Below are 57671 nucleotides of genomic sequence, written 5' to 3'. Positions count from 1 at the left end.
TTCACTGGTTCCCAAATAGCGCGCAGTCGGTTCCGAGCAGGTACTGAGCGAGCGGTTTTTTTAGGTGGGGGGGCAACGCAACCGTGCAAAACGCGGGTAAGCAGATCAGCATACCGAATATCATAACTATCGCCCGAATTTTGATGACCCCGTTTTTTGTCATTTTGCTGCTCAAAGAACAGTTTGGCACCGCGTTGTGGGTATTTATTATCGCAGGTGTCAGCGATGCACTGGACGGCCTGATCGCAAGGGTTTTCAATCAGCGAACGGTATTGGGCGCCTATCTGGATCCGATCGCGGACAAACTGCTTTTGGCAGCGGCTTTTATCAGTCTGGGGATTTTGCATATGGTCCCCGCCTGGGTGGTGGTGATCGTGATTACCCGCGACATACTGATTCTTGTGGGGCTCGCTATCATCTCTCTTACGAACACCCGGCTTCGCATTTCTCCCAGCTTTGTCAGTAAGTGCACCACCGGCTTGCAGTTGGTCACCATCGCCATGACATTGCTTCGCCATGAGGCCAACTATCTGAATGCCGCACTTCCCGTTTTCTTTTGGTTGACCGCATGCTTTACTACTTTATCCGGCCTGCATTACATCTACGTGGGAATGAATATCCTGCAAACGGGAACCAGTTCCGATGGGACCCAAAAATAAACGTCGCAGGTATTGAACGCATCGGCGATTCGATATAGAAAAAAAGAGGTGTGGTGTAAATAAAAAACACCAAGCGCGCTTGAAAGGCTGGTGACTATGAAAATTGTCAGCATTGCCGTTAGCAAGAAAAAAGGAACGCGCAAAAGCTGTATTAACGCAGCTCGGCTGATTGAAAATTTTGGAATGGAAGGCGACGCTCATGGTGGGGATTGGCATCGGCAGGTCAGTTTTTTGGCCGCCGAGAGTATTGATAGCGCCAGAGCAAAAGGCCTGAATGTGACCTTTGGTGATTTCGCGGAAAATATCGCGACCATCGGCATCGACTGGAAAACCTTGCCCATCGGCACAAGGGTCAGGTTGGGAAAAACGGCAATGGTGGAAATCACACAGATCGGCAAGGAATGCATTAAAAAATGCGCCATTTTTTTCCAGGCAGGCGATTGTATCATGCCGAGAGAAGGCGTGTTTGCCAAGGTGTTGCGCGGCGGTGATATTCAAATCAATGATTCGGTGAAAATCTTGAGCAACGAATAGGAGCTATTGCTTGGAATCAAGTGTTTCCCATCCGGCTACCCACTGGGGGCCGTCGATAGGCCGAGAAACCGCCGTTGACCGGCTCATCTCCGAAGAGCCATTGGCTATCCGCCTGGAAGGCAAGCCCTATGTCGTGGTCATGCGGACGCCGGGCGATGAAATCGCTCAGGCAGCAGGCCTGCTTCTGGCGGAAGGCGTGGTGGATGGGCCCGAGGATTTTGCCTCTTTGGGCGTTTGTGAGGCTGAAAACACCAACGTTGTCACCGCCACCCTGACACCGGAGAGACGCAAGCACATTCCCGATAAACTCGACCGGCGGGAATATATCAGCCAGACCAGTTGCGGTATTTGCGGAAAAGAGGTGGTTTCGGATTTATATCAGGAGCTTCAGCCCCTATCGGATGAAACCGTATTTGACATACAAAAGGCACTTGCCTGTCTTGACGCATTATCCGGACAGCAGCCCCTTCGTCGGCAAACCCGGGCCGCTCATGCGGCGGCCATATACGATGCCGGCTTGACCTGCTTAAGTATCGCCGAAGATGTCGGCCGCCATAACGCACTGGACAAAGCCGTCGGCAAGCTTTTTTTGGATCGGCGATTACCGTTGGCAAAACTGCTGATCCTATCATCCAGAATCAGTTATGAACTGGTTCAAAAAGCGGCCAGAGCAAAAATACCCGTCATTCTGGCTTACTCCCGGCCTACCTCCTTGGCCGTCGCGCTCGCGGACAGGTTGAATATGACCCTGGCCTGCTCGGACGGCGCGTCCGGCCTCTACCTTTTTTGTGGCAAAAAACGGCTGAAACGCTGACATGGGCGCTTCCCTGAAAAAGAAAATCGGCATCGCCTCGCTGATCATGATGGCTTCGGTGATGGCTAGCCGCGTGATCGGTATCTTTCGTGAGAGCGTCATTGCCTATATCGGCGGCCGGGGTGTGGCGGTGGACGCCTATCAGGTGGCCTTCATCATTCCGGATATTCTCAATCACATCGTGGCGAGCGGATTTTTATCCCTGACCTTTATCCCCATCTTCTCAAAATACGTCGCGCAAAACAGGGAAGCCGAAGGGTGGCGCGTGTTTTCCATCATCTTAAACGGGTTCGGGTTGTTGCTGATCTGTTTGCTCGTTGTGTGTGAATGGGCTACACCCGAGCTGATCGCCCTGGCCGCTCCCGGCTGGAATGATCCGGCCGCCACGGCAATGGTGATCACGATGACCCGGATCATTTTACCGGCGCAGTTTCTCTTTTTTTCTGGCGGCATGTTCATGGCCGTGCAGTTTGCAAAGGAAAAATTTTTCCTGCCCGCGCTGGCGCCGCTGATCTATAATGGCGGCATTATTCTGGGCGGCCTGCTTCTGGGACCGCAATTGGGCATGGTCGGGTTTGCCTGGGGCGTTCTGGCCGGCGCTTTTTTAGGAAATTTCGCCTTACAATACCGGGGCGCGAAACTGCTCGGCATGAAATGGAGCATTACGCTCAAGCTTTGGCACCCTGAGCTGGTCAATTACATTAAAATCACACTCCCCTTGATGTTCGGGCTTACCATGGCGTTTTCCCATGAGTTGTTTATTCGCTTTTTCGGCTCTTTTCTGCCGGCCGGCAGTATCTCGGGCCTTAATTATGCCAACCGGGTGATGCAGGTATTGGTAGGCGTCTTCGGCCAGGCCGTGGGGGCTGCCACCTACCCCTTTTTATCCAAAATGGTGGCGGAAAATAACCTTCATGAGGCGAACCGGCTTTTAAATCAAACCTTGCGGTATCTGGCATTGATTATTCCGGTGGCGGCGCTGGTCATGGTACTTCGCCATGAAGTGGTGGCCATTCTGTTTGAGCGGGGAAAATTCCACGCCGCGGATACGGCCCAAACGGCCAGAATGCTGATGTTCATGATGCCCGGCGCCGTCGGTTTTGCCGCCCAAACCCTTGTGGTTCGAGGGTATTACGCCACTCAAAACACCTGGTTCCCCACCCTTTTCACTACCCTTGCCGTGCTGGTGAGCCTGCCGGTGTACTACCTTGCCATGCGCGCCTTCGGCCCGGTGGGCATCGCCTCGGCGGGCGCCGTTTCGGCGATGCTGCAGGCAAGTCTGCTGTTTACCCTGTGGAACCGGCGCAGCGACAACCGGGAAGCCCGTCAGGTGCCCCTGTTTTACGGCGGCATGACCTTGTTGGCTATTCTGACCGGGATTTTTTTGGCATGGTTCAAGGGCGCGGCACTGGCAGGCTTGGAGGCGACCTCTTTTTGGGGCTATATCCTGGTCTGCGGTGCCACCGGGATGATGTTTCTGGCCGTGTTGGCGGGCGTCGGGTCTTTGTTTCGCATCGCGGAAATCATGGAACCGCTCCGCGCAGTTGTATCCAAAGCAAAGCGAATCGGCAGGCCGGTCTGAAACCCGGGAAGAGTCGCTTTCGTTATGGCGGGCTGATCAAATGATCCAGTATCAAACCGTAAAAATGGCTACCGCCGCCCGAGCTAAAAGACCAGCCCAAGTGGAAAAGGCAGCCCGTGCATACCAGGGTCCGCCATGAATACCCGGCAAACCAGGTAAATTCGTTTGACCAGGGCCCCGCATAAGCACAACCGGTGACGCTTTGAAAGCAGCCGATCTCATAGACCAGCCCCTGCGGGTTTGAAAAAATATGCTGATGGGCACCGTTCACGCTGATTCGATCGCTCGGCCGGGCAATCACCTGCCGGCACTGTCGGCAGAGAAGCAGCGGCTCCCGGCCGGTCGTCGCTGCTTTCTTTTCTACGACAACGGATTCGCCGGGTGCATCCTTTAAACAAACCGCAGGGGTATTCGTTGATAACAGTCGAATCATACCGTTATAAGGGTTGCCGGTTTGCTTTCTTCTTCGGCTGTTGGCGCGGATAGGGGTCGTTGGTTTCCATTGTTGGCGTTCACCAGCACGGTTAGCGCGGCAACCACTTCTTGAACCTGTTGACTGACCGTTGCCGTTCCCTTGGCGCTTAAATTCGAAGTATCCGCATGATTCTGATAGGCTTTGGCTGTTTTCTCAATATCCGCCACTGTCACCCGCAGCGCCTCTAATCCCTGAACCTGCCGGCTCGCCGCTTCGGCGATTTCTTTAATGATATGCGCCAGGCGTTGCAGGATTCGGTAGTTATTTCCACCTTCATCATGAATCTGATTATTTTTCGTTCCGGCTTCCCGCACCTGGCCAACCGTATTTTCAATCAGCGCGGCTGTGCTTTGAGCCGCCTGAGCGGATTTAAGCGCCAGATTTCTCACCTCTTCGGCCACAACGGAAAATCCCGCGCCGGCTTCCCCCGCTCTGGCGGCTTCCACGGCCGCATTCAACGCAAGCAAATTGGTCTGAAAGGCAATTTCATCAATCGTTTTGATGATTTTCTGTGTTTCCTCACTCGCGGAAATTGCCTGGTTCAGGGTCTTGCCCAACTCTTTTCCCAGGGTGCCCATTTTTTCACCACTGGCGGCAAGTTCGGACTTCATCAGCAAGTCCGCTTTGGATGCAGCCATGGCTGTTCCGCGGGTTAACTCGTTTAGTTCCGTTATAAGCCCGCTTGTATTCGCAATGGATTCGATCTGGCGACTGGCGCCGCCGGATAGCTCATGGGTAACCGCCGCCAAAGCCAGCGCGGCGGAACCCATGTGAACGGTTTCGCTGGACAATTCGGAAAGGCGATTCCCGATCAGCCGGGAAAGGGTTACGGAAAGCAAATACCCGATGCCCAGCACCATGAGAATGGATGCAACAGCCCATAGGATGATTCTTTTTTCAAGCTGCGCGCTCAGCATACTCAAATTTTCAAGCGCGGTTGCTGATAGGGAGGCGGTTGTGGCGCGTTCCATTTTGCTCATAGAATGAACGCCAACACCGCCAACACCGGCAATGACCAGGGCGCAAATTAAAAAGCTTAAGAACAAGCGGGTTTTTAACGTCATCTGTTGATATAAATGCATACCAGTTTCCTTTCGCAGATTGAGAGGGTGGGTTCATCTTGGTCGTGGAAACAGCGCAGCAGCATCTTGAAAGCGCGCACGGGGAACAGATGGCATATTTTATTTAAAAATTCAATGGATATCTGTTTTTTTGGGTATATAATAATATGGTGAGGGGGTCATCGCCGATTGACGCGAAATTGTTTTCGTGGCACATTGACAACCAAAAGCGATGTTGTTTTTAATTCAAGCCTTCGACATACCCGGGCAGGGGAGTGACATGGAAAAAATAGTTATTTATATCACAGTGGGCAATATCGAGGAGGCAAAGAAAATAGGCCGAAAATTACTGGAAGAGCGCTTGGTGGCATGTGTTAACATGATTGACGGCATGCAGTCCATGTACTGGTGGCACGATGCCATTCAGGAAGATATGGAAGTCATTCTTATCGCAAAAACCACCAACGCCCTGGCGGCAAAGGTCATTAATCAAGTAACAGCGCTTCACAGCTACGAGATTCCCTGTATCGTCAGCTTGCCAATCAAGGACGGCAATCCCGCTTTTCTGGAGTGGATTGAAAAGGAAGTAACAGAATAACGCAATGCCGCACCCTTCGGCCGCAGAGAGGAAAAATGGAAAAAGATTGCCTGTTTTGCAAGATTTCCCATGGTGAAACCGACACCCCCTTGTTGTTTGAAAATAACACGATCGTCGTATTCCGGGACATTAATCCCCATGCACCCGTTCACCTGCTGATCGTCCCTAAAAAACATATTCGCAGCATCAACGATCTGACCGAGAGCGATCGCGACATCGTGGCGCAAGCCTTGATAACGGCCCGGGATATGGCCAAGGAACACGGCATCGATTCATCCGGGTACAAATTGCTGTTCAACGTTGAAAAGGGCGGCGGGCAGGTTATCTTTCATCTTCACCTGCACTTGCTCGGCGGATGGCAAAAATAAACCTGAAAAAATAAGCCCTTGCCGGGAGAAAGCCCTTTCCCGCGGCGTTGCGGTTGTTTTATTTCGTTTGGAATTGAATCATGGGGAGCGTCTATCAGCATCCCGGATCCGGCGTGTTGGGCTTAAATTCTTTTTTGAATTTGGCACGGTGGCATTTGCAGTATTCCACGAAAAAGCTGTGTTCGTCCACATTCGCCATTTTAGCCTGAAGTTCATCCATGATCTGTTTATCCATGCGCTTGACGGCGGCTTCGTAATTGATTGCAACACCCTGTTCATTTTTAATCATCATGGTTGCCCCCTTTCTCCCTGCTGCACGGTTCGGTTTCAGGATTCATCGGTTTTTTTCAAGCGGAACAGCCTTGGGTTGATCATAATATCAAACCCGTTCGGAAAGCAACCATGACGAGACGCGCTTAAAAAAATAACTTGTAATATTAATGCGCTATCACGCAACGTCCAGGGAATGAATTCTATTTGAAGGTCCCTTGTTGCCATCAAGCGACAAAAGCGATATGAGGAAAGAGAAGATGTCTGCCGAAAAGGAAACATTCTTCCCTGTCGTATGGGATAGCGCGCTGCGAAATCGGAAGACCAAACTATGGGCTTTTTAAGCGGAATAAGCTATAATTTTAGAGGGTTGGTGCTTGGGTTGCGAACGCCGAAGTTGCTTTTTCTGGGATTTGTCCGCTTTGCTGCGCTGTTTATTTTAACGGTCATTCTCGGAAGCATCTTGGTTTTGCATCGCCAGGATATTCTCTCCCTGCTCTGGAATGTACCGGAAAGCCAGTGGCTCCTTTGGGTATGGCATCTTCTTTCGTGGCTTCTTTCTCTATTGCTTTTTGGCGTTTCAGCCCTTATCGGCTTTTTGGTTTCACAACTTTTGTTCAGTGTGCTGATCATGGATGCCATGTCCAAAATCACCGAGAAAATGATTACCGGCGGACTTGCGAGTTCATCAACGGAAAGTTTTTGGCATCAGTTCGCCCAATTGATCATGCAGGAGATTCCCCGCGCGATCTTACCCATAGGGCTATTGACCATTCTGACGGTAGCAAGCTGGATTACCCCGCTGGCCCCGGTTATTTCAGTTATATCATCGTGTTTGGCCGTGATCTTTCTGGCATGGGACAACACGGACTTACCCGAAGCCCGTAGCTTGGCGCCGTTTAAACAACGGTTTAAATTTCTGCTCAACACCCTGCCGTTTCATTTCGGGTTCGGCCTGCTGTTTCTGATTCCGGTCTTAAATGCCGTCCTGTTATCCTTTGCGCCGGTCGGTGCCACGCTGTTTCAAATTGAGCGCAGAAAGCAGCAGGGCAACGTGCCCGGATAGACGGCGATATGATGATAACCTTTGAACCCATTGGTGTGATTCGATCCTGCTACAAGGAAAAATTCGGTATTCCCCGGCAGGCGGGGCTTGTGTCGCAGGCCGAAGCCATACTGGAAATGCTTCCGCCCTACAACCGGGAAGAAGCGTTTCGGGGGCTGGAGGCGTTTTCTCATATCTGGGTGGTATTTCTTTTCCATGACATTGACCATCGCGCCCGGCGTGCCACCGTCCGCCCGCCACGGTTGGGCGGCAATAAACGCATCGGCGTGTTTGCGACCCGGTCCGGTTTTCGGCCAAACCCCATCGGAATGTCCGCCGTGGCGCTTGACGGCATCCGGTATGTGGACGGTGTGCTGAAGCTTCATCTTAAAGGGGGGGATTTTCTGGACGATACCCCGGTGCTCGATATCAAGCCCTATATCCCTTATGCGGATTGCCTTCCTGCGGCCGGCGGCGGCTTTGCCGCAAGTCCGCCCGAAAAGCGATTTGACGTTATCTTTTCAACTGCCGCCGAGGAGCGCTGCCGATGCCTGGCAGGAGAGCTGCCGCACCTCAAGGCATTCATCACCGGCTTGCTTCAATCCGATCCGAGGCCCGCTTATTATGAGGAAAAGCCGGCCAAAAAGCGTTTCGGCACCCGTATCTATGATTTTGACATTCAATGGGAGTGCGGCGATTCTACCGTCCATGTCATCTCGATTGACCGGTGAGAGCACATAGCGTCGATTTCGTAACGCTCCCATGCAATTGCTTTTGATGCGTCTCTTTTTATATTTTCCCCATAGGATGAGGACGATCTGATGAAAATAGCGCTTTTTTCCGGTTTCAGGTTGGTGATGGTATTGCTGCTGGTTCTTTTAATTCCCACCCAAAGTCCCTGCAAGGATACACCGGCGCTTTCCCTTCCAAAGGATCTTGCGGACTGGAGCGCCTGGGTGCTTTATGGAAAAGAACGCGCACTTTGCCCGAGCACATACAACGACGGCGAGGCGCTGCGGTGTCAATGGCCGTCCCGGTTGCAACTGGACATTGATGCAACATGCGCCCGGTTTGAACAATCCTGGCTCATGTTTGCGCCGGACTGGGTTCCCTTGCCCGGCAGTGCGGACACATGGCCCCAATCGGTGATGCTCGATAACACACCGGTACCCGTATTGACTCGGAATGCATCTCCTTACATACGGCTGCCATCCGGAGAGCACCGGGTCAGCGGCCGGTTTAACTGGAAAAAAATGCCGGAAATGATACTGGTTCCGCCCACAGTCGGGCTCGTGGATCTTCAAATCAACAACCGGAAAATCGATTTTCCGGAGCTTGATGAAAAGGGGCGTCTCTGGATTCAGCACCGAAATGAGGCAGGCGCCGAGGAAGAGCGCCTCTCCGTTCGCCTCTTTCGATTGATAGACGATACGATTCCCATGCAGATAACCACCCTTGCCCGAATAGAGGTATCCGGTCGTCCCAGAGAAATTCGGCTGGAAAACTTATTACCGGATAACGCGATTCCGCTCCGTCTGGAATCCGTCTTGCCGGCAAAGCTGACCGCCGAGGGTGCCCTGGTCTGCCAAGTCAGACCCGGCCGGTGGGAATTGAGCATCACCACGCGGCAGCCGGATTCGGTAGCCCAATTATCCTGCAGGGGCGCCTACGGAGCGGAGGTATGGTCGTTTCAATCACGGAATCATCTGCGCATGGTGGAAATATCCGGCGCCCCGTCCGTGGAACCGGACAGGACCGATATGCCGGAGCACTGGAAAGGGTTGCCCGCCTATGGGCTCAATGCCGATACCATCATAAAACTTAAAGAAATTCGCCGTGGTGATCCGAACCCCGCACCGGACCGGCTGGCCCTGCATCGCACCTGGTGGCTTGATTTCGACGGAAGCGGCTATACGATTCAGGACACCATCACCGGCACCATCAGCCGTCAGTGGTATCTGGCCATGACGCCGCCGGGAGAACTGGGACGAGCGGCCCTTGACGGTATTGATCAGCTCATCACTCAGCAAGGCAAGGATAATTTACCGGGAGTGGCCCTGCGACGGGGAAATCTCAACCTCGTGGCCGATTCCCGACTGAATTTAAATAGGCAGCTCCTGCCGGCGGTCGGATGGCAACAGGATTTTGAAAAAGTCTCTGGCCTTCTGCACCTGCCCCCGGGCTGGCGGCTTTTGGCCACTAGCGGTGTGGATCGCATTTCGGGTACCTGGATACAAAAATGGAGCCTATTGGATTTTTTTCTGGCGCTGATTATCAGCTTATCTGTTTTTAAGCTGCGCGGCTGGAAATGGGGAATCATCGCCCTTTTCACCATGATGCTGATTTTTCATGAACCCGGTGCCCCGCGTCTGGTCTGGCTGCACCTTATTGCTGCTTTGGCACTGATTAAGATATTGCCGGACGGATGGGTCAAAAAGGGGGTTAGGGGGTGGGGATTTGGCGCTGCCGCAACCCTGTTGGTTTTGGCCATCCCCTTTATGGTGCAACAAATCCGTTGGGGGGTGTATCCCCAGCTTGCCCCTGTCGGCTGGACCGCAGGCACCGATCGCGCCGGAATGCAAACGATGGCGCCGCCCTCGTTTGAAGCAAAATCGGATCGGGAGGGGATGGGTGCTGCCACCCTTAACTATTTGAAAGAAACGAAAACGCAACCGCTCCTCCCCTCAGCTGCGCCCGGAGAGGCGCCAATGCCGGCGCAGGCCGTCCTTGCCACTGATCCCGACGCGTTAATTCAGACCGGCCCCGGATTGCCCACCTGGACATGGCGAACCTTTACCCTTGCCTGGAACGGTCCGGTGGAACGAACCCAAGCGGTTCGGCTGTGGCTGCTATCTCCGGGCGTCAATCTGGTGCTGGGCATTCTTAGAACCCTGTTGCTGGCTCTTCTGATCGTAGGACTTTTAGATATGCGTCTCTGGTGGCAAACCCTGAAACAGAACCTCCCGGCAATGGGTGTCGCATCGATCCTTGTCCTTATTCTCCTATCCGGCGGAATTTCCCGAAAGGCACAGGCCGCCTATCCGCCGGAAGCCCTGTTGCAGCAGCTTCAAGAGCGGCTGCTGGAAAAACCGGACTGCCTGCCCGATTGCGCCGATATCATGAGAATGGCCGTGACCATCGATCCGGACCATCTTCAGGTCATGCTGGAAATTCATGCCGCCGCCGATACTGCCGTGCCACTGCCCGCAACCCGCTCCGCTTGGACACCGGAAGCCATTATGATGGATCAACAGCCCCTGCCGGGCCTTTCGCGAGATGAAACCGGCACGCTCTGGGCGCTGATTCCCGAAGGCGTTCACACGGTCGTGCTGACCGGAAAAACCGCCGGCGATGTGATGCAGCTTCCCCTGCCTCTTGCACCGCATTCGGCCGGGGTTGAAAGCACGGGATGGACGATTCGAGGCATTCACCCGGACGGTTCGGTGGACACCAGTCTTCAAATGACCCGAATCACCCCCTCGGCATCGTCCGAACCGGGACAAACAAGCCAGCCGCTTTCCGCCTTTTTCCATATTCAGCGCGTCATTCACCTGGGATTGACGTGGCAGGTGACCACCACGGTTGATCGAATGAACGCAACCGGAGCGCCGGTTACCCTTTTTTACCCGCTGCTTGCAACCGAATCCGTTACCACGCCCGGTATTCATGTGGAAGGCCACACCGCCCAGATTGTTATTCCGCCGCAGATGGACACCTTTCAATTCACATCGTCCCTGGATCAGACACAAACCATTGCGTTGCGTGCGCCCGAGGCGGTGCCCTGGACGGAATCCTGGATTCTGGATGCCAGCCCGATATGGCAATGCGATTTTTCCGGAATTCCCCTCATTCATCACCAGGACCAAGCAGGCCAATGGCAACCGGAATGGTCCCCCTGGCCCGGAGAGCGCCTTGCGATCACCGTGTCAAGGCCCAAAGCAATTGCCGGCAAAATGATCACCATTGATGCCGCCCGCCTGGACTGGACACCCGGGCTTCGGTTTAACCAGGCCGTGTTGCATCTTTCCCTTCGCACGAGCCGGGGTGGGCAACACGACATTCGCCTGCCCGAATCGGCCGCTTTACAGGAAGTGAAAATTAACGGTCAAAGCCTGCCGATCCGCCTAGAAGGGACGCAACTAACGATCCCCCTTCAACCCGGAACTCAGAATATCCGGATCACCTGGCACCAACCCGGTGCTTCGCGCTTTTTCATGCGTTCGCCGCAAATTGTGATCGGCACCGAGGCTGTCAATGCCGATGTGACCTTTCATATGCCGCGAAATTGCTGGACACTGCTGGCTGGTGGTCCCCGGCTCGGTCCGGCTGTTTTGTTCTGGAGCTATCTGGGCGTCGTGATTCTGGCCGCTTTCGGGTTGAAACGGATCCGTCTGACACCTTTAAAACTGCATCAGTGGCTGTTGCTGGGCCTGGGTCTAACCCAGGTGCCCCCTTTAACGGCTCTCGTGGTGGTGGGATGGCTGCCGGCCCTCGGGTTGCGCAAAGAGAAAACACCCCCGGATAAATGGCTGCCGTTCAATGCCTTTCAACTGCTCCTGGTATTTTGGACGATTGCCGCCCTCAGCGGGTTATACGCGGCCGTCGAAAGAGGGCTGTTGGGTATTCCGGATATGCAAATTGCCGGGAACCAGTCCAGCAACTATTTATTTCACTGGACGCAGGACCGGATTTCATTGACCATGCCCCGGCCCTGGGCGCTGAGCCTGCCTCTCTGGGTATATCGGGTATTGATGCTGCTGTGGAGCCTATGGCTCGCATTTTCTTTGTTGAAATGGCTGCGGTGGGGCTGGCAATGCTTTAGCAGCGGCAACTTTTGGAAAAAAGCCGCCCCTCGAAAACCGCGCGGCGAATCGAGGCCGGGGGCGGGCGAAGCCATCCTGTCACCACAAAAACCGCCGGAAATCTGATCCCGGCTGAAAACGGCATGCTCTTTTATTCTTGAAATTAACCGCCCGGTTGTATAGATACAGCGATATCGTAACGTTTTACGGCGTCATGACGTTGAACGGTTCATATTCCTTATTTGCATGGTTACATACACTATATCATTTGGAGGCGTTACAATGGGCAAAGGCGATCGAAGAACCAAGCGGGGTAAAATCTGGCGGGGTACAACCGGCAAATCCAGGCTTAAAAATGCCAAGAAAAAACAAAAGAGCTAACCCGGCGGCAAGTTCCTCTGCTATTGAGGTGATCTGTTTATGGGACGGCGGGATTACCGTCCCTGCCATTTTCTTCCCCTCTCTCCCCGGGTTGCACCCTCTTTTGGAAACGGGTCTGATTGGTTTTGCCTATCGCGTAATTTTAGATGGGAAATTGACCCGTTCGTGCCACTCGAAAAAGGAGATACCATGGCCACCCGGAAAAAGAAATCTATTGATCCGATCGGACAGAAGATAAGGGAAATCAGAAAAGAAAAGGAGATTACCTATGAAATGCTGGCCAATGAGACTGGTCTTTCGGTTGACAAGCTGAAGCAAATTGAATCCGGCGACCAGTTGCCGCCGGTGGGTATTCTTCTCTCACTTTCCAGAGCGCTAAAAGTTGATTCAAGCTATCTGCTCAACGAAGCGAAAACCAATTTAAGCCATCGGGCCAAGGCCTTTGCCAAGCGGACGGAGAATTACGCTTACACAACGCTGACACCCGGCGCCGACACCAAGCGAATGAAAGCCTTTCGCATCACCATTGATCCGATGAAGGCACATGACGGCGTGGGATATCAACATGAAGGGGAAGAGTTTGTCTATGTGCTGGCCGGCAAAATCGAACTGACCGTGGGCGAGCACGTAAACACGTTGGATACCGGAAACTCGCTCCATTTTAATTCCGGGATTCAACACATGATTCGCAATATCAGCAGAAAAACGGCGGAGCTGCTGGTGGTGGTATGCGAACCCTGAACCGGCTTCATTTCGGAAGCCGGCACAGTCGACGGCTGAGGGCTGAAAACGATGGTGACGCTTTCAATGAAACGGGTTATGCACCTGCAGCGGTCACAAAATAACTTTCCGCTTTTTCAATATTGTCCGGGCAAAAAACGAACAGGCACTTTCCCTGCGTATTGGATACCGAGCCATATACATAATGAATATTAATCCCCGCATTCCCGAGTTTTGCTGAAAATTTGGCCAGCTCGCCCGGCCGGTTATCAAGCTCAAGGGCAATTACTGGCAGGGTGTCGAACTGATAATCCTGCGCGGTGAGCAGGGCGGTTGCCGCATCGACCCTGTCCACCATCAGCCGCACGAGCGCAAATTCAGCGGAATCTTTTCGCATGGCCTGGTAGTTTGCAGCAGAGGCGATCCGTTTGATCGATTTTCCCCGGGCTCGAAACAGCTCCAATACATATTCTGAAGCATCCTGAATGGTTATCGCGTCAATGTTGATTCCCGCCTCCCCCATCAGCGTGCAAAGTTTTGCCAATTCTCCCGGTGCATTTTTTAAAAACAGGGATATTTCCGTTTTAACCATGGAACAGCGCTCCTTTCCTCGTTAACTGGCCGTTTTCATTGTATGATTGGCGGCCTTGATCATCGTTTCAGCCAATTTCCCGCGGCAGGGAGGCCGCGCCAGGGTGTTTTTGGAAGAGCGGCAGGCTGTTTGAGCGATAGCGAGTTCCTGCCGGTATAGAAAAATACCCTGGCGTGACCGAAACCATGATCATGGCCTGATTGGTAATAATACCCATTTTTTACCTATAGAATAAAATTTAATGGAAGGTCAACGAATTACCGCGAGCAACCAAGGATGGACCGGCTTTTATAACCTGCGCAAGGTGTGCCCGCCCGGCACACCTTGCGCTTTAACGTTCTGAACTAATAGATGCCCTCGTCCAACAGGTTTTCCGCAGTGATTTTCCCTTTAAACAGATGTATGAAATTCCCGGGTATTGTCAACTTATAACAACAAAGGGGGTCGGTTTTTTTGAATAACCCATCCTTATCGAGGGTTCCGAAACAGTCGATGATATATAATTTCATTTAAACACAAATGGTTATATGTGCTATGGCGGGCTGTGAAATGAAAACCGGCTTGTTCTCGCAACTGGCCTGTGTTAGGGCTACGGCTGTGATCCATCTGCGCCTAACCCCCGCATTCGCGGTCTTTTAACCGGTTTGTTTCGATTTACCGTCGGCATTGTAGGGGCGGACCTGTGTGTTCGCCCCTACGGGGTTGCGGGCAATAATCAGCGTTGGGTATATTGGCATTTTATGATTCTCCAAGGATTTTGGTATGTCGTCTTCCGGCAGCATCGCCGTTTTTATCAGAGAGCACAAAACCGTATTTGTGGCCGTTCTGGTCGGATTGTTTTTGCTCGAACTGGAAATATTTGCCCTAGCGGTGACAAAGTCCGGTAAAACATCATGGCTTCAAATCAGCGACCGGAACGACCGGGTGGTCTATGAAGTCGAAGATCGATATTCGGGTGCCTTTGATCAGACGGCCTTTGAAAAAACCTTCGGCCCCATTTCGAACTACCAGGTTCGCCGCATCACCCGAGAGGTTGCCTTTCCGTTCAGGGCATGGTTTGTCGCGGCCGTGGGACTGCCTCTGGGCGGCATGCTGATTCTGGCATTTGTGGTAAGAGCGTTTGTCGCCATTTTTGAAGGAGGGGATAAGCATCCGCCGAAGGAAACCGGCGCCGCTCATCCAATCCCGACCGAAACACGAATTGAAAACATTCTGAATAAAATCGGTCGCCTTAACATTTTCACGATTGGCTTTATTCTGTTTCTGCTGGTGATCGGATACTGGATTATTCCCAATGCAATCGTCTATGCGGGTCGGCTCGGAGTTGAAACCATAACGCGTTTCAAGTGGTTGTTTCTGGGGGGGGCGGGCGTCCTCATCGGCATTTTTATCTGGGTGATATACCTTCGCTATCTGCTTGCCAAAAAGCATGTCGAAAGCCAGGTGGAACTTGATAAATTTCGGCTTCAACTCGAATACGAGCGCGACCGGGGAGCTCCGCTACAGCTCGAATTGCAGTCGCCGATCCAGCGCAATTTGCTCCTGGTGAACGACGCTAAAGATTCATTCCCAACGACAGCGCAAAATGATTCAACCTCGAAAACAGACGGTTAAGCGTTAGTCGCACCCGGTGACGGGTTAGGGCTTCTTGAGTGGTCCCGAGTTTGTCAGAAAAAACCTTACCCAGTCAAAACCGAAAACCATCAGCGCGGCATCATTTGAACGAATCTGGTCGATGCGCACCTGCGGAACTGTCATTCGGGTCAAAAACGAGGTGTCAAAAACGAAGGTTCGCAGCTTATCCACATTGTAACAGGCCATGAAGGCCATTTTAACCGCCGGACTCTCAAGTCCCTTCTCGCCCCAAGGGTTGCTGCGGAAAAGGGTATCAATATCCACCCATAAATCGTTCATGGCGTTATAATCGGCAAGTTCCTGGTTGGCCATCCATGAGGAGACGGTCCATTCTTTTTTTTCTTCGTGGCCTTTGCAGTAGTCATGCCGGGCGATAAAATAACACACGTCCCGGCCGCCACGATCGCCGTAACGCGCCACTGCGCGCTCCAACGGATAGGCGCGGCAGGAAAAGGGTCTATCTTCATAGACCGCGCACCCGTCCGCCTGTAAAAAGGGGCAGGCCTTGTCCTTACTATCGGACATTTTCAGCATCACATGGGGAAAGTACGGATTGTCCCGAATATAGACCGTGGTATGTTTTTCGAGAAACGCTTCCGATGAGATGCCAAGCCGCGTTTTCAGCCGGACAATATCATACGGATAAAGATACATATCCGTGTTTCTGCAGCAAGTGGTAAAACAGGAAACCCGTGAGTGGCAAAGAAAGGAGAACGTGTCGTTTTCCGTTAACACCGGCCGGTGCGCCTTTGGCTTTTCGAATGGTTCCTTCATTTTTTTTCGGCATTCCTTTATTTAAAGCCCAATGCAAAATTGAGCGATATTGGATGGTTTGAAACCTGTAACGGTTTCCATCGGTTCGCAACTGATTAGCAAATGGTTAATATGAAGGCAAGCGCAGGTTTTCGCACGATGCGGTTACCCCGGCCCATTCAGACGCTGCGCTTGAAAAAGGAGGACGCCGTGATATAATCCTGTGCTGTCGGCAGATTAACGCTTTTAGAGCAATGATGCGCAATAAGTTCAGCGTTGTGCTTGGCCGAAAATTTTTTGTTTTTTGTCCGAAACCGGAGAGGTCATGAAAAAAATCACTATTCTCAATGCATCCATTGTCAATGAAGGAAAAATTCAAGCTGGCGATGTTTGGATTCGAAACGGCCGAATTGAAGCCATCGGTTCCGATCTGAGCGGTAAACCGGCGGATATTCAAATCGATGCGAAGGGTGCGGCGCTGTTACCCGGCATGATTGACGATCATGTGCATTTCCGGGAACCGGGGCTGACCTATAAAGGCGATATTCACTCGGAATCGCGCGCGGCCGTTGCCGGCGGAATTACAAGCTATATGGACATGCCGAACACGAAGCCGCCCACCCTCAGTGCGGAACGGGTGGCGGAAAAATGCGCGATTGCAAGCCGCGCCTCCTTTGCCAATTATGCCTTCTATTTAGGCACTTCAAATGGCAATATAGAAGAAATTAAGGCCGTTAATCCGCAAACCATCTGCGGTATCAAGGTTTTTATGGGCGCTTCCACCGGAAACATGCTGATGGATGACCCAACCGCGCTTGAGATGCTCTTTTTACATGCGCCCACTCTCATCGCCGCCCATTGCGAGGATACGCCCGCGATTCTGAAAAATGAAAGACGGTTTTTTTTAAAATTCGGGAATGATATTCCCATGAGCGCGCATTCGCTGATTCGAACCGATGCGGCTTGCTATCAATCCGCCTCCCTGGCAGTTTCACTGGCCAAATCCACGGGCGCCCGGCTTCACCTGCTGCATCTGAGCTCGGCTGCGGAGATGGATTTGCTCACCGATGCACCGCTTGAAAAAAAGCGGATCACGGCCGAGGTCTGCGTTCACCATCTGTTTTTTTCCGATGCGGATTATGCGGCAAAAGGCGCGCGCATCAAATGCAATCCCGCGATCAAAACGGACCGGGATCGAGAGGCGCTTCATTCGGCCATCCTGTCGGGCAAGATCGATGTGATCGCAACAGACCACGCGCCGCACACCCTGGCTGAAAAGCAGGCCCCCTATTTGCGGGCGCCGTCCGGAATGCCGCTCGTTCAGCACGCACTGCCCAGTCTTTTTGAGCACTATCACGCAGGCCGGTATTCTCTGCCGCTCATTGCCGAAAAAACAGCCCATGCCCCCGCGCGATTGTACCAAATACCGGAGAGGGGCTTTATTCGGGAAGGCTATTGGGCGGATCTGGTGCTGGTGAATCTTCATCAGGCGCTTGACGTGACGGACGAGACCGCTCTCTATAAATGCAAGTGGACGCCTTTTTCAGGGATGCGGTTTTCTTCCACCATTAAAGCCACCATTGTCTCAGGTCATCTTGCCTACCTGGACGGCAGGCTCGATTCAACTCCGGCCGGAAAGCGGCTGGCTTTTTGCCGGTCCTGATCTAGGCTGTAAAGAATCTTGCATTGCCATTTAAAGGATGAGATATTCCGCCATGAATTTAGGGCCTGTTTCAAGAGCGCCATCTGATTATAACCGATTCATGTCAGGATATGCGGGGAGGTGGGTCATGGGAATGTTTGATTTGACACATGTAGTTGAAGCGCAGCAATTTGACAGGGATTTATTGGACATTGTCTTCAATACGGCCGATGACATGAAAAGAGCGTTGGCCGGAAAAAATCCTTATGCGCGCGTTCTTGAAAACAAAATAATGGCCTCCTTGTTTTATGAGCCCTCCACCCGGACCCGGTTTTCCTTTGAAAGCGCCATGGCGCGGCTGGGTGGCAGGATTCTTACCACGGAGAATGCCAAAGAGTTTTCCAGCGCCGCCAAAGGGGAGAGCCTCTATGATTCTACCCGCATCATGAACGGATATGCCGATATTATCGTGATGCGCCATCATGAGGCGGGCAGTGCCAAAAAGGCCGCCGAAGCATCCGGAATTCCGGTCATCAACGCAGGCGACGGCGCGGGCCAGCACCCCACGCAGGCCCTTCTCGATCTGTACACTATCAAGGACAATTTTCAGGGCATTCATGGGCTGCAAATCGCGATGGTCGGCGATTTGCGATACGGCCGGACGGTTCGATCCCTTTCGTATCTGCTTGCCAAATATGATGATATCACCATCTATTTCGTTTCACCGGCTGTCTGCCGCATGGAGGAGGATATCAAGGCATATCTGGATAAACATGAGGTGAACTGGCACGAGGAAGACTCGCTGGAGAAGGTGTTGCCGATTCTTGACTGCGTGTATATGACACGGATTCAAAAGGAACGCTTTATCAATCCGGAAGATTATAAGGATGCTGCCGGAAAATATATTTTGACCCTCGAAAAAGTTCAAACCATGAAGGAAAAAGCCATTATCATGCATCCCCTGCCCCGGGTGAACGAAATTCCGCAAGCGGTGGATAACGACCCCCGCGCGCGATATTTCGAACAGGCGCAAAACGGTCTTTATATCCGTATGGCGCTGCTGTACCTGTTGTTAAAGGACCAATAGCGACGGCGGGCGCTGCCCTCTCGCGCCGCACCATTGAAAAGAATTGACATTTTTGGAGCCTGTCTACATACTTGAACGAGACGTGGTACTGGTTTCCGGCTCAGTATTCAGGCGATTGCGGTTCGTCGTGAAACAGATCCTTCCTGAAAATTTATCATTTTTTGATATGTAACGTTACTGGTTGAACCGATGCCAGAGCACCTTTGGTTGGGTTCTAAAGTGGCAACAACTGATTTCAACTTTGCCGACTGCCGACTGTCGACTGTACGCGTTAGGCCCTTTACCAGAAACATGCACGCTTCTGCGTGTATATTCGCCGAAGGTAAAAGATGGCTTTCATGCATCCCAGCATCCCAGCATCCCAGCATTCCGGCTTTGCCGGATTAGGAGCGTGCCCCGTTGGCTATTAAAAAACAGACGGTTCGCAACTCAACTCACGCTTGGCGCTTCTCTTTTAACACCGCCTTCCTTTTTACATTTTTTATTATGTTGGGCATTTGGTTCATCCTTTCCGGCCGTTTTGATGTATTTCATATTACGCTCGGTGTTCTCTCTTCTCTTATCGTCTCGACGGTTTCACGGGATCTTATTTTCCCGGGCTTGACCCTTCGAACGCTATGGCGCATGATACGGCTTTGGCTTCGATTCGCGGCCTATATTCCGTGGCTGATCTGTCAGATTTTTCTGGCCAATCTTCATGTGCTGCAGCTGTGTTTTCATCCGAAAAAAATAGACCCCCGCATGGTGGAATTCAAAAGCAAATTAAAAAATGAGGTGGCCCTGGTGACACTGGCCAACTCCATCACGTTGACACCCGGAACCATCACGGTTTCCGTGTCTGCGATCGGTGAGTTTACGGTTCACGCCATTGACGGCGAGCTGGCCAAAGGGCTTCCGGGGGATATGGAAACCCGCGTGGCAAGGGTATTCGGTGAAAAATGAGTCAAGTTTTTTCTTATACGGCGATTTTTCTATGCGCGTTGATGGCGATACCCCTTTATCGCGCGCTGGCCGGGCCCACCGTACTGGACAGAATCGTGGGCGCCAATGCCGTCGGCAGCAAGACCACTGTGCTGCTGATTCTGATCGGATACTTGTTTCAACGGGTCGATATGTTTGTTGATATTGCGTTGGCCTATGCCCTGCTGAATTTTATCGCCGTGTTGGCGGCGTCGCGATATTTCCAGAAGAAAAAAGGGTTGCGCGAAGAGGCCGCCCTTGAAAGAAAAACAACCTGAAAAAAGATAGAGAGGACGCTTTGATGCTGAATGCCGTGGTCATTTTATTTCTGGGTGCCGGCATACTCTTCTTTGTCGGCGGATCGATCGGCCTGATCCGGTTTCCGGATTTTTATACCCGGCTTCATGCTGCCGGCAAACTCGATACCATGGGTTTGCTGACCGCCATGCTGTCCATGGCCTTGTATGCACTGCACGATTTTTCCTGGGGTGAGGTGTTGACCGGGTTAAAAATCATGCTGATCGTCGTCTTTGTCTTTATCACCAGCCCAACCGCCACGCATGCCATCGTGGATGCGGCCAGGCGTGCCGGGCTCGAACCCTGGACAAAAGCGTTCCCGGAGAAGCCGCAATGATATGGCCCCTCGATATCATGATTCTTACGTTTGTCCTTATCACCGCGATTGGGGCGATCACGATACGGGATTTACTGAGCGCGGCCATTTTATTCGGTGCCTACAGTTTTTTGTTGTGTCTGTTATGGGCCTTGATGGGCGCAGTGGATGTGTCTTTTACCGAGGCCTCGGTGGGCGCCGGCGTCAGCACGGTGCTGTTCGTGGCGGCGGTGTTCAGAACATCAAGAAGGAGCAAGGATTGAAACGCTTCGGGTTGATAACGGTTTTTCTCTGCGGCGCCATACTGCTATATGGGGCTGCCGATTTTCCGGGCTGGTCGGACCCCGCTGCCCCGGCCAATAGGCGTCTGGCCGCTTATTATATCCACCATACCCTGGCGGAAACCTCCGTGCCCAACATCGTTACGGCCATTTTGGCCGATTATCGCGGGTATGACACCATGTTTGAAACCACGGTTATTTTTTCCGCCGCCGTGGCATGCTTTTTCCTGTTGCGTCAAATCGGAAGTCGGCCGCAGGATGTGCGCTATTATCGACATCGGGACACCGGCATTACCTTACGGATCGACAAGGGGGGTAAAATTCCGGAAAATACCGGCGCCTTTTACCAGATCGACACCCAATGGGTCCCTCATGACGTGATTATCATGGTGATGTGCCGGTTTCTGATTCCATTTGTTCAGCTCTTTGCCCTCTATGTGATCGGCCACGGGCATCATAGCCCGGGCGGCGGATTTCAAGGCGGTGTTATTCTGGGCGCGGCGGTCATCCTTTTTGCCGTCTCAAGGGATTTACGATCCGCCATCAGGCGATTCAGTGAAAAAACGGTCGCCTATCTATTAACGCTGGGTGTCGCCATTTACGCCGGCACCGGTGCGCTTTGCTTGCTGATGGGAGGCAATTTCCTGGACTACGGCGCATTGGCGGGGCTGCTCGGCACCGATCCGATCACGGCCAGATCCCACGGCATTCTGATTGTTGAAATCGGAGTGGGTCTGGCGGTAATGGCGGTGATGGTCTCTCTCTACTACAACTTGTCATCGGCCGGAAAGCAGGATGAAGGGCTCTGATCATGGATGCGGTGATAGACTTCATTGTGGCGAAATACAATTACTGGGTCTTTATCTGCCTGATGATGGTGGGCCTGTATGCCATGATCGCCAAAAAGAACCTCATCAAAAAAATTATTGGGATGAACATTTTTCAGACCGCCATCATTTTGTTTTATATTTCCATCGGCGCCAAACGGGGGGCGACCCTGCCCATTTACCTGCATGGTCACGGCCCGGCCGGGGGGCACGAGATAATCGATTATATCAACCCGGTACCGCATGTGCTGATGCTTACGGCGATCGTTGTGTCGGTGGCCACCTTCGGCGTGGCCCTGGCGCTGGCGATGAAGATATACCGGCAGTATGGGACGCTGGAAGAAGATGAAATCAGTTTGAAATTGATATCCATCGACGCTAGCAGGGAATAAAGAGATACTATGGCCGCCCATTACCCCGTGCTCATTGTTGTGGTTCCTCTCCTTTCCGTCTTTTTGATTTCCTTGGCCGGATGGGTGAACCGGCGATACTGCTTTCCGATCGCGGTGCTATCGCTTGCAACTGCGTTTTCAGGCTCCATTTTGTTGTTTTGCCGTGTCCTTGAAGAAAAAAGCGTGACCTATTTGCTGGGCGGTTGGCCTGCGCCGTGGGGAATTGCCTACAAGGTCGATGCCCTGAATGGGTTGGTGCTGGTCATGGTGTTATCGGTGGCCATGATTCATATACTGGCCACCCGGCAAAGCGTCGAAGAAACCTTTGCCCAAAAAGCAGGGGCTTTTTACACGCTCTATGTCCTTTTTATCACCGGACTTCTCGGCATCGTTGTGACGGGGGATGCCTTTAATCTCTATGTGCTGCTGGAAATCGCCTCCTTAACCGGATACGCCCTGATCGGTCTGGGTGAAGACCGTTCCCCGCTGGCCAGCCTGAATTACCTCTTTATGGGCACGCTCGGTGCCAGCTTTTATCTTCTGGGCATCGGTTATCTTTACATGATAACCGGAACCCTGAACATGGCCGATCTGGGGGCCATGCTGCCCGCGCATTTCGACTCCCGGGTCGTGGTGTTTGCATTTATTATTTGCCTGACCGGGCTGTTTATCAAGATGGCCCTGTTTCCGCTTCACGCCTGGCTGCCCAATGCGTATACCCAGGCACCCGCGGTCGTTACGAGCCTCGTTGCACCGCTGACCACGAAGGTGATGGTCTACGTGATGATTCGAATCACGCTCACGGTGTTTACCCCGGCGTTTGCCTTTGACCGGCCGGTCATTGGCGATGCGCTGGTCCGGGTCGCTTCGGTCGCCATCGTGGCGGGATCATTGCTTGCGCTCTCCCAACGTTGCTTAAAAAAGATGATGGCGTTCGTTATCGTCGCGGAAGTCGGATACATGGTGGGCGGGTTATGGCTGGGCAACCGGAATGGGGTCAGCGGCGCCATTCTTCATGTCATTAACGATGCGGCCATGATGTTGTGCCTGTTTCTGGCCATCGGTAACATTCTTCATCAAATGAAAACCGATGCCTTAAGTGATCTAAAGGGGCTATTCCGAAAAATGCCCGTGTCCATGGCAGGCTTTGTCGCAGCCGGGCTCTCCATCATCGGGGTACCGCCGACCTGCGGGTTTTTCAGCAAATGGTATTTGATTCTCGGCGGAATTTCAAAAGGGCATTGGGAATTTGTGGCGGCCCTTATTTTCAGCAGCTTGATCAACGTGGTTCTTTTTTTTCGCATTATCGAGATCGGCTATTTTGAACCGGTTACCGATCACGACCACGGCAAAGCGGCGCAACGAGAAGCGCCGATGGGGATGACGGCGCCCCTTGTGTTTACGGCAATGCTGTTAATCGCAATGGGTATTTACAGCGGAGAAATTGTGACGCGAGTTATTTATCCGGCGCTTCCAGCGGGAATTCTATAAACGCATTTTTCGGCAGCGTCTCTATCAAAAAGCACACGGTTTGAAATGATAGAACCGATTGTTTCCATAAAGCCTTTTTTGGCGGTGCTTGTCTCTATTGCCGCCATTCCGCTGATTATCGTGAGCCGATCCCCGAATTGGCGGGAGGGGTGGACCTTTGCCGCGGCAACCGCAAAATTTTTGTTGGTTGCGAGCTTGGCGGCGACGGTTTTAACCGGCTCGACCGTTGAGTATACCGTCGCTGACATTCTGCCCGGCGTGGCCCTTCGATTCCGGGTGGATGCCATGGGCGTATTGTTTGCCCTGGTGTCCTCTTTTTTATGGATCGTTACTTCCGCTTATTCCATCGGGTATATGCGGGGACTTTCCGAGCACAGCCAGACGCGATATTTCTGCTTTTTTGCCCTTGCCCTCTCGGCAACGATCGGGGTGGCATTCGCGGCCGATTTGTTTACGCTCTATTTATGTTACGAGATACTCTCTTTTGCCACCTACCCGCTTGTTACGCATCACCAGGATTCGGCGGCAAGAAGCGCAGGCAGAAAATACCTTTTTTATATTGTGGGCGCTTCCATCGGACTCGTCTTGCCGGCCATGCTGGTGATTTACTCCCTGTCCGGCACGCTGGCGTTTTCAGCTTCCGGGCTCGTGCCGAAGGAAACCGCCCCGAGTGTCGTGGCCATATTATTGCTCTGCCTTGTCCTGGGCTTTACAAAGGCCGGCATCATGCCCATGCATGCCTGGCTGCCTGCGGCCATGGTGGCGCCGACGCCGGTCAGCGCTTTGTTGCACGCGGTGGCCGTGGTTAAGGTGGGCGCTTTTTCCATTGTGCGGGTCATCACCGCCGTGTTCGGCCCCGGCCTGTTGTCCGCCACGAATTTAAACGGCATGGTGTGCCTTCTGGCATCGGTTACGATCATCGCAGCGTCCCTCATTGCGCTTTCCCAGGACGGGCTTAAACGCAGACTGGCGTTTTCCACCATCAGCCAGCTTTCCTATATTGTCCTGGGGGCGGCAATGCTGACGCCAAAGGGGCTGGTGGGCGGCCTGTTGCATATCGCCATGCACGCCTTTGGAAAAATCACCCTCTTTTTCTGCGCGGGCGCGATTTTTGTCGCTACGGGCATCAAAAACATCAGCCAGATGGACGGCATCGGTAAACGAATGCCGGTGACAATGGGCGCCTTTTTCATCGGTTCCCTGGGCGTGATCGGCCTTCCGCCGACAGGCGGTTTTATCAGTAAATGGTATCTGATCTTGGGCGCCATGGAAGGAGAAAAGGGGGTGCTTCTATCGGTAATTTTGATCAGCTCGCTTCTCAATGCGGCGTATTTTCTTCCCATTGTTTACCGGGCTTTTTTCTGTGCGCCGGAAGAATCGATGGGAGATGACAAGATGCGGGAAGCCCCCCGCTGGTGCATGATTCCACTGGTGTTAACCGCAGCGATATCCGTGGCGCTGTTTTTTTTCCCGAAGCCCTTTTTGGCGCTGGCCAAAATGGCGGTGCGCCAAATTCTGGGAGGATAGGCAAGGCCATATAATGATCCCGGGGGCCGGACAATCTGCGCCCCGGATGAGAGAAAAGTATTATGGAAAAAGAAGAGAAAAGGGTGCTTCACCATGCGCCGGTGCCGGGTTATCGGGCAGCCTTTTATGTTCTTCTGGCAGCGGCGTGCGTTTACCTTGGATATATCGTTTTTTCAACTTATTATTAAGCAGAATGCAGAAAGCGGCGCGCCATGAAAAAAGTAAGCTCCCGGTTTGACACCCCCAAAAACGGTAACCGGTTGCTCAACATTTTCTACCTCTTTCTGGGGGTGCTGTTGGTTGTTGACTTTTTCATTGATAAGCATGCGGACTTTCCCTGGGAAGGCGCGGTGAATTTTTATGCGGTGTACGGTTTCATTTCTTTTGTGGCGCTGGTCTTTATCGCAAAACTCCTGCGGCGGGTGATTCAACGGAAAGAAGATTATTATGACAACTGATCTTTATACCCATCCGATGTATTCTCCCGTGTTTCTTTTCTTTGCGGCCGCGTTGCTGGTGCCGTTGTTAAAGGGGTGGATCAAATCGGCGATGATACTTCTGGTGCCGGTGATGGCCTTATGGATACTGATCGGTGTGCCGATCGGCAGCCATTGGCGGGTGCAGTTGCTCGATTACGAGCTGATTCTCGGAAGAGTCGATCGCTTGAGTCTGGTGTTTGGCTATATTTTCACCCTGATTTCCTTTATCGCGGTTCTGTTTGCGTTACAGATAAAAGATGATCTTCAGCATTCCGCCGGTTTTCTCTATGCCGGCAGCGCATTGGGTGTGATATTTGCCGGAGATTTGTTGTCGCTTTATATTTTCTGGGAAATTATGGCCGTGGCCTCCACCTTTTTGATACTGGCCCGGCGAACACCGGCTGCCCGGGCAGCTGCCTTTCGCTACATTCTGGTTCATGTGTTCGGCGGTCTTAGCCTGTTGGCGGGCATCGTGATGTATTTTCAGCAGGCCGGCACCTTGAGTTTTTCCTATGTGGGGCTAAAGGGTGTGGCCGCATGGTTGATTTTTTTCGGTGTGGCCGTCAATGCGGCTATTCCGCCGCTTCATCCCTGGCTTCAGGATGCCTACCCGGAAGCGACAGTGACCGGCGCAGTATTTTTAAGTGCCTTCACCACCAAAAGCGCCGTTTATGTCATGGCGAGAATGTTTCCGGGAACCGAACTGCTGGTCTGGCTGGGGGCGCTGATGACGGTGCTTCCCATTTTTTATGCCGTGCTGGAAAACGATATTCGCCGGGTCTTGGCCTATAGTCTGATCAACCAGGTGGGGTTCATGATGGTCGGCGTCGGAATCGGCACGCCCTTGGCCTTGAACGGCGCCGTATCGCATGCCTTCTGCCATATTTTATATAAGGCCCTGCTGTTTATGTCTGTGGGCGCGGTCCTGCACCAAACCGGCCGAATTCGATGCACGGAGTTGGGCGGGTTATACAAGACCATGCCCTATACCTGTGTTTGTTGTCTGATCGGTGCGGCCTCCATTTCCGCCTTTCCCCTTTTCAGCGGTTTTGTCAGTAAATCGATGATCATCAGTGCGGCCGGCCATGATAACCTCGTGGTGATATGGCTGATGCTTCAGTTCGCTTCCGCCGGTGTGTTGGAGCATGCCGGTATCAAGGTTCCCTATTTTACCTTTTTCGGTGAAGATGCCGGCATTCGCACCACCGAACCGCCCATGAACATGCGCTTGGCGATGGGGCTTGCCGCATTTTTGTGCCTAGCCATCGGCATTTACCCGGCGCCGCTTTACAAGCTGCTGCCGTACACCGATATTTCATTTGTTCCTTATACGGGGGCGCATGTGGTGGGACAGCTTCAATTGTTAATGTTCGGCGCGCTGGCCTTCTGCATGCTGATGCGTTCCGGTTATTTTCCGGCGGAGATGCGCAGCATCAACCTGGATATGGACTGGTTTTACCGGAAAGGCGGGCGGGGGTTTTACGCTTTGGTGGATACGGGGTTGAATGCCATCAATCGCTTTTGCGACCGGCATCTGGCCCAACGTGTATCCGCCGGTGCTAGTCGTTTTGCCCGGCAGTTGCCGGTTTACATAGCGGCTTGGGTGCTCTGGTGCTTTCAATCTTCAAGCACGGAAGCCAACCGCTTTTCCATCATCAAACAAAAAGTTCAGGCGACCTTGAGCGCCGGTGCAGTGCCGATCGGTCTTAGCGCCGCGGCGGCCGGTCTTTTTATGGTGTTGCTGTTTATGCTTTCATAAGGAGCGATTGTTAACCTGCGGGGGATCAAGATGGTATCCGTGCACGAATTGAAAAAAATCGTTATCTTGGGGTATCTGACGGACGGGATGGTGGAGAAATTAAGACCCTTGGTCAATGTGCTTCGTTTTGAAGAAGGCGATGCCATTTTCAGGGAAGGTGATCCGGCCAACTATTTCTATATGCTCAAGCAGGGAAAAATATTGCTGGTCAAACGTCTTTCCGACTCGATTACGGTTTCGCTCGGTGCGATTCAGCCCGGCTATAGTTTTGGCTGGTCTGCGATGTTGGAGGTCGATGCGTATCGATCCAATGCCCTGTGCGCCGAACCCTCCGAGGTTTATTCCGTTCGCGGCGAGAAATTAAAAGCCGTGCTGGATAAGGATCCCGCCATGGGCTATCTGCTGATGCAACGGCTGCTTCGTGTCATCAAAAACCGGTATGATCGGCGGACCGAACAATTTGTAAAAATTATCACCAGTCATCCGGATCTGAAAAATCTGTTTGCGGCAGAATAGGTATTAAATGCAGATAGCCGCTTCCCCACCAGGAAATTTGCGTGCCGGCGTTTGATGAATTTTTTTTTAATGAGGAAATTTCTATGAGAACTTACGATGTGATCGTCATTGGGTCGGGAACCGGCGGTCAGACCGCCGCCTATGATTTGAAAGCTGCCGGATTAACCGTTGCGCTGGTTGAAAATAGTGGCCGACCGGGCGGAACGTGCGCCCTTTCGGGCTGCCAGCCCAAAAAGTGGTTTTACGAAGTGGCTGAAGTCGTTGCCAAGTCTCGACATTTGGAAAGAAAGGGCATCTCGACCGCCGCTGTTGGTGATTGGCATGCTGTGTGGGAGCAGAAACAGCTGTTTACCGACAACATACCCGAAAATGCCGTTAACGGACTTTACGAGGTTGGTATCGACTTTTTGAAGGGCACGGCTGCGTTTAAGGACATCAACTCTCTGGATGTGGACGGGCAAAGGTTCGGCGCCGATTTTTTCGTTGTGGCAACCGGGGCAAAGCCGCAGGTCTTGCCGATTAACGGTGCCGAACATTTAGTTACCAGCACCGGGTTTTTGGAACGCGGCGATCTCCCCCGGCGGATCGTTTTTGTCGGCGGCGGTTTCATCTCATTTGAGTTTGCCCATTTTGCCGCTCGAATTGGACCGGAAGACCGAAGCATCACCATTCTGGAAGTCAGCGACCGGCCGCTGAACCTTTTTGATCGGGATATGGTTGATCTGGTCCTGAAGGCCTCCGCCGTGGATGGCATTGACGTGAGGCCGAAGACCCAAATCGCCGCTATCGACAAGCAGGGCGATGTTTTTTACGTTCGGACGCGGTCGGGCGTGATTTTTGAGGCCGACCTGGTGGTGCACGGCGCCGGTCGCGTTCCGGAAATCGAGCGTCTCAAGCTCGAACGGATCGGCGTGAATGTTACGGAAAGAGGCATTCGCGTCAACGCGCAGATGCAAACCACGATACCCAATATTTTTGCCGTCGGCGACTGCGCGGCCACGCCAGCATTGGCCCGAGTGGCCGATTTTGAAGCGCATGTGGCGGCTGAAAACATTTTAGCCATCCGGAAAGACACGGAGCTGATCAGCGTTGATTATAAGGCTGTCCCCTTTGTGATTTTCACCTATCCTCAGTATGGAATGGTCGGGAAAACCGAAGAGGCCCTTAAAAGAGAAGGGATCTCTTATCGCAAAAGCACGGCTGCCGATGTTAAATGGCCTACCTACCGCCGGGTCGGCATTAAGCATGCGGGCTACAAAATTCTGATAGCCGAAAACGACACCATTTTAGGTGCCCATGTCGTATCCGACAATCCGGCCGGCCTGATCAACACATTTAAACAGGCGATTATCGACGGCACAACGGTTGAGAAACTTTACCGGCAAAATATCATGAGCCCCTATCCGTCACGAGAAAGCGACATCATTTACATGCTTAAGCCTTTGGTAAGCTGAAGGGTGTGGCAAGCCTTCTTTCCAAGCTGGTGTAGCAGATCACTCCCGCGGCATCGCTTCCGCAGCTTGTTCAGGCGGGGTGCTGTTATATGTTACCAAAATAGCGGATAAATATTTTTAATTCATGCGCCAGCGCCGACTCTTTTTTCGTTATATTGACATCCGTTGCCTGATTGTTTTATTAACAGTGGCTGCCCGAATGACGATCGAATCTCCGAGTGCCGGCGGGCGGCAAAAAGGATTCAAACAGCGCAAAAGGAGAGCGAAATGAATAAGGAAAAATTTTTCTTCACTTCCGAATCGGTCACGGAGGGGCACCCGGACAAGGTGGCGGATGCCATTTCCGATTCGATTCTGGATGCCATCATCGGTCAAGACAAAGCCGCCCGGGTGGCTTGCGAAACGTTGGTGACGACGGGCCTGGCCTTTATCGCTGGTGAAATTACCACGGATTGCTATGTGGACATTCCCCAAATCGTCAGAGAAACCATTCGGGATATCGGCTACAGCTCTTCGCGTATGGGCTTTGACTATCAAACCTGCTCGGTGCTTACCAGCATTGGTCGGCAGTCACCGGATATCGCCATAGGCGTGAATGTGGGGGAAGGCTTGTTCAAGGATCAGGGGGCCGGGGATCAGGGCCTGATGTTCGGGTTCGCCACGGACGAAACGCCGGAACTGATGCCGATGCCCATCATGTTTGCCCACAAACTCTGCAAACGGTTGGCAACCGTTCGAAAAAACGGTGCGCTGGACTTTCTTCGGCCGGATGGAAAGGCCCAGGTGACCATTGAATATGAAAACGGCACGCCGCTGCGAGTCGATACGGTGGTCATCGCGGCGCAGCATAAGCCGGACATTTCCTATGAGGATCTCAGGGAGGCCATTGTGGAGGAGGTCATTAAAAAGGTCATTCCCGTGGAAATGACGGATGGGGATACCCGTTATTATATTAATGCCACCGGAAAATTTGTTATCGGCGGTCCCATGGGCGATTGCGGACTGACGGGCCGAAAAATCATCGTTGACACCTACGGTGGCCAGGGAAGCCACGGCGGCGGCTGTTTTTCTGGCAAAGATCCTTCCAAAGTGGACCGGAGCGCATCCTACATGGGCCGGCATATCGCCAAAAACGTGGTCGCGGCTGGTCTTGCCAAAAAATGCGAGGTGCAAATCGCCTATGCCATCGGTGTGGCCGAACCCGTTTCCGTCATGGTGGATATGATGGGAACCGGTCTTGTTCCCAAGGAGATTGTCAAAAAGGCGATTCTGGAAATTTTTGATTTACGGCCCGCGGCGATTATCGAGTATCTGGATCTGCTCAGGCCGGTGTACAAAAAGACCTCGGCGTATGGTCATTTCGGTAGAAACGAGCCGGAGTTTTCCTGGGAAAAAACCAATATGGTGGATTCGCTCAGAAAGAAAGCGGGCATATAAGCGTGCCCGCTGCTGACATGGCCTACAAAATAAGGGCTGCTATCGGTTGGTGATACGATGCAGCCCTTTTGGTTTTTCCATTCGGCATTGCCGCCTCCGGATTTTATGACCGGGGAAGGTTTAATCTCCGACGATCGCTATGGCTGTTGGTTCTGGCCCTTATCCCGTCCCTGATTCCACAACACCCATGCGGTTTGATCCGCCTTTGCGGCAAAGCGAAACGGCTTTGTCATACCCCCGTTTGGCCATACCACCATTTTAGTTAAAGGAGGTAACTCCTGCTCCCATTTTTTTCCTGAGGGTGTGACGGGGGCCGGCAATGAATCGGCAGCAGGCGATGGGTACGATTGGGACGGTCGCGCCGGTTCCAGGGGGCCGTGGACCTTCAGGCTGCTAGTATAATTCTTTATTTCCGCGGACCGATCCGAATGAAGGGTTATTCGGAACACACCGCTATCGGATTCCAGCAGGCAAGTACCGGCGGCGATTTCGACCGGGGTTTCCTGTTTCATGGCGGTTGCGTTTACCCATGCATCCCCTAACAGAAGTTCGGCCGGAACGGCATGCTGTGGATGTTGTTTTCCCTTGGCTGGAAATAAGTGAACACGGCTAGATGGTCCTAAGCGCAAGATCAGAGCAGCGGGAAATAAAACCTCAACGGTTCCCCCCGGTTCCGTTTGAATCTGTTGCCCGGGTTGTAGGGAATACGCCTTTGTCAGCGGCGTTTTTTGCGCCGGCGTCTCGTCGGCAATTACAAAAACGCTTCCTTCAATGAAGCCGACAGTTAAAGATTCCACGGCGAAACTCTTCCCCATGCCGCCGGCGCCCATCATCACTATCACCATAAGAACCGAACGCTGAAAGATTTTCATAAACCGACGGTTGCAGGTGTTTTTTTTCAATATCATGTGATGGTCCCTCGTGTTTTAGATTGCCACTGATGACAGCGAGAAGCTTCTGGTCCCTTATAAAACCTACCGGATAGGATCTGCAACCACGATGACGCTGCAACGCTTAAGAAAATCGAGATGATTGGAGTGGCTTCGGAGGCGGTTTGCATCGGAAAGGCTGACGACAATATCGCAATGACCTGCGCCCCGGGCTTTTATGCCCCTGATCACCAAGGGGCGATTTGCCACGCGAGGATCGTTGACAGCCGCCTGAAAATCAATCGCGTATCCGACCATGCCCTGCTGAACCGCAAATTCCCTGCTGGCGAACTTTGTGCCGAAAACTTCTTCGCCGTTTTCATCTACGATTCCGGGGGATATGGCCGGGGTGATGCCGATGCCCCTCGCGTCGACGACCATGCCGGTATAGTGCCTGGTTTTGTAACCAGGCGCTTGGCTGATTTCGGTGGCCGTTGATTTTTTTTTACGAATTGGTATCGGTTTGATGGATTCGATCTGTTTGATTTCGGACGGCAGCATGAGCTGAGAAAAGCCGCCGTAGAGTGACATTCGAATCGTCACTTCCACCGTGCCGTCCGTGAGGTATTTCTGGTTAATAACCCGCGCATTCGTTATCATTTCTTTGAGTTTTTCGGCGATCTCATGGTCGGCCTTCAGTACATCGGATATCTGGTTGTCGGTATCGATTTGAATTTTTTCTATGATATGGAACAGATGGGTGCGGGCGGTGTCGATGGCGGTCTGAACGGCTATGGAGCGCCCCTGCTGATTGCCTTGATAAGTTTTCGGTGGCATGGCCTTTCCATTGGCTTCAACAAAACCCTGGCTCCAGTTAATCATCCCAAAACCGGTCGCTTTAACCAAGTGCGGCTCGCTAACGTCGGCATTTGCCGTCGATAACGCCCGGCAGCAGAGAAAAAACAGACTCCATATCGCTAAGGGTTTTCTCATAATGCCTCCTTATTCAAGTAGTCAGCAAGCTGGCCGCATCCAAAACGAACTCAGATGTTGCCCAGCGTTGCCAACGCAACGCCCGGATAATAATGCTTCAATATGTCAAGGTGCGAATAACCCGCAGCGGCCATCCGATTTGCGCCCCATTGGCTCATTCCCACGCCATGACCATAACCCTCCCCTTTCAGCAGGATACCGGAAGGCCCCGAAATAATCTTAAAATAGGTGCTTTTTATCTGTTTTTCGTCCAGAAGGCATCGAAAATGGTTGGCGGAAAGAGAGGTGTTGCCGTTATTCGCGTGAACCGCAATTCTAAGCACCCTGCCGGTGGGAGAATATTCACAACTGCTGATGGCGGAAATTTTACCGATATTCAGCCCGGCTTGGTTTAACCTGCTGGACGCCGTGGTATAGGGAAGATAGTATTCCCAACCGCTGTTGGGCAAGTTGCTGCTAAACTGATCCGGGACCGCTTTGAGGTAAGGTATTTCCACCTGCCACACATGATGGGCATCTTCCGTGTGCCCGGCGCTGTTGGCGTGAAAAAAAGCGATAATCAATTGATCGTTATGGGTTAATACCTGCCCCCGGGTGGCGTTCACGGCTGCATTGGTGCTTGTTGTCTCCACCGCATACCCCCCATACACCTGGGAGGCGGTGGAGGCTTTGACATCATAGGGCATCAGCCGGTTTTTGCTCGTAATATATAAGGCGTAGGTTCTGGATGCAACGGCTTGCGCTTTTAAGGCGTCATGGGGCCAGCCGCTCGGCATTTCTTTGGGAATAATGCCGTAGAGGTAGTGTTCAAGGGGAAGATGGTTAATGACTTGCATGCCATTCGGCTCAAGAGAGACCATTAAAAAGCCGCGCAGGCGGGTGCCGTTGAGGGAGAGCGTCGATCCGTTGGTTTCAACGCGGCATTGCAGAGACGCCGACGGGCGATGGTTGAGTGCCAACTTTCCATTTTGATGCGTCACATTGATCGGCCCTGCGCCCCGGTATAGTTCCTTTCCGGTGAACGCGTCTTGAATCAGAATCCGGCTGGATGCATCGATATGAACCTGGCGGGCGCTTTCCGTCATTAAGACACGGATTTCCGTGTCCGGTGTGAAGTCACTCAGGGATGGGCCGATGGACGTCACCTTCCCTTCGGCTTGTTTGCCGGCATGCGCTTTCCAGGATTGCGCCGAAGCATGCCTGAATCCTTTCGGATATTGATCCATATACAGGGAAAAGGTATTATGCGCGGCTCGATAGTGTTGCTGTTCATATAACATCATTCCCTCATGAAAAAGGGCATCCGCCGCGGCAGGGCTGTCGGGGTAATCGGCTCTGATTTTTCTCAGCAGGCTCAACGCCGAATCGGGTTGATTGAGATACAAGCCTATGGCCGTGGCTTTGAGCAGCAATGCCTGCGCCGTCATATTTGGAGTGTCCGCGTTGTCTGCTAAGGTTTGGTACAGGTCCAGTGCGTCGGTGTATTGCCCTTTTCGCAACAGGTCGGCAGCCCTGTCAAATGAATCGGCGTTCATCGCGGCGGAGGGGCGAATCGAAAACAAGCCCCCCAACAAAAATAAAATGATTCCGAACGCGCCTCGTTGCATTTGGGACATCTTTTGTTACTCCGGCTCGCGGTTACACGCGATAACCGCTCCAGTTGAGCTTGGCCTTGAGAACATCAAAATAGTTTTGCCCGGGCATGGTGATCATTTGAATGGGATGGGGGCTTTTTCGAACAAAAATGGTGTCCTGATCATCTATTTCAAGACCGGCCTGACCATCAAATGTCAACATGATATTGGCTGCCTTTTTACCCAGTTCAATTTTGATAACCACGGTATCCGGAACAATCAGCGGGCGGTTGGTAAGGGTAAAGGGGCAGATGGGCGCCAAAATGATACCGGCAACCCCCGGATGAATGATCGGTCCGCCCGCTGCCAGGGAATAAGCAGTGGAACCGGTGGGCGTGGCCACAATCAGCCCGTCTGCCCGGTAGGTGGTCAAGTACCCGTCATTGATGGAGGTTTGCATGGTGGCCAGCCTGGCCAGCGCCCCCTTGTTGATGACCACGTCATTTAAAACCGTTTCGCGAGCGATTTCCTCTTCTTTGCGCAGGACGTTGACCAACAGCCGCATGCGGGGTTCGGTTGTAAGTTCCCCATTGAGAATATGCTCGGCCGCCGAAAAAAGGCGCTCCTCGGAAATTTCGGCCAGAAACCCGACTTCTCCGAACTTGATGCCGATGATGGGAATATTCTGATCTCCGATCCATCGCACGGCACTTAAAAAGGTGCCGTCACCTCCCAACACGAAAACACAGCATAAGTCCGGCGGTGCGGACGGCATTTTTCTGTTTGAAAACCGGCGCGTTGGGGTATACACTGCCTTTCGGGTCACTTCCACCTGCCGTGCCTTGAGCCATGCCTCAAGGGCATCGGCCTTTTCCTCCGCCTTGTCGTCTGATTTAACAACAATGCCTATTTTTTTCGGCATGGTATATAACTCCTTTCCCAAATCTCACCAAAGGATGAAATTCAGGACTGTCATACATCCATCTTACTGAAACGGCAAGAAGTTTTGGGCTGTATACAACCGGCCACACAAAAAAGCCCTTGCAACGCGTGAGCGCCGGAAGGCCGTATGTTGGCGTTCAGACATAGATTGGTATTGATACTTTCAAAAACAGGTGTCTATTACAAGAAAATCCGCGCTACTTGGTTGTGCCTGATGGACGAATAATGTTAACAGCCGGTATTTTCGTAATAACCCCCGAACAAAGGCGAAATTATGACCTCCTGGTATATCTATTCCATTGCTGCGTTGCTTCTCCTGGGGGTGCAGCGGTTTTTCTATAAGGTGGCGGCTGAAAAACAGTGTTCCACCGCATGGGTTACGTTTTCTTTTATGCTGACGGTGACGCTGTTGAGTGGCGGGCTTTTTTTGGCGGGGCAGCGCCAGGAGCAACAGTTCCTGTCGCTGGTGACGATCGCCTTTCTAAACAGCGCCGCGTTTTTGCTGGCGACGGTGGCCCACATCGAAGCCTTAAAGTATGTTTCGGCCAGCATCACCTATACAATTATTCAGTTGAATGTGGTGGTGGTGGTGATTTTTTCGATGCTGTATTTTAAGGACCGAATAACGCCGATGCAAAGCGCGGGCCTTTTGCTTGCCGTCATTGCCATGATGATTTTGGCAAGACAGATGCATCACGATGCCGGCGCCGGTGAACGGCGGCGGCGGGGCATTTGGTTTGTGGGTTTGGCGCTGATCGGCGGCGCGGCGGCCAGTGTTTCTTCTAAATTCGCGGCCATGCACACGGACAAGCTCGCTTTTATGGCCCTGTCCTATCTGATGGGAATGGTGGGCTCACTGTGGATCAATAAAACCTTGCCGTCCGGAAAGCCGCATGACGCTCGTTTAAAAGAGGCCGTTATCATCGGAATCCTGATGGGCTTTTTTAATTTTGCCGGGTTTTACGCCTTTCTGGTGGCGCTGGAAACCGGCCCGCTTTCTCTTATTGCAACGATCGTGGGCCTGCATTTTGTAATTTCCATTCTGTTATCCGCGATTATCTACCGGGAAAAAATCAACCCCGCCGGGGTGGTGGGCCTTTTTTTGACGATAATCTCCATCGTGTTGCTGCGGTTGTAATGCCGCCCCCACCTTTCTGGTTTCGCTGGAAGAGGTGCTATAAAAAAGTAAGGTGAATCAGCCTGCCACGGTGAGAACCTGCTCAACCGTTTCCATATGATTCCCCTTGTATCACGCCGAAAATCATTTCAAATTTTTCAACTTCAAATTATCAACTATTCAAAATAGTTATAAAATTATTTATTGACACGCCACTTTCCCTTTGCCATGGGTTACAAATAAGCCATGTTTTTAGAGGCGATTTCAAAGTGCCTGCTGTATCAGAATCAAGAATGGCATTTGCTCTCTTTTATCCACATCGAAACCAAGGAGACCAGCATGAAGGGTACAGGCCGGGTTGTGGCTTTTGTGGAGATGTTGTTTTGGTTGTTCATTGCGGCTTGCGGCGGAGAACACCCCGTCGATATAGAAGCGGTAATGGCTCAGCCGAAAACCTATGTGGGCTCCGACACCTGCAAGATGTGCCATCTGGAGCACTACGATTCCTGGAAGATGACCCTTCACAGCCGAATGGCCCAGGATGCGCAGAAGAATCGGGATGTCATTATCGCCCCAATCAATGAAGCCGATATCCGGGCGGATCTGGCATTGCTGAAGGACGATTTGAAGGTTCCGGTAGATAAGATTTATATCCCGAAAATAGAGGATATCAAAATTACCATTGGCACCCAGTGGACCCAGCGATATATTGTTGAAAAAAATGAAACCCTTTATATCGCTCCGGTTCAGCATGATGCGCAGACCCATCGGTGGCTCAATTATCATGAAGAGGACTGGGATCAGCGGCCGTGGCTGAACTTGTGCGGCGGATGCCATGCCACCGGTGTTGATCTCGAATCGAAGCGTTATATTGAGCTCGGCGTGGCTTGTGAGGCATGCCACGGCATGGGCTCTTGGCATGCGGCCCTACCCAAGACGGCTGTTTTTGACAAGCGCCGAACCATTATCAATCCAGCCAAGCTCACCATGGGGGTTTCGGTGCAGATATGTGGCTCCTGCCATGGGAAAGGCGAGTCCACAATGAATAAGGACGCCAGCTGGGCGGTGGGTTATCAGCCCGGGCAAGCCCTATCGGTTTACTATAAAATGCCGTTTATTGAAAAAGGTGACGTCAAGCAAACCTATGCGGGACATTTCACGGTGGGACATCATCAGCAGTATAACGACTGGCAGGTCTCCCAGCATTTCCGGGAAGGGGTGGCATGTACTTCCTGCCATTACGTGCATCAGCTCGGAATGTCGATTACCCGCTCCCAGACGGTGGGGGCCGGCTCCCAGCAATGTTTCGAGTGCCACCAGATTCTGAACAAGACCACCGGGCATGCCATTCACTCCTTTGCCAATTGCGTGGGCTGCCATATGCCGCGTGTGGTGAAAAGCACGGAATCCGGAGATAACCACAGCCATGTGTTTATGGCCCTGCTTCCGAAAGACACCATTGACAACCCGGAAGTACCCAACTCCTGCACCAGTTGTCATAAGCATAAGGATGCCGTCCTGAAAACGCTTCAGGAAAAAGCGTTCCCGGGGTCCATGGACGAATGGTAACCTGAAAAAACCGATCCTGACAGGCAAGGTGTACCTGATGTCGATTAGAGCATTCAAGGCAAATGCATTCTCATGGGCCGCCGGGCTGATAGTGTTGCATTTGGGTCTGTTTTCTTTACCCGCTTTTGCCCAGGAGGAAGTGGCTTCCGCGTTTCGCAGATATCGGGATCATGAGGTCAGCACCGGCTATTATGAGGAATACGAGGCGGCGCCGAGGCACAACCGACCCCTCATTTCGGTTCCCGGTGTCAAGGAGGGACTGTTACCCTACAGCCCGAAGCTGACACCCCAGGTGCGGATTCGGACCCGGCTATATGATGCCCACTTGGGAATCAAATTCTACGAAGCGTTGCGATGTGCCTATTGCCATCCGGAACAAACCCTTGGAATACACACCGTCCGGGCAAACCTGACCTGTCGGCAGTGTCATGGCGGGGAACCCATCGCCGGCACCCAATACAGTTACGCTCCCATGAACCCGATCCGCAGACATTCCTATGTCTGTGCCAAATGCCACGAAGGGGCCAATGCCTCATTTGCCTCCTACGTGGTGCATGAACCCCTCGCGGGAACGGCGGTTGCCAGAAAGGAATTTCCGGCGCTTCACTATACCTATTGGTTTATGTTGATTTTGTTGGTGGGCACACTGGCCGTTGCCGTGCCGCACGCGCTGTTGATCGGTCTTCGAGAACTGATTTCAAAACGATGGCATAAAAATGGCGGAAGGCATCATGCGCATTAAGCGATTCAACAGCCTGGAAAGGTGCTTTCATTTTTTTCTGATTGTGACTTTTCTTATCCAGACGGCCACCGGATTCAGCCGGGTGTTTGTCTCAACCCATTGGGGAGAGCGGTTGATAGCCTTTTGGGGGGGATATAAGGCGGCGACCACGCTACACATTTGGGTAGGGATGGTGATGATCATCGGTTTCGTGATTCATACCTTTTATATTCTGGCAAGGATTCGGTGGCGTAATTTTTCGGAAAGTGTATTCGGCCCCGATTCTTTGATGCCGAATCTAAACGATGCCCGGAACATCACGCAGCAGGTGCTCTATTTCTTCGGTCTAAGACCTCCGCCCCGGTTTGACCGTTGGACCTATTGGGAAAAGTTTGACTACTGGGCGGTTTACTGGGGAATGCCGCTTCTGGCCATCACCGGGTTGATGACGGCTTACCCGCTGATGACAAGCCAGGTATTTCCGGGGTGGTTTCTCAATATTGCCGCACTGCTCCATCGGGCGGAAGCGGTTTTGGCGGTGTCCTATATTTTTATCGTGCATTTTTTTATCGGCCATTTGCGCCCCTTCAGCTTTCCCATGAATGAAGCGATGTTTTCGGGAAGCGTGCCGCTGGAAGAACTTCAGGAGGAAAAGCCAGTATGGGTGGCGCGCCTGGAAAACGACGGGCAATTACAGCAGTTGCGATCAAACGTCCCTGCCCGCTGGTTCAGGATTGCCTATTTCATGTTTGGATATGCCGCGCTGTGTGTTGGCATTTATCTGCTTGTAAACGGTATTATATACAGTCGATTTGTGAGTTTTCACTGAAAAGAGAGGTCTCTTTGCCAATCGCTGCCACCCGTTTTCGGATTGAATTGAACAAAATGACCGTGCTGGACATTGTGCTCATCTGCGCCGTTTTGTTTCTTTCAACGAACATCATTGTCAAAACGAAACTGCTCCGGGCATCTCCCCCCGCCATCAGTGCCGAGGCCATCGTTTATTGCGACGGCCGGGAACAGCAACGGATAGACCTTAGGAAAGATATGGATATTGTATTGCCGGGTAAAAAGATGGTGATCGCTGTCGAAGGCGGAAAAATAAGAATCAAACAGTCCGATTGCCACCGGCAAATGTGTGTTCATGCCGGCTGGGTCCGGCTTGCCGGCGAAACGATCGTGTGTGTGCCGAATAGAATCGTTATTGAAGTCGCTGCCGGCGCGGTGCCGGTAGTTGATGCCGTGGTTTTCTGAAAGATTAGATCAGCGTGGTGTTTATGGCGGAAAGTCAAACAGACCGGAAACTGTCTCAAATCGCGATTCTGGTGGCACTTGCATGCGTGCTTCAGATTGCCGAATCCTTTATTCCGCATCCGGTTCCGGGCCTTCGGCTTGGCTTGGCCAACATGATGACCCTGACGGCCATGATTCTTCTCGGTTTTGGCCCTGCCATGGAAGTGGCCCTGCTTCGGACCGTTCTCAGCGCATTTATCATGGGCTCATTTATGTCGCCGACGTTTATTTTGAGCTTTTCCGGTGCGGTGGTCAGTACCGCGGTGATGGGGTTTTTCTACTGGCTTTCCGGAACCCACCGATATTTCAGGTTAAGTGTGGTGGGTATCAGCATTCTTGGCGCATTTACCCATAACATGGTTCAGCTCTCCCTTGCTTATTTTTTGCTTGTAAAGCACGGCGGTATTTTTGTTTTTTTCCCCTGGCTGAGCATCGGCGCGGTGGCGACAGGGTGGGTGGTCGGTGTTGTCACCGGGGGTGTCTGCCGTCGCGTTGTAAAAGGGGACGCCTGCAGCATCGGCGAGAACCCAACGGAGAAGACGCGCCCATCCTTCATGCGGCCGTATCAACACAGCACCTCTTTTCTTCACCGGATGCCGGCATCGGGCAAGCTTTCGGCCATATTTGTACTGGCCGTATGCTTTTTTGTCATCTGCGATGTGCGTGCGTATCTGGCTGTTTTTATGGCCATGGTGTTTTTGGCGGCGGTTTCGCAGCTGTCGTTGAACGATTTGTTTTCGCAGATTAAACGGTATGCCATGCTCCTTGCAATGGCCTTTTTGCTGCCGGTCTGTTTTGATTCGGGCACGGATGTCATCGCCACCATCGGTGCGTTGAAAATAACGGCCAGCGGACTTCATTTGGGAATGCTTTTCGCTTTTCGCATTCTCTTGCTGCTTTTTGCAAGTTGCCTTCTGATGAGAACCACCTCGCCTGGGGAATTGACTCGCGGTTTGGCCCAGGTGCTTTTCCCCTTGAGCGTTCTGGGTATTTCCCGGCATCGGGTGGCTACAGTTCTTACCCTTGCATTGGAGGCGGTTCCCGCCGCATGGGGTGCGACCCGAGGTGCGATGGCGACCGCGGATTTAAAAAAGGTTCATACCCTTAAAAATCTCATCCCTCTGTTGAGCGATATGATTGCCGCATTATACCTGCGAGCGGGTCTGCCTGACGTTCAAAGGGAAGAAACGGCGCCCAAAAAGAGTCAGCGTTCGATGGATGTGGTGTGAACATACTATTCAGGAAAGCAGCCTTTTCCGCCCTAAACGGTTGTTTTCAAGCGAACGCCTGAATTCCCGAAAAATGGATTTCCGGATGGTCATGGCCGAAAACAAACATTGTCGTTTGGTTGCTTAATTTGGAAGCCTGCTTTGTCAGAAAGGAGGACAGCAATGAAGATAACTGTTGTTTTGGCAATTATCTGTTCACTGTTAATGATCGGCGCAGAAGGGGCAGCGGCCGATGAGCTTCAGGAGCTTAAACAGCAGCTCCAAATGCTGCAGAAACGAATTGAAGAGCTTGAAAAAAACCAGACTGAACAGGGGCAAAAAGCCGAGAAAGTAGCCGCATCGGTCGAAAAAATCAAAAAACAACCGTCCGCCCGTGCGGTTGTTTCCGATGCCCTGAGCGGTCAGACCACCGTCAGCGGCCATTTTAAGTTTTTTCTGGCCGATCAAAGCGATGGAGAGGTCAACGGCATCGATCAACACAACTCTTTTGCCGCAGGTGTCAATAATCTATGGATTTATTTCAACAAACAGCTAAACGACTGGATACAGATCGAAGTGGCGCCCGAATTGATGGTTGAAGCGGCCGCTACGCCGTCGCTGGGTGCAAACATTCGGCGGGAGAAATCAGCCGAAGTAGAAGTCGATCTGGCTTGGGCATATCTTGCCATGCGCCTGCCCTGGGGGGTTGAGGCCAAGGCCGGCGCTCTTTTCCCTTATTTCAGCGAGGAGTATGCCTCCAAGGTCTGGTGGGATGAGCAATACCATGGGAATAACGGGTTGGTAACCCTTGAAAACTGGCGTTCTACCGGTATCGAGCTTTATCGCAATTTCGAACTTGAAATTTCTTCCATATTTGTTTCCCTCCCTGTCTATTTGTATCCCTATCTCAATGGCGATGACCGGGGCATTATTCAGGATAAACGCTTTACGGACAATAACAGCAGCAAGAGTTCTCTGGTCCACCTGACACCGGAATTTTTTGCTTTCGGTGCGCGTTTCAAGATTCTCGGTTCTTTCGGGCTGGGGAAATGGGATGATGATGGGGATAATTTATCCCGTCAATGGGCGGCCGGCGCCGACATTGCGTATGGCTCCTTTAATTTCAGCGGTGAGTATATGAGCCGGTGGCTGGAAGACCTCCCGTTGCTGGCAGGCGGGACCGATGACGGGGAAGATAAGGGGTGGTACATCAAAGGCCTCTACCGGTTTACGCCGAAGTGGCGCGCCATGCTCAAGTACTCCGATGTGGATCTGTGGTTTCCGGGGACGAACCATCTTCTGACCGACAATTATAAAACCTTCGGCGCAGCGGTCAATTTCTTTATAACTGAAAGTTCGATTATCATGCCGCAGTTTGAATATGTGGATGCCGAAAGATCCGATGGTTCCCAGAGCCTTGACTATTTCCGTTACACCTTGGGGTGGCGAACGACTTTTTAATCCCTGATCAACAGGGCACGTTAAGTTCCGGGAGGAAATCGCCTCATCATGGGATCATCCGACATACCAGACATGCCCCTTTCTTTAAAAAGAAAGGTATCCGTCAAGAAAAAAAGATCGTCGAAAAAGTGGATGTGGATATTGGCCTCGGTAGCCATCGTGTTTCTCGTGACGCTGGGAATCAGGTTGTACCATTTGCATCGATACCATTTTGAGAAACAGACCCATTTCATGATGGATACCTATGTGACGGTTTACGCCGTGGGACCAAAATCGATCACGGTCCCGGCCATCAATTTGGCTTTTGATCGCATGCAGGAGGTTAATGTCAAGTTTAACTCCCGAAATCCAGACAGCCCCATTTATTCATTCAATGAAAAAGGTGTTCCCATTTCGGATCCGGAGATTCTCGATTTGGTGCGGATTGCCCTTCAAGTCGCCGATGATTCCGACGGGGCCTTTGACATCACGGTTGCTCCGCTGATTGCGCTGTGGGGGTTTTATGGCGACACACCCAGGCTGCCGAAAGATGACGAAATCAAACGCTGCCTGGAGAATATCGGCTTTCACCACCTGTTGCTGTCGGACAGGACACTCGAAAAGAAAAAAGCCGGCGTGAAAATTGATCTGGGTGGTATTGCCAAAGGATATGCCGTAGCCCAGGCAGTTTCCATTTTGAGGCAAAAAGGGGTGACATCCGCTCTCATTGATGCAGGCGGGGATATTCATGCGCTGGGCAAAAAGGGGCGGTTTCCCTGGAAGGTCGGTCTCAAACACCCCCGGAAAGACGGTATCCTCGGTTTTATCGAAGTTGAAGACCTATCGGTGATGGGATCGGGCGATTATGAGCGTTTTTTTATGAAAGAGGGGAAACGGTATCATCATATTTTCAACCCGAAGACAGGATATCCGGTTGAAGGACTGCTCGGAAGCACTTTGGTTCATCCCAACCCCATCTTGGCGGACGCCTGGAATACTGCCATCTATGTTCTTGGAGCCGATGAGGGGATGCGCCGGGTCGAAGAATATTCCGGTATGGCGGCGCTTATGGTCAAGGACTCAGGGGAGATCTTGTACTCAACGGGTTTGAAAAATGCCCTCACCATACCTGAGGATAGGTAAAAACCATTATTGAAGGAGGGTGTTCATGTTTAAAATAACCACATTGAAAAGTTCGTTGTTAGGTATCGTTCTTATAAGCCTCAGCGGGGTTTGCTCCGCATTTATGGTCCTCTCACAGGAGGATGCCCTGAAACAAGCTTTCTGGGCGGGTGCAACGATCGAGAAGGAAACTAGGGAACTCACCGGGGATGTCCTGGAAAGGGTCAAGGAGCGGCTCGGGGGGAACCTGGTGTACTTTCAGGAAGGCGCTGAGCAGCAGGAAGTTGAGACCAGAACGACCTACGATTTTTATTTCGGGGTTAAGGACGGCGTTCGCAAGGGGGTGGCAATCATCGACGTGGAACCCGGAAAATGGGGACCGGTGGAATTTTGCACGACCTTGGACGTAAAAGGAACCGTGAAATCGGTGAGGGTTCTGAGTTACCAGGAGCAAAGAGGACAACCCATCGCCCGCAATTCCTTTACCAACCAGTACAAGGGGAAGCACAGCAATTCCACCCTGACGGTTGGAAAAGATATTATCGGTGTCAGCGGTGCTACCATCTCTTCGAGATCGGCGACGTTTGCGGTGAAAAAAGCCCTCGTGATCTACGAGGAACTTTACTTGAAATAGCCCCTGGATTTTATAACCTGAACTGTTACCTTTCATAAAACGGTAAGGAGGTTAACATGATCAGAAGGATTTTAAGGTATCTTTCCCCCGGGCTGGCCTTGCTCCTTGTCCTATGCTACATCGGTTGTTCCGGCGGAAACTCAAAGAGTGATGCCGTTGGCGAACCGGAACCGGAGCTGGTGGCTCAGACCTATAATGAGAAATGTGCCCTGTGTCATCGACCTGGCAGCATTGCGGATCTTGCGGTGGTCCACAGCAAGGAGGACAACAGTCCGGAGGGGGAAATTACGGCAGTGACTATTGATGCCGGCATGGTAACGGTTCATTTCAAGCTGTTCGAGAGCGAGAACAACCTCATCCCCCTTGCCGGTGTCGCGGCAAGCAATATCCGATTTACGATCGCCAAGCTGGTGCCGGGAAGCAACGGGGATGCCGACGAGTGGGTGAGCTATATCAACCGGATCCAAACCATTGGTGCCGAAACTCCTGGGACTGCCCCCGACGGCACCGATACGCCGACGGGAACAAGTCGGACCCAGGCCGACTCACAGCGCGCCAATGCGACCGGCGGGGTTTTCGTCGACAATGGGGACGGCTCTTATCGTTACCAATTTTCTTTTGACATAACGAACGTGATAAGTCCGGTTGCGGTGCCGTATGAGCCGGACCTGACCCATCGAGTGGCCATGCAGTTGACAGGCAATGTTGCCAATGCCTCCCTGGACTTTGTGCCGAACGGGGGGGATCTGCCGAATACCCGCAACATCGCCGTGAACGCTTCTTGTAACGAATGCCATCTCAAACTGGGGCTTCATGGCGGGGACCGCATTCAACTCGCCTACTGCGTGACTTGTCACAACCCGGGCACCACGGATGCCAACAGCGGCAACACGGTCGATTTCAAAGTTATGGTGCACAAGATCCATATGGGTGAAAATTTGCCGAGTGTGCAAACCCTGGGGTGGAGATATGTGATCTGGGGGAATGCCGACAGCGAACATGACTACTCGGAGGTGGTTTTCCCTCAGGATGTGCGTTTCCCCGGATTGGGTGAGGCTGGCAACACCTGTGCCAAATGCCACTCCCATGGAGATGCCGCCGACGGCGACAACTGGAACCTGGTGCCGACGCGGGAAGCTTGCACCTCGTGTCATGATACCATCAGTTTTACGGATCCGCCCCCTTCCGGATTTACGCTTCACTCAGGCGGTGCCCGGTCGGACAACAGCCGGTGCGCGGCCTGCCATCCGGCAACGGGCGGAGTGGCCGGCATTATCGATTCCCACACCCTTGCCGCCCAGGTCGCGGCGAAAAAGTTTAAATACAACATTATCAGTGTGTCCGACGCCGATGGCGGAGACGTGGCCCCCGGCGATTTCGTGAAAGTGACCTTCTCCGTGACCGACCCGACCAATGCCGATGCGCCCTACAACATACTGACGCATCCGGCCTTCACGAGCCGTTCCGGATTGGCCAGCCGACTGGCGGTACTGATCGGTTGGGAGACCAGCGATATCACCAACACCGGCAGCGGAAACGATTTTGCTCAGCCGGTTTCCATTGATACGCTCAGTATCGGATCAACCCCGGCCACCGATAACCTGGATGGGACGTTCAGTGTCACCTCGAAAGTGGCGATTCCCGCCGATGTGACCGGAAGCGGCGTTGCAGGTATTGACGGCCATCCGGCAGGTGATTTTGATGAAGACGGGACATTTTCGGATCGGATTCCGGTTACCAATGTCGTTAAGCGTTTTTCGATTTCCGGGGCTTCTCCCGAAAACCGCCGCACGGTCGTTAATATCGCCAATTGCAATCGATGTCACGGCCAGCTCAGTCTCCATGGGAACAATCGAACCGACGAACCGCAGCTCTGCGCTATCTGCCATAATGCAAATGCCACCGACCGCGGACGACGCCCCGGAGATACTGCATCCACGGCGGACGGGAAGCTGGAGGAGGCGATTGACTTCAAGTACATGGTTCATTCGATTCATGCCGGTTCGGCGGATCATCTCGGTTTCAGGGAAAAAGGGATCGTCGTTTACGGGTTCGGCGGGAGCGTCAATGATTTCAGTGAAGTCGCTTTGCCGGCCGGTTTGGATAACTTGAGAAATTGCACCGGTTGTCATACCGGCAGCACCTTCGCCCTTCCTCTGGAGTCGGCGGTGCAGCCCACCACCGTGCTCACCGAAGCGGATCCGAAAGACCCGGATGACGATATAAATATCACCCCGACGGCGGCTGTTTGTTCTTCATGCCACGATGGCATCGAGGCCAAAACCCATATGTCGGATGAAGGCGGGAAGTTCGACTTTGTTGCCTTTGCCCCGGCCGATGCGGGCACCGGCAGTGGATCACAAGCGGATGTATGCGGTCCGGGACCGGTGTCGGCCCAGCCGGCAGGGCATTCCGAGCGCACGGATTGCTGTAGCTGTCATGGTCCTAATTAACCGTCGCAAATGAGAGCATGGCAGGAGGCGCCGGCACTAACGGTTGCCTCCTGCCGTTCCGAAGGATCGATGCGGGCTGTTCTCCTCTAATTGCGTTGAAAAAAAAGAAGGGCTCAAGGTGTTTCCGAATTTGGCGCATTCAGACGAATGAGTTGAACCGGAGTGTCCGTGCGTTGAAACTGCGCAACGGTTTCCGGGTGGCAGGTGAAAAAAAGAACCTGATGCGTTTGAGACAATTCGGCAATGGCCTCGGCGGCCGCTTGCGCCCGGCCCGGGTCGAAATTCACGAGAATATCATCCATGATCACGGGCAGCGGCTCGCTATGCCGGGCCCGGTGACGAATAAATCCGAATCGAATGGCCAGATACAACTGCTCGGCTGTACCACGGCTTAAGGCCTCGGGGCGAAGGCTGCGATGCGTTGCGGTGACGGCCTGAATGGTTTCTTCGCCCATGGGCGCGACCAGGCGTACATACCGGCCGCGGGTAAAACTTTGGAAAAAAGAGGCGGCATCCTGAAGCACCCGGGGCTGGTTTTCCGTTTCATACCGGGCCTGAGCCCGCTCCAGCAGATGCCCGGCCAGCGCATAACGGCACCAGTCAAACGCATGGGCCTGAATATCCGCCAAAAGCCGCGCTTCTTCAGCCCGCAGTTTTGCCACATCCTCATCCGACAAGAGCGCATCGATTTCCCGATCCAGTGCCGCGCGCTTATTTCTGAGGGTATCCATTTGCTGCATCCTCTCGGAAACGGCTTCGGCCTGCGCTCGTTCCAGGGCTTCGATCTCCGCAAGACAGAGGCGTGACAGGGCGGTCTTGAGTGCGGTGATGTCCGTTTCCCCGGTGATTCGGCGCATATTTTTTTCATTTTCGGCAATGGCGTTCAGCAGACGCCGCCTCTCAGCAAAGGCGGCTGCTCGATGCCTGTAATCCGCTTCCGTTTTGGTGCCGGCCTCATGCAGCAGTTCGCGAAGGTTTTCTTGGCCGATGGAAAGCTTTTTCCGCACGGCGGTTTGCTCGGTGCCGATGGCGGCAAGTTGCGCCTCAAGAACGGTTTTTTCGCGCTGGTTTCCAAGCGTTGTTTCCAATTCTGCGCTGAGTTCCTCGATGAGAGCCGGCCACTGGTCCGATTGCCCGGCAACGGGGCAGCCGATACGCGTGACGAGCGCCTCGGCTGTTTGGCGATACTCCGTCAGATCCGCTTCAAGCTGTTGAATCTCCAGTGCCAGATGATTCCGCCGGCCGATATCGGTAGCGATTTCCGATAATGTATCCAGGGCTTCCAGGGCGGTATCGGGAGATAAGGTGTCCGGCAGGCCATGAGTGGCGAGCCAGTTTTGCCAGGCACGGGTCGTTGCGGCCATGTCGGAAAATACGGCGTCCCTTTGGTTCCTTGCGGTGTCAAGGGATGCCCGGGCGCTTTGCAGCGCCGCTTGGTGACGTTCGGCCGCTTCCTGTGCGTGATAAAAGACCGCCCTTTTTTCTTCCATCGCGGGCAGTCGGGCGATAAAGCCATCCACGGCCTGTAACAGGCCGGGTGCCGGGCCCTTGGCTGCCGCCGAAAGAGGCGCCAGCATGCCGGCCGTGGCGATATAAGCGGCCTGCGCAGTCTGCACAAGGGCGAACCGATCCGCCAATTCCGTTAAGGTTGATTGCCGTTGTCTGGCCGCTTCGATCTTGAAAAAAAGGCTTGCGGCAAGTGTCGGCGGCAGCGTTGCCCGAATGCCCATTTTTTCAAGATGTGCCCTCCAGTCCGCGCTGATATTTGATAAGCGGGTATTTGCCAGGGATGCCGCCTGCTGCGCCGCTTGCAAGGCGGTTTCACCTTCCGTGACCTGTTCGTCAAAGGTTTCGATGGTTCGGGTTTGAAGCGCTCGAACATGATGGCGTTTGCGAAGGATTACCAACAGGCAAAGCAAGTATCCGATGCACAGGGTGCTGATCGTTATCGCCGGCGGGGATGATATTTCCGGCCAATGCCACCAGATAGTGCCGGCGGCTGCGAGGATGCCCGGCGCTGTCAATAAAAGGGCGTGCGATAAAGAGGGAACAGGACGCCTTGCTGCGGTGGCTTCGTTCAACTTTTCCCGCGCGCGCTCAAGCTGAATCGCCTTTTCCCGGCCGGCGGCGTCCGCGATTCGGGCGGCTTCCTGCGCATAGGCCATTGCGTGAGAAAATTCATCCACAAGGTGGCGTGCGGCTACGGAGGCATCGAACCGGTCCAAATCCGATTCGGTCCACGTGGCATCGATCTCGCCGATCGCTTGCTCAAGCGCCTGGCGGGAGCGTGCCAACCGGGCCGTAAGATCGCTTATCTCCTGAATGCCGTCGGCAAACCGATCCCGGCCCTGTTTGAGTTTCAGCAGCATTTCCGGGTCGGGCGCTGCTTGGGGAGACGCCAGGCCGGCGAGCCGGTTGGCCGCGTCTTGCGTCGCACGTTGAACGGAGGCATGGTGTTCCGTGCGGTCGGCGAACAGGTGGTCGGCCGCCGTAGCGGCGTTGGCCAATGTCAGAAACCGGTGTTGAAAGGATCGAATCTCTTCGCGCACCAACACCGATCGGTCGATCGCGAGAATTTCCGATTCGGTTTTGCCCCGGCCGAACATGTTCAGCCGGTCTTTGTGGTTCGATTCTAGGACCGCCTTTTCATGCGTCAACAGGGGAAGGCGTTTTAGTTTATCGAGATAAGCCGCTTTTTCCTGCAAGAGGGCGCGCAGGCTCGGGGCTTGATCCGCCAGTGCCCGGTTCAGGGCGAGCGATTCTATTTGGCCCGAGCATTGGGCTGCGCGGTCCGTCAGCGCGGCCAATTCCGCTTCATATTGGCGGCATGCCGAAAGTTCCTTTTCATACCGCGCCAGGCCGTCTTCCGGAAAACCGATTACAACGGGCGTGAGTGTCGAAAGCTGCGTCTCATTTTCCTGATGCGACAGCCATTCGGGCCACAGGCGGGAATAGCTGTTGAAACGAAGCGCTTGTCCGCGGTGCTCGTCGAGTGTTTCCGCCAGGCGGGAGATCTGTTGCTCAAGAGATTGTTTTTCCGCCAAGAGGGCATCGTACCGGCCGACCTGGCGGCCCGCATCCTGCAGTGCTTGATGAACCTTATTCAGGGCCGTGAGCGCGGCATTGATCAGGGGCTTTGATCCGCCCGATCTAAACAGGCTTTCCAGCCGGCCCTGGACCTGTTTTTTTGCGCGGGAAAGCGTAGCCATGCCGGTACCGAACCCGGCGCCGTAAACCGCGTGCCGGACCCCGTCTTTTTGAAGTGAATCCAGGGTTTGAAGTTCGGAAAGGCTGAAGGCAAAAATATTTCGAAAGACCTCGTACCCGACGCCGCCCAGAAGTTGACCGAGAAGTTCCGCGCCGCCGCGCAGGCCGTCAGCGCCCTCCACGGTCACAAGGCCGCCCTGCTTGCCGGGGCCGCGGCTTACCGTGACCGATTCCCCGCCTTGAAGTAAAAGCGAGAGGCGGCCGCCATGCATGCCACCCGCAACGGGCGGGTAAAAGAGTTCATCTTTTGCATTGGCGCGAGGGAACCCGAACAACACCGTGCGAATAAATCCCAAAAGCGTTGATTTTCCGGCCTCGTTGTCACCTTGTACCAGAACCAGACGGGAATTGAGATCGGAAATGGACGCATCATGAAAAACGCCGAACCCGTCGATATGAAGGCCCTGAATTTTCATGTGTCCGGCTCCAGAAGATCCAGGCACAGCTTTTCGGCCTCGCTAATGAGACGCTCGCAATCGTCGCCGGAGAGCGGATCGAGCAACCGTGCCAGGCGATGGTGATGAAAAAGGTCTTTGAGGGCCGGTGCCAGCGTCTCGGGCGGAGCGCCCGGTGCGGCATTTAAAGCGATCTTTGTGCTGAGTCGAAGCGTTTTGGCTTCCCGAAGCACTTGTCCGAAAAAATCATCCACCTTGCTTCGGCTGGTGAGATCGATCGGCGGAAGGCAATTGACCTGCAGATCCTGAACCCAGACGGCCGGAGTTTTCGCAATTCCCGCAGCCCGGATGCGCTCAAGGAGAACCGCTGCGGTGTCCTCTTTTCTAAGTTCGCTATAAAGCTGGCTTCTGCCCTCAAGGAGGATTCGGACAATAGCGGATCGGCCGTCCGCCGCCGTCAAGGCGCTCTCCATTTGCCGAAAAAGCGCCTGATCCAAATTGTCGAGGGTCTCTATCGGAGAAAGATCCAAGCGGATCAAAAGCCATCGCACAACATCCAGCGGGTGAAAGGTTACCTCGATGCGGCGGTTCTCGTCCACCCGCACGAGATAGCACCCGCGTGCGCCGGTCTCCCGAATGCTCAAGCCCTGAATATTTCCCGGATAGGCGATATAGGGTGCGCGGGAAAGAATCGCTCGTTCATGCACATGTCCCAGCGCCCAATAATCAAAACCCGTTTCGCGCAACTGCCCCGCCGTACACGGCGCGTAAGCCGTGTGATCCGGATGATGGCCGCAACTGGTGTGTAGCAGGCCGATTTTGAAAAGATCCGAATGGTCCCTCTGAAATTTTTCAATGAGCGGGCGTTGCTCATTTCCCTGAGCAAAACTGATCCCGGATATGGATGCCGTCGGTACACCGTCCACCCGGACCACAATGCGCTCGACGGTATCCGCCCGGAACAGGTGCAGGTTCTCGGGCCAAAAAATGCGGGTGGACCAGGCCGGTGCCGGATCATGGTTGCCATGCACCACGAAAGCGTTAATCTCCTTTTCCTTGAGACGCACCATGGCATCCCGAAAGGCCAATTGGGCACGAAGCGCATGGTCCGCATCGTCAATCACATCACCGGCCACCAGCAAAAAGGCGGCCTCGCTTTCCAGGCACAGATGGATTAAGGCGTTAAAGGCGTCATAGGTGGCGTTACGCAACACGTCCAGGCTATGGGGGATTCGTTCACTTACCCCTTTAAACGGGCTGCCCAGGTGAAGGTCCGCGGAATGAACAAAGGCGAAGGGCTTCATGAATCGTATGGGTTCCAATTTTAAATGAGACTAATTAAAGGTTCGAATTTTAATGAAAATACGTCCTATATTCAAGAGAAAAACAATCCGCTTCATGCGGCCCTTATCCCGGTCCGTATTTTATATTGACATAGCCGCTTTATTTCCCTTAGTTTTTCTAATACATTAGTAGACGCTCACGCGGCCTATTTCGAACCATGCGAGAAAATAAGAATGAGGGGGAAATCATGATAAACGGCTGTTACACGGCGCTCATTACGCCATTTCAGGCCGATGGGGTTGATTATAACGGGCTCGCCCGTCTGGTTACGTATCAGATTGAAAACGGTATTTCAGGCATCCTGGCGGTTGGGACCACGGGAGAAAGCCCCACGCTCAATTGGGCGGAACATATCCGGGTGATCGAACAGGTCGCCAAAGCAAGCAAGGGGCGGATTCAGTGTATTGCCGGCACGGGCAGCAACAATACGGCCGAAGCCCTGACCGGTACCCGGCATGCCGTGGAAGTGGGTGTGGATGCGGTCCTGCTGGTGGATCCGTATTATAACGGCCCCAGTTCCCAGGAAATCAGGAAAGAATATGTGGCCCCAATCGCCAAAGCGGTGCCGGGAACCCAGGTTATCCCTTATATCATTCCCGGCCGCTCCGGAACGCAACTGTTGCCGGAAGATCTGGCGCTTCTGGCCCGGGAGTTCGATAATGTCCAGACGGTAAAGGATGCCACCGGAAACCTGGAAAACATGCGGCGAACGCGCGCTTGCTGTGGTCCGGCGTTTTCCATTCTATCCGGAGACGACGGATTGACGTATGAAATGATGACGGATGCGGCCATCTCGGCCGCCGGCGTCATCTCCGTGTTTTCAAACCTTTTTCCCCGCGCGGTGTCGGACATGGTAAGATATCTTCAAGGCGGAGAGGTGGAAAAAGCCCGCGCCCTGAACATCGCCCTGGACCCGCTGTTTCAGTTGGTTTCCGTTAAAACGATGGAAACAACCCCTTGGGGGCATGTCGTGTGTAAAGCCAAAAACCCGCTGGCAATCAAAACCCTGATGGCGATTCTTGGTCTGCCCGCCGGTTTTTGCAGGCCGCCTTTGGGCAAGCTCTCGCAAAACGGTCTGGAAACTGTTCTGGCGGCTGCCCGAAAAGTGCTGGCAACCGCGCCGGAACTATTTGAGCCGGTAGCTGCGTTTTTTAAGGTGAACGTGGAAGAGCGGCTCGATACGCCCAAATTCCGGGAAGGATTGTATTATGAAACCTACTGAAACCATACGGGATGGTTGAGAACGGGGGGTTGGGGGCAAGATTGGATCACAAAAACGGCCGGATTGGAATGAATCCGGCCGTTTTTTCTAATTTTCCGCAGGCGTGGCTGCGCTCGTATCTTCGGTTTTAAACAAGATGGATTTGAGCCATTTCAATGCAAACTGGAGCAATGCCACCTCGTCGGCCTTTATTTTTTCGATGGTATCCGATGGAATGTTATAGCGTTTGAGAAAAGAGCTTTCAAATACAAAGGACCTAAATTTATCGATGTTATAACTTGCCAGGAAAAACATTTGTTTGCTCTGATCGGTCAGCTTGATATTGGCAGGAAAGGATCGTTTTCGAACCAATAGATCGGTCCAGTCCGCATTGATTTCATCCCGAATATCCACGCCTTGATCCTGGCGCCATTCGCGAACCGTCCAACAGGTCCTTTCTTCAAATCCGCGGCAGTGTGGCTCTTTGATGAAAAAGAAAAAATCCTTGTCATCGGCGCCTTCCTTATGGCTTAAGGCGGCAACGCCCAAGGGGTAATACCGGCACGTCGTCGGCCGGTCTTCATAGATCAGGCAGCCATCATCCCGGACAAAGGGGCAGGATTTTTTTTCATCATCCAGCAGCTTCAGGGTGATGACTGGCAAATCCGTTTTTTCAAGCAATTGAATGTCCGTGTAAATGGCCAGGAACTCATCCGACGGCAGTTGCAGCCGGTTTTTCAGGCGCAGAATGTCGTATGGGGTCAAAATGATGCTGATTCCCCGGCAACATTGGGTAAAACACGATACTCCCTTGTGGCATCGAAACGAAAACGCGTGATCCAGACCGACCCGTTCCGGCTGAATGTAGGCCATGCTGTTTTGGTCTTCCATAACATTATCCCTTTCATATGAGAGCCAGTTTCAAAACGCCCCATTTCGGCCGATCTCTGCGTTGCGCTCAAATTTCAATCCTCAAAATACATAATGTATTCCTCCGGTTGAAATTTTCACGCGCCTTGACCTCGACCGAACTGGAACGTGTTGAAAATGGCTCTTGATTCCAACAGCCCGGATCGGCTGACGCTAATCGCGTGATGGATTGACACGTTCGTATTATCCAAGCAAAGGGGCCTTGTCAACACACACGCGGCATACTTGGAAAAAAGCGGGCCATACAAGTGAATTGACACCTTGTCGCCCAATTTGTTAGCGTGATGATTCGCTCGGACCAAATAGAAAAAGGGGAAACCGGATGGCAAAGAAAATTCGTATCGGCGCGTTGATATCAGGTGGCGGCACCAACCTTCAAGCGATTATCGATGCGTGCGAATCGGGACGAATCGATGGCGAGATGGTGTTTGTCGGGTCCGATAATCCAAACGCCAAGGGGCTTGAAAGAAGCCGAAAGCATCACATTCCGAATTTTGTCGTCGATTACGGTGCCATAATTCGAGGGTTCAAAAACTTTCCGGATTCAGGCATGCTTCAGGCGGACTTCAGCATGGCCGAAGTAATGTCCAAGCAGTCTCTTTTTCCGCCGAATACGCCGCGGGAGACCGTCGAGTTATTTTTAGCCACGCGCGCCATTGCAGAGGCCCAGCTTCTCAGGGCCATGGACGAGCACCCCTTTGACCTGCTGGTACTGGCCGGTTTTATGCGAAACCTGACCCCGTACTTTATCGATCGTGTGAATGGAGACGGAAAATTGCCGCGAATTATGAATATTCATCCGGCGCTGCTTCCCTCCTTTCCCGGGGTGGACGGATATGGCGACACCTATCATTATGGGTGTAAAGTGGGCGGGTGCACGGTTCATTTTATTGACTACGGCGAGGACTCCGGACCCATCATCGGCCAGCGCTCTTTTTCGATCGAGCCGGAGGACACCCTCGATAGGGTTAAAGAAAAAGGGTTGAAAGAGGAGTGGAAACTCTATCCGGAATGCATTCGGTTGTATGCGGAAAACCGGCTTCAAATCGTCAAGCAGACGCGCTTGCTGCCCGGCGGGCAACAAACAACCCGCCGCGTGGTTCAAATATTAACCGCCTGAAACGCATCGGCTGGTTTCATCTCATTGATCCGAGGCTTCCATCAATTGGGGTTAAATGGGGGTGAAGAATGGGCGGGCCCGCCGCGCTGATAATCGATCAAGGCACGCATGCCACGCGCGCGATGGTGATGGCTGCGGACGGACAGATTCGGCATTCGGCGTTTGCGGATGTCTCCCTGTTTCGCCTTAGTGATACCCGCGTGGAGCAGGATGCGGAAGAGATTCTCTCATCGGTGCATCGGACCGTGGCCCGTGTTTTAAAAGAATCCGCGGCCGGGCGCCTTGAAATTGATGCGGCCGGGCTTGCCACGCAACGCTCAAGCGTGGTGGCCTGGGATCGCGAAACGGGAAACCCGTTATCGCCGGTGATCAGCTGGCAGGATTGTCGGGTCGGCCGGTGGCTGAATCAATTCCGGAAGGATGCCTCCCGAATTCAGCAGCTTTCGGGCTTGCCGCTGTCCCCGCATTATGGGGCCGGTAAATTAAGATGGTTGCTGGACAACGTTCCGGCGATAAAAACCGCTCATATGACGGGGCGGCTGGTCTGGGGTCCGCTGGCCGGCTTTCTGATATTTCATTTAGTGAAAAACAGGCCCTATCTCGTGGATCACGCCAATGCGCAAAGAACGCAGCTCTGGAATATTCAAACGCGCAATTGGGACGATGAACTCATCACTTTGTTTCAATTGCCCAAAGGGAATCTGCCCACCTGCATGCCGGTTTGCGGGTATTATGGTAAGTTGACAGCCGCCGATATTCCGTTGCGTGTCGTCAGCGGCGACCAGGGGGCCGCTTATTTTAGCATGGGCCGAATGAACGTCCATAAGGTGCTGATAAATATCGGCACGGGCGCCTTCCTTTTAGCGCCCACCGGTGAAAAACCGGTTTATCGTCAACGGTTGCTGAGTGGATTGGTTGCCAGTGAAGAGGGTCGAGCCGAATATGTGCTCGAAGGGACGGTCAACGGTGCAGGCGCGGCCCTTGATTGGGCTCAAAAGAAATGGGGAATACGAAATTTAAGCGAAAACCTGCCGGATTGGCTTTCCAGAGAAACGCGGTTGCCTGTTTTCCTGAATGCGGTGGGTGGCATCGGTTCGCCCTGGTGGCGGGCGGACATGGCGTCCCGTTTGATCGGCGATGGCGAGACTTGGCAGCGGGCAGTGGCGGTGGCGGAGAGTATTTTGTTTCTCATTCAAAGCAATCTGGATGCGATGGCGGCGGCCGGCTGTGATATTAAACAGTTGGTGGTCACCGGCGGACTGGCCCGTCTGGATGGATTGTGCCGCCGCTTGGCGGACCTATCCGGCAAACCTGTTTACCGTCCGGCTGAAACCGAAGCAACGGTCCGGGGAACGGCATGGTTGGTATTCGGCCGCCCCAAACGCTGGCCAAAGTCCGGGCGGGGCAGGTGGTTTGCACCGCTGGCCAATGCACCGCTGAAAGAGCGCTATTTCCGCTTTTGTACGGAAATGAAAAGAACGGAAAATCGATGAGCGACTTTATTTGCTTTGCCCATCGGGGCGCCAGCGGCCATGCGCCGGAAAACACGTTGTCAGCGATTCAAAAGGCGCTTGACATGGGGGCGTGCTGGATAGAGGTGGATGTTTTTCTGGCGGATAATGAACTGGTGGTGATTCATGACAGCCGACTGGAACGCACGACCGACGGGGTCGGCGATGTAACGCAGCAGAAAATTTCATACCTTCGCGCTTTGAATGCGGGCAACGGCGAAAAAATCCCTTTTTTAAAGGAAGTACTCGATATTGCCGCCGGTAAAGCGGGGGTCAACATCGAGCTTAAGGGGGCGGACACAGCTGCTCCTGTCGCTGCATTGGTCGGTTCCTATGTATCGCAAAAACGGTTCGATTATGACCATCTGATCGTTTCCTCTTTTCACCATGCGCTTCTTGCAGAGGTTAAGCGGTGTGATTCTAAAATCCTCATCGGTGTGCTGTTGGAAAAGATGTGCGGGGACGAAGTCCGGGCGGCCGAACGCATGGGCGCTTACTCGATTCATATCAGCCAAAAAAGGGTTGACGAGGCATTCGTAATGGAGGCCCATCGCTTGGGAATGAGGGTGTTTGTCTATACGGTCAATCGGGCGGATGAGGTTCGACAAATGAAGAAACTGGGCGTGGATGGCGTTTTTACGAATTATCCGGAGATTTGTATGGGCGATGGGTGATGGATAATGGTCAACGGGTCTCAACACTTTTCCACTGATACTGGTAGTTTGGCGTTCAGTGCAAATCAGTGGCTCTCGGTGAGTCCAGAACGCTTGCAGCCATGATTGTTCCATGCTCTGTGAAAACCAGTGGATTCACGGGAGAGAACTTCAGCCTCTGGAGGTGGTCACAGTTTGTTACCATTTCCCCTTTTCTGCCTTGGTGAGGCGGGACATAAAGTCGAACGGGAACCGATCCGAATTTCGTTGAACGGCTTGGCTCAGGGCTTTTGTCGTGACGCCATAAGCTTCCGCAAGGTCAGCATCAATAATGACCCCAACTGCAACCGGGCAGAGATGCGTCCCTCAAATATCCCTTTAACATAGTTAACGACAAAAATCAGCGGGGCGTGTGACGCATCCGCTGGATTTGCTTGATATTTGTTATGGCCTCAAGCAAATCCTGAGACCGTCAGTGGCAGATACACGCTCTGACATTTTCCCGGTCTCCGACGAGCATTTGTGGGCCCATTCTCGACCGGGAAAATGTCAGAGATAGTT

At 53.0% G+C, this 57671-nt stretch carries 57 protein-coding genes (1 of these 57 running past the window's edge); 42 read left to right on the top strand and 15 right to left on the bottom strand.

Translation table 11 applies throughout. The annotated features are described in order from the left end of the window. From RBT11_02350 to murJ, 5 genes are all read left to right on the top strand, one after another. Positions 1-19: the 3' portion of a hypothetical protein gene (locus RBT11_02350; GenBank protein ID MDX9785590.1), read on the top strand. It extends 1205 nt beyond the left edge of the window; 19 of the gene's 1224 nt are visible here — the last part of the coding sequence; the start codon falls outside the window, past its left edge; the stop codon is at positions 17-19. Between the two features lie 64 nt (positions 20-83). Then, entirely contained in the window at positions 84-659 is a 576-nt protein-coding gene (pgsA, locus tag RBT11_02345; GenBank protein MDX9785589.1) for a CDP-diacylglycerol--glycerol-3-phosphate 3-phosphatidyltransferase, read from the top strand. Between the two features lie 96 nt (positions 660-755). Next, positions 756-1193 (top strand): MOSC domain-containing protein, encoded by a 438-nt coding sequence (locus RBT11_02340; GenBank protein MDX9785588.1) that lies wholly within the window; start codon positions 756-758, stop codon positions 1191-1193. Positions 1194-1203: 10 nt separating this feature from the next. Continuing rightward, positions 1204-2007, top strand: coding sequence for a formate dehydrogenase accessory sulfurtransferase FdhD (gene fdhD, locus RBT11_02335; GenBank protein MDX9785587.1), 804 nt, complete (start codon positions 1204-1206; stop codon positions 2005-2007). Position 2008: 1 nt separating this feature from the next. Next, positions 2009-3589, top strand: coding sequence for a murein biosynthesis integral membrane protein MurJ (gene murJ / locus RBT11_02330; GenBank protein ID MDX9785586.1), 1581 nt, complete (start codon positions 2009-2011; stop codon positions 3587-3589). 22 nt (positions 3590-3611) lie between these two features. Here murJ and RBT11_02325 read toward each other — a convergent pair whose 3' ends face one another. Both RBT11_02325 and RBT11_02320 read right to left on the bottom strand, forming a co-directional pair. Beyond that, the gene (locus tag RBT11_02325) at positions 3612-4022 is read right to left on the bottom strand and encodes a cereblon family protein (GenBank protein ID MDX9785585.1); all 411 of its coding nucleotides are present in this window, start codon (positions 4020-4022) and stop codon (positions 3612-3614) included. Further along, a complete protein-coding gene (locus RBT11_02320; GenBank protein MDX9785584.1) occupies positions 4019-5146 on the bottom strand; it encodes a methyl-accepting chemotaxis protein in 1128 nt (375 codons plus the stop codon). The genes RBT11_02325 and RBT11_02320 overlap by 4 nt, the downstream gene beginning before the upstream one ends. Before the next feature lie 259 nt (positions 5147-5405). On the opposite strand from RBT11_02320, the gene cutA reads away from it, so the two are divergent. Both cutA and RBT11_02310 read left to right on the top strand, forming a co-directional pair. Beyond that, on the top strand, positions 5406-5723 hold the full coding sequence (cutA, locus tag RBT11_02315) for a divalent-cation tolerance protein CutA (GenBank protein MDX9785583.1): 318 nt from the start codon (positions 5406-5408) through the stop codon (positions 5721-5723). Positions 5724-5758: 35 nt separating this feature from the next. Continuing rightward, positions 5759-6091, top strand: coding sequence for an HIT domain-containing protein (locus RBT11_02310; GenBank protein ID MDX9785582.1), 333 nt, complete (start codon positions 5759-5761; stop codon positions 6089-6091). A gap of 94 nt (positions 6092-6185) precedes the next feature. Here the strand turns inward: RBT11_02310 and RBT11_02305 are convergent, their stop codons facing one another. Then, positions 6186-6383, bottom strand: a complete 198-nt coding sequence (locus tag RBT11_02305; protein ID MDX9785581.1) for a hypothetical protein — start codon at positions 6381-6383, stop codon at positions 6186-6188. A gap of 309 nt (positions 6384-6692) precedes the next feature. Between RBT11_02305 and RBT11_02300 the strand changes: the two genes are divergently transcribed. The 3 genes from RBT11_02300 (at position 6693) to RBT11_02290 (ending at position 12334) form a co-directional block, all read left to right on the top strand. Further along, entirely contained in the window at positions 6693-7427 is a 735-nt protein-coding gene (locus tag RBT11_02300; protein MDX9785580.1) for an EI24 domain-containing protein, read from the top strand. An 8-nt stretch (positions 7428-7435) separates the two neighbouring features. Next, on the top strand, positions 7436-8137 hold the full coding sequence (gene tsaA, locus RBT11_02295; GenBank protein MDX9785579.1) for a tRNA (N6-threonylcarbamoyladenosine(37)-N6)-methyltransferase TrmO: 702 nt from the start codon (positions 7436-7438) through the stop codon (positions 8135-8137). 90 nt (positions 8138-8227) lie between these two features. Continuing rightward, positions 8228-12334, top strand: a complete 4107-nt coding sequence (locus tag RBT11_02290) for a hypothetical protein (GenBank protein MDX9785578.1) — start codon at positions 8228-8230, stop codon at positions 12332-12334. A gap of 138 nt (positions 12335-12472) precedes the next feature. On the opposite strand, the gene RBT11_02285 is transcribed toward RBT11_02290, so the two are convergent. Continuing rightward, positions 12473-12658, bottom strand: a complete 186-nt coding sequence (locus RBT11_02285) for a hypothetical protein (protein MDX9785577.1) — start codon at positions 12656-12658, stop codon at positions 12473-12475. A gap of 96 nt (positions 12659-12754) precedes the next feature. Here RBT11_02285 and RBT11_02280 point away from each other — a divergent pair, with 96 nt between their 5' ends. Next, entirely contained in the window at positions 12755-13330 is a 576-nt protein-coding gene (locus RBT11_02280) for an XRE family transcriptional regulator (GenBank protein ID MDX9785576.1), read from the top strand. 76 nt (positions 13331-13406) lie between these two features. On the opposite strand, the gene zapD is transcribed toward RBT11_02280, so the two are convergent. Then, complete coding sequence (gene zapD, locus RBT11_02275) at positions 13407-13901, bottom strand: cell division protein ZapD (GenBank protein MDX9785575.1); 495 nt, start codon at positions 13899-13901, stop codon at positions 13407-13409. Between the two features lie 67 nt (positions 13902-13968). Next, a complete protein-coding gene (locus tag RBT11_02270; GenBank protein MDX9785574.1) occupies positions 13969-14118 on the bottom strand; it encodes a hypothetical protein in 150 nt (49 codons plus the stop codon). A gap of 545 nt (positions 14119-14663) precedes the next feature. Here RBT11_02270 and RBT11_02265 point away from each other — a divergent pair. Beyond that, positions 14664-15515: a hypothetical protein gene (locus RBT11_02265; GenBank protein MDX9785573.1), complete on the top strand. Its 852-nt coding sequence runs from the start codon at positions 14664-14666 to the stop codon at positions 15513-15515. Between the two features lie 24 nt (positions 15516-15539). On the opposite strand, the gene RBT11_02260 is transcribed toward RBT11_02265, so the two are convergent. Next, positions 15540-16310 (bottom strand): YkgJ family cysteine cluster protein, encoded by a 771-nt coding sequence (locus tag RBT11_02260; protein MDX9785572.1) that lies wholly within the window; start codon positions 16308-16310, stop codon positions 15540-15542. Positions 16311-16614: 304 nt separating this feature from the next. Here RBT11_02260 and RBT11_02255 point away from each other — a divergent pair, with 304 nt between their 5' ends. The 16 genes from RBT11_02255 (at position 16615) to metK (ending at position 30754) form a co-directional block, all read left to right on the top strand. Continuing rightward, positions 16615-17952 (top strand): dihydroorotase, encoded by a 1338-nt coding sequence (locus tag RBT11_02255; protein MDX9785571.1) that lies wholly within the window; start codon positions 16615-16617, stop codon positions 17950-17952. Positions 17953-18079: 127 nt separating this feature from the next. Beyond that, complete coding sequence (gene pyrB / locus RBT11_02250; GenBank protein MDX9785570.1) at positions 18080-19018, top strand: aspartate carbamoyltransferase; 939 nt, start codon at positions 18080-18082, stop codon at positions 19016-19018. A gap of 399 nt (positions 19019-19417) precedes the next feature. Next, a complete protein-coding gene (locus RBT11_02245; GenBank protein ID MDX9785569.1) occupies positions 19418-19960 on the top strand; it encodes a Na+/H+ antiporter subunit E in 543 nt (180 codons plus the stop codon). Beyond that, positions 19957-20256 (top strand): monovalent cation/H+ antiporter complex subunit F, encoded by a 300-nt coding sequence (locus tag RBT11_02240; GenBank protein MDX9785568.1) that lies wholly within the window; start codon positions 19957-19959, stop codon positions 20254-20256. Before RBT11_02245 ends, RBT11_02240 begins: the two co-directional genes overlap by 4 nt. Before the next feature lie 23 nt (positions 20257-20279). After that, positions 20280-20612, top strand: coding sequence for a monovalent cation/H(+) antiporter subunit G (gene mnhG, locus RBT11_02235; GenBank protein MDX9785567.1), 333 nt, complete (start codon positions 20280-20282; stop codon positions 20610-20612). Next, the gene (locus RBT11_02230) at positions 20609-20854 is read left to right on the top strand and encodes a DUF4040 domain-containing protein (protein ID MDX9785566.1); all 246 of its coding nucleotides are present in this window, start codon (positions 20609-20611) and stop codon (positions 20852-20854) included. The genes mnhG and RBT11_02230 overlap by 4 nt, the downstream gene beginning before the upstream one ends. Then, positions 20851-21681, top strand: a complete 831-nt coding sequence (locus RBT11_02225; protein MDX9785565.1) for an MnhB domain-containing protein — start codon at positions 20851-20853, stop codon at positions 21679-21681. The genes RBT11_02230 and RBT11_02225 overlap by 4 nt, the downstream gene beginning before the upstream one ends. Positions 21682-21683: 2 nt before the next feature. After that, on the top strand, positions 21684-22091 hold the full coding sequence (locus RBT11_02220; GenBank protein ID MDX9785564.1) for a cation:proton antiporter subunit C: 408 nt from the start codon (positions 21684-21686) through the stop codon (positions 22089-22091). Positions 22092-22100: 9 nt separating this feature from the next. Continuing rightward, on the top strand, positions 22101-23582 hold the full coding sequence (locus RBT11_02215; protein MDX9785563.1) for a monovalent cation/H+ antiporter subunit D family protein: 1482 nt from the start codon (positions 22101-22103) through the stop codon (positions 23580-23582). 45 nt (positions 23583-23627) lie between these two features. Next, complete coding sequence (locus RBT11_02210) at positions 23628-25109, top strand: monovalent cation/H+ antiporter subunit D family protein (GenBank protein MDX9785562.1); 1482 nt, start codon at positions 23628-23630, stop codon at positions 25107-25109. 62 nt (positions 25110-25171) lie between these two features. Then, entirely contained in the window at positions 25172-25297 is a 126-nt protein-coding gene (locus RBT11_02205; protein MDX9785561.1) for a hypothetical protein, read from the top strand. 24 nt (positions 25298-25321) lie between these two features. Then, the gene (locus RBT11_02200) at positions 25322-25567 is read left to right on the top strand and encodes a hypothetical protein (GenBank protein ID MDX9785560.1); all 246 of its coding nucleotides are present in this window, start codon (positions 25322-25324) and stop codon (positions 25565-25567) included. Further along, a complete protein-coding gene (locus tag RBT11_02195; protein MDX9785559.1) occupies positions 25557-27347 on the top strand; it encodes a Na(+)/H(+) antiporter subunit D in 1791 nt (596 codons plus the stop codon). The genes RBT11_02200 and RBT11_02195 overlap by 11 nt, the downstream gene beginning before the upstream one ends. A 30-nt stretch (positions 27348-27377) precedes the next feature. Then, a complete protein-coding gene (locus RBT11_02190) occupies positions 27378-27863 on the top strand; it encodes a cyclic nucleotide-binding domain-containing protein (GenBank protein MDX9785558.1) in 486 nt (161 codons plus the stop codon). Between the two features lie 83 nt (positions 27864-27946). Then, positions 27947-29317, top strand: coding sequence for an NAD(P)/FAD-dependent oxidoreductase (locus RBT11_02185; GenBank protein ID MDX9785557.1), 1371 nt, complete (start codon positions 27947-27949; stop codon positions 29315-29317). A 267-nt stretch (positions 29318-29584) separates the two neighbouring features. Next, positions 29585-30754, top strand: coding sequence for a methionine adenosyltransferase (gene metK / locus RBT11_02180; GenBank protein ID MDX9785556.1), 1170 nt, complete (start codon positions 29585-29587; stop codon positions 30752-30754). A 137-nt stretch (positions 30755-30891) separates the two neighbouring features. Here metK and RBT11_02175 read toward each other — a convergent pair whose 3' ends face one another. From RBT11_02175 to RBT11_02160, 4 genes are all read right to left on the bottom strand, one after another. Then, a complete protein-coding gene (locus tag RBT11_02175) occupies positions 30892-31662 on the bottom strand; it encodes a hypothetical protein (GenBank protein ID MDX9785555.1) in 771 nt (256 codons plus the stop codon). Positions 31663-31728: 66 nt separating this feature from the next. After that, the gene (locus tag RBT11_02170) at positions 31729-32616 is read right to left on the bottom strand and encodes a hypothetical protein (protein MDX9785554.1); all 888 of its coding nucleotides are present in this window, start codon (positions 32614-32616) and stop codon (positions 31729-31731) included. A gap of 50 nt (positions 32617-32666) precedes the next feature. Continuing rightward, positions 32667-34232 carry a SpoIID/LytB domain-containing protein gene (locus RBT11_02165; GenBank protein MDX9785553.1) on the bottom strand — a complete coding sequence of 522 codons (1566 nt, stop codon included), beginning with the start codon at positions 34230-34232 and terminating at the stop codon, positions 32667-32669. 22 nt (positions 34233-34254) lie between these two features. Next, entirely contained in the window at positions 34255-35112 is an 858-nt protein-coding gene (locus RBT11_02160; protein ID MDX9785552.1) for an NAD(+)/NADH kinase, read from the bottom strand. Between the two features lie 294 nt (positions 35113-35406). Here RBT11_02160 and RBT11_02155 point away from each other — a divergent pair, with 294 nt between their 5' ends. The 10 genes from RBT11_02155 to RBT11_02110 all read left to right on the top strand — a co-directional run bounded on the left by RBT11_02155 (position 35407) and on the right by RBT11_02110 (position 46689). Then, positions 35407-36270: a DMT family transporter gene (locus tag RBT11_02155; protein ID MDX9785551.1), complete on the top strand. Its 864-nt coding sequence runs from the start codon at positions 35407-35409 to the stop codon at positions 36268-36270. 318 nt (positions 36271-36588) lie between these two features. Further along, complete coding sequence (locus tag RBT11_02150) at positions 36589-37818, top strand: multiheme c-type cytochrome (protein MDX9785550.1); 1230 nt, start codon at positions 36589-36591, stop codon at positions 37816-37818. 37 nt (positions 37819-37855) lie between these two features. Further along, the gene (locus tag RBT11_02145; GenBank protein MDX9785549.1) at positions 37856-38560 is read left to right on the top strand and encodes a hypothetical protein; all 705 of its coding nucleotides are present in this window, start codon (positions 37856-37858) and stop codon (positions 38558-38560) included. Then, entirely contained in the window at positions 38550-39368 is an 819-nt protein-coding gene (locus RBT11_02140; protein MDX9785548.1) for a cytochrome b/b6 domain-containing protein, read from the top strand. The genes RBT11_02145 and RBT11_02140 overlap by 11 nt, the downstream gene beginning before the upstream one ends. A gap of 14 nt (positions 39369-39382) precedes the next feature. Next, entirely contained in the window at positions 39383-39793 is a 411-nt protein-coding gene (locus RBT11_02135) for a NusG domain II-containing protein (protein ID MDX9785547.1), read from the top strand. A 23-nt stretch (positions 39794-39816) separates the two neighbouring features. Next, positions 39817-41061, top strand: a complete 1245-nt coding sequence (locus tag RBT11_02130) for a Gx transporter family protein (protein MDX9785546.1) — start codon at positions 39817-39819, stop codon at positions 41059-41061. Positions 41062-41223: 162 nt separating this feature from the next. Next, positions 41224-42501 carry a hypothetical protein gene (locus tag RBT11_02125; GenBank protein MDX9785545.1) on the top strand — a complete coding sequence of 426 codons (1278 nt, stop codon included), beginning with the start codon at positions 41224-41226 and terminating at the stop codon, positions 42499-42501. Positions 42502-42549: 48 nt separating this feature from the next. Further along, positions 42550-43623 carry an FAD:protein FMN transferase gene (locus RBT11_02120; protein MDX9785544.1) on the top strand — a complete coding sequence of 358 codons (1074 nt, stop codon included), beginning with the start codon at positions 42550-42552 and terminating at the stop codon, positions 43621-43623. Between the two features lie 25 nt (positions 43624-43648). Further along, entirely contained in the window at positions 43649-44236 is a 588-nt protein-coding gene (locus RBT11_02115) for an FMN-binding protein (protein ID MDX9785543.1), read from the top strand. Between the two features lie 56 nt (positions 44237-44292). After that, complete coding sequence (locus tag RBT11_02110) at positions 44293-46689, top strand: OmcA/MtrC family decaheme c-type cytochrome (GenBank protein ID MDX9785542.1); 2397 nt, start codon at positions 44293-44295, stop codon at positions 46687-46689. Positions 46690-46802: 113 nt separating this feature from the next. Here the strand turns inward: RBT11_02110 and RBT11_02105 are convergent, their stop codons facing one another. Together RBT11_02105 and RBT11_02100 are read right to left on the bottom strand one after the other, a co-directional pair. Continuing rightward, entirely contained in the window at positions 46803-50372 is a 3570-nt protein-coding gene (locus RBT11_02105; protein ID MDX9785541.1) for an AAA family ATPase, read from the bottom strand. After that, positions 50369-51655, bottom strand: a complete 1287-nt coding sequence (locus RBT11_02100; protein ID MDX9785540.1) for a DNA repair exonuclease — start codon at positions 51653-51655, stop codon at positions 50369-50371. The genes RBT11_02105 and RBT11_02100 overlap by 4 nt, the downstream gene beginning before the upstream one ends. A 227-nt stretch (positions 51656-51882) precedes the next feature. Between RBT11_02100 and dapA the strand changes: the two genes are divergently transcribed. After that, on the top strand, positions 51883-52917 hold the full coding sequence (gene dapA / locus RBT11_02095) for a 4-hydroxy-tetrahydrodipicolinate synthase (GenBank protein ID MDX9785539.1): 1035 nt from the start codon (positions 51883-51885) through the stop codon (positions 52915-52917). Positions 52918-53004: 87 nt separating this feature from the next. Here the strand turns inward: dapA and RBT11_02090 are convergent, their stop codons facing one another. Further along, positions 53005-53787, bottom strand: a complete 783-nt coding sequence (locus RBT11_02090; GenBank protein ID MDX9785538.1) for a YkgJ family cysteine cluster protein — start codon at positions 53785-53787, stop codon at positions 53005-53007. A 361-nt stretch (positions 53788-54148) separates the two neighbouring features. On the opposite strand from RBT11_02090, the gene purN reads away from it, so the two are divergent. From purN to RBT11_02075, 3 genes are all read left to right on the top strand, one after another. Continuing rightward, positions 54149-54946, top strand: a complete 798-nt coding sequence (gene purN / locus RBT11_02085; GenBank protein MDX9785537.1) for a phosphoribosylglycinamide formyltransferase — start codon at positions 54149-54151, stop codon at positions 54944-54946. A gap of 68 nt (positions 54947-55014) precedes the next feature. Further along, on the top strand, positions 55015-56439 hold the full coding sequence (locus tag RBT11_02080) for an FGGY family carbohydrate kinase (GenBank protein ID MDX9785536.1): 1425 nt from the start codon (positions 55015-55017) through the stop codon (positions 56437-56439). Then, entirely contained in the window at positions 56436-57131 is a 696-nt protein-coding gene (locus RBT11_02075; GenBank protein MDX9785535.1) for a glycerophosphodiester phosphodiesterase family protein, read from the top strand. The genes RBT11_02080 and RBT11_02075 overlap by 4 nt, the downstream gene beginning before the upstream one ends. Before the next feature lie 177 nt (positions 57132-57308). On the opposite strand, the gene RBT11_02070 is transcribed toward RBT11_02075, so the two are convergent. Beyond that, positions 57309-57440 carry an ORF6N domain-containing protein gene (locus RBT11_02070; protein ID MDX9785534.1) on the bottom strand — a complete coding sequence of 44 codons (132 nt, stop codon included), beginning with the start codon at positions 57438-57440 and terminating at the stop codon, positions 57309-57311. Positions 57441-57671: the final 231 nt, after the last annotated feature.

This window comes from Desulfobacterales bacterium (assembly GCA_034003325.1).
In the GTDB taxonomy this organism is placed as follows: Bacteria; Desulfobacterota; Desulfobacteria; order Desulfobacterales; family JAFDDL01; genus JAVEYW01.
The sequence above is the reverse complement of the archived record's forward strand: the minus strand, read 5'-3'. Positions and strand labels throughout refer to the sequence as shown.

Excerpts from the sequence above, each read along its gene's own strand:
- RBT11_02340 (MDX9785588.1), top strand. The coding sequence starts at position 756 with ATGAAAATTGTCAGCATTGCCGTTAGCAAGAAAAAAGGAACGCGCAAA.
- murJ (MDX9785586.1), top strand. The coding sequence starts at position 2,009 with ATGGGCGCTTCCCTGAAAAAGAAAATCGGCATCGCCTCGCTGATCATG.
- RBT11_02325 (MDX9785585.1), bottom strand. The coding sequence starts at position 4,022 with ATGATTCGACTGTTATCAACGAATACCCCTGCGGTTTGTTTAAAGGAT.
- RBT11_02320 (MDX9785584.1), bottom strand. The coding sequence starts at position 5,146 with ATGCATTTATATCAACAGATGACGTTAAAAACCCGCTTGTTCTTAAGC.
- cutA (MDX9785583.1), top strand. The coding sequence starts at position 5,406 with ATGGAAAAAATAGTTATTTATATCACAGTGGGCAATATCGAGGAGGCA.
- RBT11_02310 (MDX9785582.1), top strand. The coding sequence starts at position 5,759 with ATGGAAAAAGATTGCCTGTTTTGCAAGATTTCCCATGGTGAAACCGAC.
- RBT11_02305 (MDX9785581.1), bottom strand. The coding sequence starts at position 6,383 with ATGATGATTAAAAATGAACAGGGTGTTGCAATCAATTACGAAGCCGCC.
- RBT11_02300 (MDX9785580.1), top strand. The coding sequence starts at position 6,693 with ATGGGCTTTTTAAGCGGAATAAGCTATAATTTTAGAGGGTTGGTGCTT.
- tsaA (MDX9785579.1), top strand. The coding sequence starts at position 7,436 with ATGATGATAACCTTTGAACCCATTGGTGTGATTCGATCCTGCTACAAG.
- RBT11_02290 (MDX9785578.1), top strand. The coding sequence starts at position 8,228 with ATGAAAATAGCGCTTTTTTCCGGTTTCAGGTTGGTGATGGTATTGCTG.
- RBT11_02285 (MDX9785577.1), bottom strand. The coding sequence starts at position 12,658 with ATGGCAGGGACGGTAATCCCGCCGTCCCATAAACAGATCACCTCAATA.
- zapD (MDX9785575.1), bottom strand. The coding sequence starts at position 13,901 with ATGGTTAAAACGGAAATATCCCTGTTTTTAAAAAATGCACCGGGAGAA.
- RBT11_02270 (MDX9785574.1), bottom strand. The coding sequence starts at position 14,118 with ATGGGTATTATTACCAATCAGGCCATGATCATGGTTTCGGTCACGCCA.
- RBT11_02265 (MDX9785573.1), top strand. The coding sequence starts at position 14,664 with ATGTCGTCTTCCGGCAGCATCGCCGTTTTTATCAGAGAGCACAAAACC.
- RBT11_02260 (MDX9785572.1), bottom strand. The coding sequence starts at position 16,310 with ATGAAGGAACCATTCGAAAAGCCAAAGGCGCACCGGCCGGTGTTAACG.
- RBT11_02255 (MDX9785571.1), top strand. The coding sequence starts at position 16,615 with ATGAAAAAAATCACTATTCTCAATGCATCCATTGTCAATGAAGGAAAA.
- pyrB (MDX9785570.1), top strand. The coding sequence starts at position 18,080 with ATGGGAATGTTTGATTTGACACATGTAGTTGAAGCGCAGCAATTTGAC.
- RBT11_02240 (MDX9785568.1), top strand. The coding sequence starts at position 19,957 with ATGAGTCAAGTTTTTTCTTATACGGCGATTTTTCTATGCGCGTTGATG.
- mnhG (MDX9785567.1), top strand. The coding sequence starts at position 20,280 with ATGCTGAATGCCGTGGTCATTTTATTTCTGGGTGCCGGCATACTCTTC.
- RBT11_02230 (MDX9785566.1), top strand. The coding sequence starts at position 20,609 with ATGATATGGCCCCTCGATATCATGATTCTTACGTTTGTCCTTATCACC.
- RBT11_02220 (MDX9785564.1), top strand. The coding sequence starts at position 21,684 with ATGGATGCGGTGATAGACTTCATTGTGGCGAAATACAATTACTGGGTC.
- RBT11_02215 (MDX9785563.1), top strand. The coding sequence starts at position 22,101 with ATGGCCGCCCATTACCCCGTGCTCATTGTTGTGGTTCCTCTCCTTTCC.
- RBT11_02210 (MDX9785562.1), top strand. The coding sequence starts at position 23,628 with ATGATAGAACCGATTGTTTCCATAAAGCCTTTTTTGGCGGTGCTTGTC.
- RBT11_02205 (MDX9785561.1), top strand. The coding sequence starts at position 25,172 with ATGGAAAAAGAAGAGAAAAGGGTGCTTCACCATGCGCCGGTGCCGGGT.
- RBT11_02200 (MDX9785560.1), top strand. The coding sequence starts at position 25,322 with ATGAAAAAAGTAAGCTCCCGGTTTGACACCCCCAAAAACGGTAACCGG.
- RBT11_02195 (MDX9785559.1), top strand. The coding sequence starts at position 25,557 with ATGACAACTGATCTTTATACCCATCCGATGTATTCTCCCGTGTTTCTT.
- RBT11_02190 (MDX9785558.1), top strand. The coding sequence starts at position 27,378 with ATGGTATCCGTGCACGAATTGAAAAAAATCGTTATCTTGGGGTATCTG.
- RBT11_02185 (MDX9785557.1), top strand. The coding sequence starts at position 27,947 with ATGAGAACTTACGATGTGATCGTCATTGGGTCGGGAACCGGCGGTCAG.
- metK (MDX9785556.1), top strand. The coding sequence starts at position 29,585 with ATGAATAAGGAAAAATTTTTCTTCACTTCCGAATCGGTCACGGAGGGG.
- RBT11_02175 (MDX9785555.1), bottom strand. The coding sequence starts at position 31,662 with ATGATATTGAAAAAAAACACCTGCAACCGTCGGTTTATGAAAATCTTT.
- RBT11_02170 (MDX9785554.1), bottom strand. The coding sequence starts at position 32,616 with ATGAGAAAACCCTTAGCGATATGGAGTCTGTTTTTTCTCTGCTGCCGG.
- RBT11_02165 (MDX9785553.1), bottom strand. The coding sequence starts at position 34,232 with ATGTCCCAAATGCAACGAGGCGCGTTCGGAATCATTTTATTTTTGTTG.
- RBT11_02160 (MDX9785552.1), bottom strand. The coding sequence starts at position 35,112 with ATGCCGAAAAAAATAGGCATTGTTGTTAAATCAGACGACAAGGCGGAG.
- RBT11_02155 (MDX9785551.1), top strand. The coding sequence starts at position 35,407 with ATGACCTCCTGGTATATCTATTCCATTGCTGCGTTGCTTCTCCTGGGG.
- RBT11_02150 (MDX9785550.1), top strand. The coding sequence starts at position 36,589 with ATGAAGGGTACAGGCCGGGTTGTGGCTTTTGTGGAGATGTTGTTTTGG.
- RBT11_02145 (MDX9785549.1), top strand. The coding sequence starts at position 37,856 with ATGTCGATTAGAGCATTCAAGGCAAATGCATTCTCATGGGCCGCCGGG.
- RBT11_02140 (MDX9785548.1), top strand. The coding sequence starts at position 38,550 with ATGCGCATTAAGCGATTCAACAGCCTGGAAAGGTGCTTTCATTTTTTT.
- RBT11_02130 (MDX9785546.1), top strand. The coding sequence starts at position 39,817 with ATGGCGGAAAGTCAAACAGACCGGAAACTGTCTCAAATCGCGATTCTG.
- RBT11_02125 (MDX9785545.1), top strand. The coding sequence starts at position 41,224 with ATGAAGATAACTGTTGTTTTGGCAATTATCTGTTCACTGTTAATGATC.
- RBT11_02120 (MDX9785544.1), top strand. The coding sequence starts at position 42,550 with ATGGGATCATCCGACATACCAGACATGCCCCTTTCTTTAAAAAGAAAG.
- RBT11_02115 (MDX9785543.1), top strand. The coding sequence starts at position 43,649 with ATGTTTAAAATAACCACATTGAAAAGTTCGTTGTTAGGTATCGTTCTT.
- RBT11_02110 (MDX9785542.1), top strand. The coding sequence starts at position 44,293 with ATGATCAGAAGGATTTTAAGGTATCTTTCCCCCGGGCTGGCCTTGCTC.
- RBT11_02105 (MDX9785541.1), bottom strand. The coding sequence starts at position 50,372 with ATGAAAATTCAGGGCCTTCATATCGACGGGTTCGGCGTTTTTCATGAT.
- RBT11_02100 (MDX9785540.1), bottom strand. The coding sequence starts at position 51,655 with ATGAAGCCCTTCGCCTTTGTTCATTCCGCGGACCTTCACCTGGGCAGC.
- dapA (MDX9785539.1), top strand. The coding sequence starts at position 51,883 with ATGATAAACGGCTGTTACACGGCGCTCATTACGCCATTTCAGGCCGAT.
- RBT11_02090 (MDX9785538.1), bottom strand. The coding sequence starts at position 53,787 with ATGGAAGACCAAAACAGCATGGCCTACATTCAGCCGGAACGGGTCGGT.
- purN (MDX9785537.1), top strand. The coding sequence starts at position 54,149 with ATGGCAAAGAAAATTCGTATCGGCGCGTTGATATCAGGTGGCGGCACC.
- RBT11_02080 (MDX9785536.1), top strand. The coding sequence starts at position 55,015 with ATGGGCGGGCCCGCCGCGCTGATAATCGATCAAGGCACGCATGCCACG.
- RBT11_02075 (MDX9785535.1), top strand. The coding sequence starts at position 56,436 with ATGAGCGACTTTATTTGCTTTGCCCATCGGGGCGCCAGCGGCCATGCG.